This window comes from Enterobacter sp. BIDMC 29 (genome assembly GCF_019378755.1).
GTDB lineage: Bacteria > Pseudomonadota > Gammaproteobacteria > Enterobacterales > Enterobacteriaceae > Enterobacter > Enterobacter ludwigii.
The window spans coordinates 1-44,127 of sequence record NZ_CP080000.1 but is presented as its reverse complement, the minus strand read 5'-3'; the positions used below and the strand labels follow the sequence as shown (position 1 = coordinate 44,127).

Below are 44,127 nucleotides of genomic sequence, written 5' to 3'. Positions count from 1 at the left end.
GAATGGTGCCGATAATAGGAGTCGAACCTACGACCTTCGCATTACGAATGCGCTGCTCTACCAACTGAGCTATATCGGCCCTGAAAGGCCGGTTACGAGCGTAACCACGGGGCAAAAGGTTAGATCTAACCGGGTGATGCGTCAATGCCCTTTTGAATCAAACGGCTATTTTTGCATCACCCGTGATTATTTACGCACGAATCGTATCATCACCGAAGCCGATCCACTTGTAGGTGGTCAGTGCTTCCAGGCCCATCGGGCCTCTTGCATGCAGTTTTTGCGTGCTGACAGCAACTTCTGCGCCCAGGCCGAACTGGCCACCGTCGGTGAAGCGGGTTGAGGCATTCACGTATACGGCGGAGGAGTCCACCTCATTCACAAAGCGATCGGCATTGCGCAGGGTACGCGTCAGAATCGCATCCGAGTGCTGGGTACCATGTTCACGGATGTGAGCAATGGCATCGTCAAGACTCGCAACCACCTTCACGTTCAGATCCAGAGACAAAAACTCGTCGTCGTACTGTTCCGCTTTCACCGGTACCACCGTCGCCGGGCCGTCTTTCAGCAGTGCCAGCGCGTTGGCATCCGCGTGCAGCGTCACGCCGCTTTCGGCCATCTGTTTGCTCAGCGCAGGCAGGAAGGTATTGGCGATGCCCTGATGCACCAGCAGCGTTTCAACCGTATTACAGGTGCTTGGACGCTGGGTTTTGGCATTGACGATAATCTTCAGCGCCGGTTCAATCTCGGCACTGTCATCGACCACGATATGGCACACGCCGATACCGCCCGTGATCACAGGGATGGTCGACTGCTCACGGCACAACTTGTGCAGGCCCGCGCCACCGCGTGGGATCAGCATGTCGATGTATTTGTCCATGCGCAGCATCTCGTTCACCAGCGCACGGTCCGGGCTCTCGATTGCCTGTACGGCACCTGCCGGCAGGCCGCACTCCTCCAGCGCCTGCTGGATAACGTTTACGGTCGCGGCGTTGGTACGCCAGGTCTCTTTCCCGCCACGCAGAATGGCGGCGTTACCGGTCTTCAGGCACAGGGAAGCGACATCAACCGTAACGTTGGGACGCGCTTCATAGATCACGCCAATCACGCCCAGCGGCACGCGACGACGCTCAAGGCGCAGCCCGCTGTCGAGCAGCCCACCATCAATGACCTGACCTACCGGATCGGCAAGATTGCAGACCTGGCGGACATCGTCAGCGATGCCTTTCAGACGTGCCGGGGTCAGCGCCAGGCGGTCGAGCATTGCTTCGCTCAGGCCATTGCGACGCGCTTCCAGCAGATCCTGCTCGTTGGCGAGCAGAATCTCCTGCGACTGCGATTCCAGATAATCAGCGATTTTTTCCAGTACGCGGTTTTTCTCGCGGCTGGAAAGGAGCGCCAGTTTGTAAGAGGCGGCCTTCGCGGCTGCGCCCATTTGTTCCAGCATTTTCTGGCTCCTTAACGAATAATCATGTCATCACGATGCACGGCAACCGGGCCATATTCATAACCCAGAATGGCGTCGATCTGCTGTGAATGGTGACCCGCAATACGGCGCAGGGCATCGCTGTTGTAGCGGCTTACGCCGTGGGCGATGTCACGACCTTCGAGATTACGGATACGGATCACTTCACCACGTGAGAAGTTGCCTGTCACGCTTTTAATTCCTTTAGGAAGTAATGAGCTCCCTCTTTCCAGAATTGCGGCGGTCGCCCCTTCATCAACGGTGAGTTCGCCTGCCGGCGGTGCGCCAAAGATCCAGCGTTTGCGGTTCTCCAGCGGGGAGGCTTGCGCGTGGAAGCGGGTTCCCACGGAGATGCCTTCCATCACGTCGCCAATCACGCCAGGACGGCTGCCCGCGGCAATGATGGTGTCGATACCGGCACGGCATGCCACGTCGGCAGCCTGCAGCTTGGTCCCCATCCCGCCGGTCCCGAGGCCTGAAACGCTGTCACCTGCGATGGCGCGTAGCGCATCGTCGATACCGTGTACATCGGTAATCAGTTCAGCATCCGGATTTGAACGCGGGTCGGCGGTGAAGAGCCCCTGCTGGTCGGTCAGGAGCAGTAATTTATCAGCGCCTGCCAGAATTGCGGCCAGCGCCGAGAGGTTATCGTTATCACCCACTTTGATTTCAGCGGTGGCAACGGCATCGTTTTCGTTAATGACGGGAACGATGTTGTTATCCAGCAGCGCGCGCAGCGTATCGCGCGCGTTCAGGAAACGCTCCCGGTCTTCCATATCCGCACGCGTCAGCAGCATCTGCCCGACGTGGATGCCATAGATAGAAAACAGCTGTTCCCAGAGTTGAATGAGTCGGCTTTGTCCCACGGCGGCCAGCAGCTGTTTCGAGGCGATCGTCGCGGGGAGTTCGGGGTAACCCAGGTGTTCACGCCCGGCGGCAATCGCCCCGGAGGTCACAATTACAATACGATGCCCTGCGGCATGCAACTGAGCGCACTGACGTACAAGCTCAACAATGTGGGCGCGATTAAGGCGGCGCGATCCGCCTGTTAAAACACTGGTACCGAGTTTTACCACCAGCGTCTGGCTGTCACTCATGATTCTCTGCCGTTCAACGATAAGGGAAAATGATGTCAAACGAACGTTTTAACAGGTGTCAGCCCCGTTGCCAACTGCCTTAGCACATCGCGAAACACTTTGTTGCGCGGGATCAGGAAGCGTAGCGGCAAAATTTGACAGTTTTATTACCGAAATAATAAATCACAGTTTTTTAAAATTATTCTTAATTTGTCATAAAAGTTTCATTGCGTAACGTTAAAACCCTTTCTGTTTTTTCACGGGACTTAAGCATGAGCTTATCGTCCAGCGAATTTTTTTAGCGCGTTTATAAGACAGGATCGAAAATGAAAAAGAGCACACTGGCATTAGTGGTAATGGGCGTTGTGGCTTCCACATCTGTACACGCAGCCGAAGTTTATAATAAAAACGGTAATAAACTGGACGTATACGGCAAAGTTAAAGCAATGCACTACATCAGCGATGATGACACTAAAGATGGTGACCAGACTTACGTCCGTTTCGGTTTTAAAGGCGAAACACAGATTAACGATCAGCTGACGGGCTATGGCCGTTGGGAAGCTGAATTTGCCGGTAACAAAGCAGAAAGCGACTCTACACAGAAAACGCGTCTGGCGTTTGCTGGTCTGAAACTGAAAGACATTGGCTCTCTGGATTACGGTCGTAACCTGGGCGCACTGTACGACGTTGAAGCCTGGACCGATATGTTCCCTGAGTTCGGCGGTGACTCTTCAGCCCAGACTGATAACTTCATGACCAAACGTGCGAGCGGTCTTGCCACCTACCGTAACACCGACTTCTTCGGTGCGGTTGATGGCCTGGATATGACCCTGCAGTATCAGGGCAAAAACGAAAACCGCGACGTCAAAAAACAGAACGGTGACGGTTTCGGTACCTCTCTGACCTATGACTTCGGTGGCAGCGACTTCGCCGTCAGCGGTGCCTACACCAACTCTGACCGTACTAACGCACAAAACCTGCTGACGCGCGGCGAAGGTAAAAAAGCGGAAGCATGGGCAACCGGTCTGAAATATGACGCTAACGATATTTATCTGGCAGCGATGTACTCTGAAACCCGTAATATGACCCCAATTTCGGGTGGTTTTGCGAATAAGGCTCAGAACTTTGAAGTTGTTGCACAATACCAGTTCGATTTCGGTCTGCGTCCGTCCCTGGGTTATGTCCAGTCTAAAGGCAAGGATATCGAAGGTGTGGGTGACGAAGATCTGGTGAAATACATCGACGTGGGCGCGACCTATTATTTCAACAAGAATATGTCCGCGTTTGTTGATTATAAAATCAACCAGATTGATGACGACAATAAACTGGGCGTGAGCAGCGATGACATCGTTGCTCTGGGTATGACCTACCAGTTCTGATATTGTTGAAATAAAAAATCCCGGCGCAGATGCCGGGATTTTTTTGCCTGGAGGGGGTCGGGTTTACTGCCCTCACCCCATCCCTCGCGAAGAGAGAGAGAAATATCGCGATTACGCCGTCAGCTTAACCGCTTCGCTGGAAAAGTTATCCGCGGGTTCAAGCTTCAGATCCAGGGTGGCCAGCAGTGCTCTTGCCTTTTCGAGGTACTCTTTCAAAGTATGCTCCAGGCGGTCGATCACTTCCTGGTCTTTGATGGGGGCTGTTTGCCAGTAGCCGTCTTTATTAAACAGGCCGAACTGGTAGCTATACGTAAAACGTTTTTCTTCCGCTTCCATTTTCATCCACCAGCCCCAGAATTCACGTTTTTCGGGTGCAGGCTTCACGTTGACGCATACAGCCAGGCAGTCGAAAAAAAAGCGATTTTCTTCACACTGCTCTTCTCGAATATACGGGCCGAGAGCCATAAACTTCTTGATCAGTCTACTTTTCGGGTGTCCACTCGGTAACGTCATTGCGATCTCCTTTTGTGAAGCCACTGTTTTACCAAACCAGCAAAATTTAGCAATCTATTAACACAATCTCTGCGCGATCCAGCGTGTGATCTCTCTCAATGCTTTGTCAAAATTCTGGTACACCGGGCTGAACGGTACCTCAAGCAATTTGCCATCCGCAGATGACGAAGTGATTAAGCGTGACTCCTCTTCAGGACTGAAGGGATCGTTTTTCCAGTAACCTGACATCATCGGCGTAGGGCAACGCCGTCCCAGCAACCCCTGCGTTTTTAGCGAGTAACGATTGAGTTCAACGCGCAGCGCTTCGTCTGATGCATCATGCATGCCAAGGCGGCTGGCCAACACATCAAGGTACATTTCCGGCACGCGGCCCTGCCGGGTCGGATCGCTGAGCAGAGCGTGCACCACCGGACCGAGACAGGCGACGGCCTTCAGGCGTGAAGCTTCAAGGTAAGCCAGACGCACGGCGACGTTGGCACCAAAGCGGAAGCCAAATGCAGCAACACGCGTGTGGTCAACCCATGGAATGTTTTCCAGCGCTTTTAATGCATGCTGGTGCAGAAGACTCGAGTCCTGAGTCAGTTTCCATTTGGATGAAAAGCCAATTGAGGGCATATCCAGCGTCAGCATCGCGATCCCTTTTGGTGCGAAGTAACGCTCATACAGGCTGTAATAGTCGATTTGCAGTGAATCCAGCCCACCGCACATCAGAACGGTCGGGAACGGGCCTTCGCCTTCTGGCATATGCAGGAACCCGGTGATGGGCGCGCCACCCGGGATGGTAAACTCCAGCTCGCGCATCCGGCCCGGCAAGCGCTGAGCGGCCTCTTCGTAGGCGCGATTCGCCAGCGCCTGAGCCTGCTCGGCCAGCTCATCACCTTTCAAATGCGGGTATGCGGCAATAGCATAGAGGTTGGCCGCATGCAGCCAGTGTTTGCCGCTGAGCGTGGCATCCTCTTCCTGGCTGGCTTTTTGCTGCCAGAGCATCGCCTGTTTAGACCATTCGTAGATCCAGTTTCCCCCGCGATAACCCACGACCGTATCGTAGAGTTCACTGTCGGTGCGCTCGGCTTCGCTCATCACGATACGCGCCTGCACATCAAGGATTTCACGGGGATCAATACCGCGCCAGATCCACATCAGACGGTTAATCATGCGGTACCAGTGGGGCACGTTTTTACCGTCTAATGCAGACTGGACGGCAGGCATGGTCCCCGGATTAAACCGGCGCACCAGCGTCGACGTTTCAGGATGTTTGAAACGGGGTTTGAAGAGAGTCTCGGTGAGATTCGCCTGCGTCATTACGTTGCCTCCATGAATACGTCATATAGAGACCATTGTAACGCGCGCCAGACTAAAAAAAACAACGCCCGGTATCACCGGGCGTTAAATAAGTGCGTAAGAGAATTAACGACCAGAGATTGGCGGTACAAATACCACGCCCATATCCCATGGCTGTTCAATCCAGGTATCCTGAGGGATATCAATCACGTAATCGTCAACCAGCGGACGGCCTGCTGGCTTCGCGAAGATGGTGACGAAGTGAGCTTTTGGATACATTTCGCGGATAGCCACCGCGGTACCGCCGGTATCAACCAGGTCGTCGATAACGATGAAGCCTTCACCGTCGCCTTCCGCACGTTTCAGCACGGTCAGCTCACGCTGGTTGTCATGGTCATAGCTGGAGATGCATACGGTATCGACATGACGAATACCCAGCTCACGTGCCAGCAACGCCCCCGGTACCAGACCGCCACGGCTGACGGCAATAATGCCTTTCCACTGTTCGGAAGGCATCAGACGCGCAGCCAGTTTGCGTGCGTGAATCTGCAACATGTCCCAGGTGACGACGTATTTTTCGCTCATGTGAAGTGTCCCAGCCTGTTTGTATACGGCTTAAAAAGTGTTCGAGGGGGAAATAGGTTGCGCGAGATTATAGAGATCTGACGCACTAAAAACCAGTGTTTAGCGCCCGGAGCCTGAGTTTTTACATGCTTTATGCTACCAGCCACCGGAGAAAGTGGTATTCTCAGTTGCATCTCGCAAGCCTGTCTTGTGGTAACTATTAACCTGCTAACCCTGTGACCTGCAACTCGCTTTGCAGGGCATCGACAAGGAGACTTATCGTGTCTGAACTGTCTCAATTATCTCCACAGCCACTGTGGGATATTTTTGCCAAAATCTGTTCCATTCCCCACCCTTCCTACCATGAAGAACAGCTTGCCGAACATATTATGGGCTGGGCGAAGGAAAAAGGTCTGCATGCTGAACGCGACCAGGTTGGCAACATTCTGATCCGCAAACCGGCGACCGCAGGCATGGAAAACCGTAAACCGGTTGTGCTGCAGGCGCACCTGGACATGGTTCCACAGAAAAACAACGACACCGTTCACGACTTCACCAAAGACCCTATCCAGCCTTACATCGATGGCGACTGGGTGAAAGCGCGCGGCACGACCCTTGGTGCAGATAACGGCATTGGTATGGCGTCTGCTCTGGCGGTCCTGGCGGACGACAGCGTTGAGCACGGTCCGCTGGAAGTGCTGCTGACCATGACGGAAGAAGCAGGCATGGACGGCGCGTTCGGTCTGCAGGCGAACTGGCTGCAGGCGGACATTCTGATTAACACCGACTCTGAAGAAGAGGGTGAGATCTACATGGGCTGCGCCGGCGGGATTGATTTCATCACGACCCTGCCACTGTCCCGCGAAGCGATCCCTGCTGGTTTCCAGACCTTCAAGCTGACGCTGAAAGGGCTGAAAGGCGGTCACTCCGGTGGTGATATTCACCTGGGTCTGGGCAACGCCAACAAACTGCTGGCACGCTTCCTGGCTGGCCACGCGGCTGAGCTGGATCTGCGTCTGGTGGATTTCAACGGCGGCACACTGCGCAATGCCATTCCGCGTGAAGCCTTCACGACCGTGGCAGTACCCGCTGCAAAAGCTGACGAGCTGAAAAAGCTTTCCAGCGTGTATCTGGATATCCTGAAAAACGAACTGTCAGCGAAAGAGAAGAACCTGACCGTGGTGCTCGAGTCCGTGACTACCGACAAAGCGGCGCTGACCTCCCCGTCTCGTGACGCCTTTGTTCAGCTGCTGAACGCGACGCCAAACGGCGTGATTCGTAATTCAGACGTCGCGAAAGGCGTGGTTGAAACCTCCCTGAACGTGGGCGTGGTCACCATGAGCGATGACAGCGCGGAGATCATCTGCCTGATCCGCTCGCTTATCGACAGCGGTAAAGAGTATGTGGTGAGCATGCTGGAGTCTCTGGGTAAACTGGCGGGTGCGCACACCTCCGCAAAAGGTAGCTACCCAGGCTGGCAGCCGGATGCCAGTTCGCCGGTGATGGCGCTGGTGCGAGAAACTTACCAGCGTCTGTTCAACAGTACCCCGAACATTCAGGTGATCCACGCCGGTCTGGAGTGTGGTCTGTTCAAGAAACCGTATCCGAACATGGACATGGTGTCTATCGGGCCAACCATTACCGGTCCGCACTCGCCGGATGAGCAGGTTCATATTGAAAGCGTGGGTCATTACTGGACTCTGCTGACTGAACTGCTGAAAGCGATCCCTTCTAAGTAATTCGCCGTATGATGCCCGGTAGCGCGTTGCCTGCCGGGCTGACAAATCCGCCTGCTATAACCCCAATACCAGCTGCCGCTCCAGTTGCGGGTCCAGCAGCGTCACGTGTAACCCCACCAGCCTCACTCCCCGCCCTGCCCGCCGCTCTTCCCAGGCTTTTCTCGCGGTGGCGATAAGATCGTCTTTATTCAGTCGCGGCCAGACATGCTCCTGCGTCGTCTGCTGGAAATCATTGAACTTCAGCTTAACGCCCTGACGGGCAATCAGCAGATCGGGTTTTACTTTCGCTAACCGCCGCTCCAGTTCGGGATAAAGTTGGTCAGTGATAATGACTTCACACTCGGACCAGTCATGGATGTCTTCCATCAGCGTGCGTTCAACCCCGACCGATTTACGCAGCCGCTCACTGCTCACGCTGCGCTCATCAATTCCCTGACTGCGCTCCCACAGCACGCGACCAAACTTACCGAAACGCTTAAGCAGCATGGCCAGATCGCTTCGCTGTACATCTTCACAGGTCCGTAATCCCATACTTTCCAGCTTTGCAGCAGACACTTTCCCCACGCCGGGGATTTTGCCGAGCGGCAGCGTTTTTAAAAACGCCGGAACCTCTTCCGGAGTGATGACGTACTGACCATCGGGTTTATTCAAATCAGACGCTATTTTGGCGAGAAATTTCACCGGTGCGACGCCCGCGGAAGCGGTCAGATTTAGCTCGTTGAAGATAGTCCGGCGGATCTCCTGCGCCATTAACGTTGCGGAGCCGTGGCAGTGCAGGCTGTCAGTGACATCCAGGTAGGCTTCGTCCAGTGACAGAGGTTCAATCAGCGAGGTATAGCGAGAGAAGATCTCGCGGATATGCAGGGAGGCTTCTTTGTAGGCTTCAAATCGGCCGGGCAGCAGTGTGAGATGAGGGCACAGCTTTAGCGCCATGGCAGTTGGCATAGCGCTGCGCACGCCAAATTTGCGCGCAGGGTAGTTGGCGGTGCTGATCACACCGCGCTGGACACGGCTACCGCCAATCGCAATAGGTATATCCCGCAGCGCCGGATTGTCACGCATCTCCACTGCGGCAAAAAAGCAGTCCATATCAACATGGATTATTTTGCGCATAGTAAGCCCTCACTCATCACTGGATAAGTATACAGTAAAGAAATGAGGATTGAGAAGTGTGTTTCCCCTCTCCTCCAGGAAGAGGGAAAACACCGGACTCACTACAGGATCCGCCGGGCCTCGCGCGCCATGCGTTTTTTACGGGCGTCGCAGGGTTCGGGGCAGTCGCACACTTTTTCCATCCCGAGCGCGGAGATACCACCACAGCTGCCCTGAATGCTTTTACGCTTTATGATCCAGCCCAGAGACATGCCGAGTACAACAAGCAAAAAAACCGCAAAAGTTGCCAGAAACGTCAGCATCATCACCCCCCGAAGTCATCCAGCAGGATGTTCTCATCTTCCACACCCAGATCTTTTAGCATCTTAATGACTGCAGCGTTCATCACTGGCGGCCCACACATGTAAAATTCGCAATCCTCTGGCGCAGGATGCTGCTTGAGGTAGTTTTCATAAAGCACGTTGTGGATGAACCCCGTGTGGCCGGTCCAGTTATCTTCCGGTTGCGGATCGGAGAGGGCCACATGGAAGGTGAAGTTTGGGTTTTCACGCGCCAGTTGCTCAAACTCATCATCATAAAACATCTCTCGCAGCGAGCGTGCCCCGTACCAGAAGCTGATTTTGCGCTTGCTTCCGAGGCGCTTGAGCTGGTCAAAAATGTGCGAACGCATCGGTGCCATGCCCGCGCCACCACCGATAAAGACCATTTCAGCCTCGGTCTCTTTAGCAAAGAACTCGCCAAACGGACCGGAGATGGTCACCTTATCTCCCGGTTTCAGGGACCAGATATACGACGACATGACGCCCGGGGGTGCATCAGGCACATTCGGCGGCGGCGTGGCGATACGCACGTTGAGCATAATGATGCCCTTCTCGTCCGGGTAGTTGGCCATTGAGTAGGCGCGAAGCGTCGGTTCTTTAACGTCAGACACAAAACGGAAAAGATTGAATTTGTCCCAGTCGGCACGGTACTCATCCGGAACGTCGAAGTCCGCATACGCCACGGTGTGATCCGGGCACTCAATCTGGATGTATCCCCCTGCCCGGAACGGAACATCTTCCCCTTCCGGCACGCGCAGCTTCAGCTCTTTAATGAAAGTCGCTTTGTTATCGTTAGAGATAACTTCACACTCCCATTTTTTGACCCCGAAAATCTCTTCCGGCAGCTCAATTTTCATGTCCTGGCGCACCGCGACCTGGCAGGCCAGACGGCAGCCCTCTTTTGCCTCACGCTTCGTGATATGCGCAAGCTCAGTGGGCAGAATATCCCCGCCGCCCTCTTTCACCGTGACGCGGCACTGACCGCAGGAGCCACCGCCACCGCAGGCTGAGGAGACAAAGATCCCGTTGCCGGAGAGCGTATTGAGCAGTTTATCCCCCGCCGGCGTGCGGATCTGGTTTTGCGGCTCACCGTTGATATCAATCACCACGTCGCCGGAATTCACCAGCTTCGCGCGTGCCGCCAGAATCAGCCCTGACAACACCAGTACAATCAGCGTGAACATCACCACGCCAAGAATAATTTCCATCTGTTAGCCCTTATAGCTGCACACCGGAGAAGGACATAAAGCCCAGCGCCATCAGCCCGGTGGTGATAAAGGTGATCCCTAAGCCACGTAAACCCGCAGGCACATTGGCATATTTCATTTTTTCGCGGATCCCCGCCATGGTAACGATAGCCAGCATCCAGCCGATGCCGGAGCCGAAACCATACACAACGGATTCACTGAAGTTGTAATCACGCTGAACCATAAACGAGACGCCACCAAAGATGGCGCAGTTCACCGCGATCAACGGCAGAAAAATCCCCAGTGCGTTGTATAGCGACGGGAAATACCTGTCGAGGATCATCTCCAGGATTTGTACCAGCGCCGCAATCACACCGATAAAGGTGATGAAGTTCAGGAAGCTGAGATCGACACCGTCTACCAGCGCACCGTCGCGCAGCACAAAGTTGTACACCAGGTTGTTAATCGGTACAGATAAGCCGAGCACCACCGTGACCGCAACACCCAGACCAAACGCCGTCGATATCTTTTTGGAAACGGCAAGAAACGTACACATGCCCAGGAAAAACGCGAGTGCCATGTTTTCAACAAACACCGCGCGCACAAATAAACTCAGGTAATGAGCCATCGTCGGTTACTCCTTTTCCTGCTGTTCTGGCTTCAGGGTACGAATCAGCCAGATCAGCAAACCGATAATGAAAAATGCGCTTGGGGCCAGCAGGAAGAGTCCGTTTGGCAGATACCAGCCGCCGTTTTGTACCGTGTCCAGCACCGTGACGCCAAACAGCTTACCGCTGCCAATCAGCTCGCGCAGGAACCCAACGGTCAGCAGGATAACGCCGTAACCGAGACCGTTACCGATCCCGTCCATAAAGCTCGCCAGCGGAGGCATTTTCATCGCATAAGCTTCGGCACGCCCCATCACGATGCAGTTGGTGATAATCAGGCCGACAAACACCGAGAGCTGTTTTGACGTTTCATACGCGAAAGCGCGCAGTAGCTGATCGACCACAATCACCAGCGACGCGATGATCGCCATCTGCACAATGATCCTCACGCTATTCGGGATGTGGTGGCGGATCATGGAGATAAACATGCTGGAAAATGCCGTCACCAGCGTGACCGCGACGGTCATGACCAGCGCGGTTTCCAGTTTTGTCGTGACCGCCAGCGCCGAACAGACTCCCAGCACCTGTAAGGTAATAGGGTTATTCGCCAGCAGCGGGCCGATGAGCACCTTTTTGACTTCTTTCAGTTCACCCGTATCAGCCATTGTTCAGCGCTCCTTCACGTACGTTTTTCAGGAAAGGACCAAAGCCCAGCTCGCCCATCCAGAAATCAAAACTGTGCTGCACCCCTTTTGACGTGAGCGTTGCCCCGGAAAGCCCATCTACGGCATATTCGTCACCCGGACGCGCAGCCCCTTTCATCACCTTCAGGGCAGGCAGTCCGTTATCGTCGAGCACTTTCTTGCCGACAAACTGCGCGCGCCAGTTAGGGTTTTCAACCTCACCGCCGAGCCCCGGCGTTTCGCCCTGGTCATAATAGGTAATCCCTTTCACCGTGCGGCCATCCGTATCGAGTGCCACAAAGGCGTACATCATCGACCATAGCCCGTTGCCGTATATCGGCAGCACGACCTCCTGCACCCGCTTCTGCTCATCGCGCACAAGGTAAATTTCGGCGAGGTTACTGCGACGCTTGATGCCAGCGGGATCTTGCGATGCCTCCAGCGTCAGGCTCATCTCAGGGTCTTTCAGTGCCAGTGCCTGGTTAAATTTCGTCGGGTCTTTATCCAGCAACTGGCCGGTTTTTAAATCCACCAGACGCGCCGAAATGCGCTCCGCGAAGAGTTCAGCCACGTCGTCTGTACTCATCCCTTCCTGCATTAACCCGGCCACAGCCAGGATGTTGCGTTGTTTATCCAGCGCACGCTGCTCCTGTTGCCGTGGTTTTAATCCCACGGCAGAGCCAGCCACGACAATGGAACAGACCAGGCAAAGGACCAGCACCACCAGCAGCGTTTTGCCGATGCTGTCGTTATTCTTGCTTTCAGCCACGCGCTTTCCTCCGCTTAATGTTGGCGCGCACAACCAGATAGTCGAAGAGCGGCGCAAACAGATTGGCAAACAGAATGGCCAACATCATCCCTTCCGGATAAGCCGGGTTGACCACACGAATCAGGACACACATCGCACCAATGAGCACGCCATAGCTCCATTTACCTTTGTCGGTAAAGGACGCAGAGACAGGATCGGTGGCCATGAACATCATGCCGAAAGCGAACCCACCCAGCACCAGATGCCAGTACCAGGGCATGGAGAACATCGGGTTGGTGGCGGAACCGATGAAATTAAACATCGTGGCTGTTAACACCATGCCAATCATTACCCCTGCGACAATGCGCCACGACGCGACGCGTCCGAAGAGAATGATGGCGCCACCGAGTAAAATCATCAGCGTGGAGACTTCCCCAACAGAGCCGGGAATGTTGCCAATAAAGGCATCCAGCCAGGTCACGGGTTGACCCGTGGCGTTGTTAACCAGCGTTTCGCCCCCGTGCGCGGCCCACTGCGAAAGCGGCGTCGCACCCGAGAACCCATCCGCGGCCGTCCACACCAGGTCGCCAGAGATTTGCGCCGGATACGCAAAGAACAGGAAAGCTCGCCCGGCCAGCGCCGGATTGAGGAAGTTGCGCCCGGTGCCACCGAAGATCTCCTTGGCAATCACCACGCCAAAACTGATCCCCAGTGCCGCCTGCCAGAGCGGCAGCGTTGGTGGAACAATCAGGGCAAACAGAATCGACGTCACGAAGAAGCCTTCGTTGATCTCATGTTTGCGAATGATGGCGAACAGCACTTCCCAGAAGCCCCCCACGATAAACACCGTGATGTAGATTGGCAGGAAGAATACGGCTCCCAGCGTCATCATGCTTATCCAGCCGGCATCGGCTGCAAAGCTGACGCCCAACGTCTGGGCCAGGCGGTAGTGCCAGTCCGACTGGATAACCTGAGCCAGCTGTGGGGCATCATATAAATGATGCAGCGCCGGAATGGTCTGCAGGCCAACGTTGTACATACCCCAGAACATGGCCGGGAAGACCGCAAACCAGACCAGAATCATCATTCGTTTGAGGTCGATAGCATCGCGGACGTGTGCCGCCCCTTTTGTGACCAGCCCCGGCGTGTAGAAAATGGTCGCCGTTGCTTCATACAGCGGGTAGTACTTCCTGAGCTTCCCGTGCGTAAAGTGCGGCTCTATTTTTTCAAAGAGGTGTTTTAAGCCCATCAGTTATCCTTCCTGCTCAATGCGGGTTAACACCTCGCGCAATACCGGTCCATATTCGTATTTTCCCGGACAGACATAGGTACAGAGCGCCAGATCTTCTTCGTCAAGCTCGAGGCACCCCAGCGCCTGGGCACTGTCGGTGTCGCCGGCCAGCAGATCGCGCAGCAGCAGAGTTGGCAGAATATCCAGCGGCATAACGCGCTCGTAGTTGCCAATCGGAACCATGGCGCGCTCTCCGCCGTGGGTGCTGGTCGAGAAATTAAAGAGTTTGCGACGCAGGAAGTGCCCAAGGGTGGTGCGGGTCACGGAATACTTCTCAGCGCCCGGCAGAACCCAGCCGAACAGCTCTTTCTCGCGACCTTCCAGAACCACACTGACCTGCAGGTGGAAGCGCCCAAGATACGCCTGCGCGCCAGCCGCATGACGGCCACTGAGCACCGAGCCGGAAATCAGGCGGTTTTCACCCTCTTTCGTTTCACCGGCAAGCAGTTCATTAATGTCCGCACCCAGCAGCGTTTTCACCAGGCGTGGATTTGCTGCCCGTGGCCCGCCGAGGGCGATCACCCGTTCAGAGCACAGTTCACCGGTAGTAAATAGCTTACCTATGGCAATCACGTCCTGATAATTCAGATGCCAGACCTGTTTCGTCAGGCTCACCGGCTCCAGGAAGTGGATATGCGTTCCGACTAACCCCGCCGGGTGCGGACCTGCAAACGTATTAAACGTAACTTGCCCCTGCGGATGGCCCCCGAGTTTGCCGCCGCCCGCCTGACAGACGTGGACCTTCCCCGAGGTCAGACGGGTTAACACGGTTAGCCCGGCATCAAACGCGTTACGCTGCGCCAGAATAATGGGCTCCGGGTCCGCGCTGAGCGGGTTAGTATCAATGGCGGTGACGAAAATAGCGGCCGGAAGCGTGTCCGGAACAGGCGATTTGCTGAAAGGTCGCGTGCGAAACGCCGCCCACAAGCCGGACGCCAGCAGTTGTGCCTGAACGGCTTCCCGGCTCAGGGCGGCGAGGTCTGCTGCGTCGAAACGGGAAAACTCACGTTGTTCGTCGCCTTCAATACGGATAACCACCGACTGCAGGACGCGACGTTCACCGCGATTGATTGCCACCACGGTACCGCTCGCGGGGGCCGTAAACATAACGCCAGGATTTTTTTTGTCCTCGAAGAGCGCCTGTCCTTTAATGACGCGATCGCCTTCCTGCACCAGCATTGAGGGACGCATTCCCAGGTAGTCATCGCCCAAAATGGCGACATGGCGGACACTTGCACCAGGCGAAACGTGCGGCTCGGGCACGCCTGCAATCGGCAGATCAAGTCCTTTTCTGATTTTAAACATGTGGTTAGCAAGCTTCCATGAACTTCAATCCAGAGGGGGCGAAGTGTACCATTTTCACTGTTTTTCGGGCACCAAAACCTCGGTTGCAGGCGCTAAAGTGCGAGGTATTACGCAAAGTTCCTGGAGCCAACGCGATTTTGATGGTTTATAAAGTAAAACTAATTTGTAAACTCACCGCCCGGCTCTTGCGAAAATCTATGGCGGTGCTAATGTGAGCGCACCTAACAGAATAATCTGATTTCGGGTCTCTTTTGCCGTCCTGGCAATTTGGTCTTAGTTTTATCAAGGAACTAGTAGTATGCGTAAAATCGCATTGTTCATTGCGATGCTCCTGATTCCGTGCGTATCGTTTGCCGGGCTGCTCAGCAGCAATAGCTCAACCACGCCGGTCAGCAAAGAATATAAACAGCAGTTAATGGGATCACCGGTTTATATTCAAATCTTCAAGGAAGAACGCACACTCGATCTGTTTGTAAAAATGGGCGAGACATATCAGCTGCTTGATAGTTACAAGATTTGTAACTACTCCGGTGGTCTGGGGCCAAAACAGCGTCAGGGCGATTTCAAAAGTCCGGAAGGGTTTTACAACGTTCAGCGTAGCCAGCTAAAACCTGACAGCCGCTTCTATAAAGCCATTAACATTGGCTTCCCGAACGCCTATGACCGTGCCCACGGTTATGAAGGCAAATACCTGATGATCCACGGTGCATGCGTGTCTATCGGCTGTTATGCGATGACCGATACCGGCATTGATGAGATTTTCCAGTTTGTCACCGGCGCACTGGTCTTTGGTCAGCCGAACGTTCAGGTCAGCATCTACCCGTTCCGCATGACCGATGCCAACATGGCGCGTCACAAGTATTCCTACTACGCGGATTTCTGGAAACAGCTGAAACCGGGTTACGACTACTTTGAGCAGACGCACAAGCCGCCGGTTGTCTCGGTTGTCGATGGCCGCTATGTGGTCAGCAAGCCGCTGAGCCACGAAGTCGTCCAGCCGCAGCTGGCATCAAACTACTCGGTCCCCGAGACAAAATAAGACCCACTCGCCTGGCATAATCTTTTGCCAGGTTTCGTTGCCCGTCAGCGGCTGGGTCGCGATCACTGTGACCACATCATTCGGTGTGGTCTCTCGTTGAAAATCAATTTCCACATCCTGATCGAGCAGCTTGGCGACGCCAAACGGCGCGCGGCGCGTGATCCAGAACAGATTGGTCGAACAGAACGCCATCACATAACGCCCGTCAGACAGCAGCATGTTGAACACGCCCTTCTCACGCAGTTCTGATGCCAGCGACGCAATGTATTTGAAGACGGCGGTCATGTTGCCGGGCGTGCGCGGATAACGCTGCGTCAGCTTGTGCAGCAGCCAGCAAAACGCTTTTTCGCTGTCGGTCTCACCGACCGGACGGAAATTGCCCGTCTCCAGCGACTTGTAGCCGGAGAGCTGGCCATTGTGCGCGTAGGTCCAGTGACGGCCCCACAGCTCGCGGGTGAACGGGTGGGTATTTTCCAGCGCCACTTCCCCACGGTTTGCCTGACGGATGTGGGCAATCACCGAGCGGGACTTAATGGGATAGTCCTGCACCAGTCTGGCAATCGGGGAATTAAAGCTGGGCTGGGGATCTTTGAATGTGCGACATCCTTTGCCTTCGTAGAAGGTAATGCCCCAGCCGTCTTTATGCGGCCCGGTGCCCCCGCCGCGCTGAACGAGCCCGGTGAAGCTAAAGCAGATATCGGTTGGCACATTGGCGCTCATCCCGAGCAATTCGCACATACATCACCTCCACAACAGCGGGGGCAATCATGCCCCCAGCGAAGTCTTACTTAACCATCTCTTTTTCGATCAGCTGGATCAGGATGTGGATCACTTTGATGTGAATTTCCTGAATACGGTCAGCATAACCGAAGTGTGGAACACGGATTTCGATATCCGCCGTACCGTCCATCTTACCGCCATCTTTACCGGTCAGGGTGATGACTTTCATCCCTTTTTCACGCGCTGCGGCAATCGCTTTGATCACGTTAGCCGAGTTTCCGGACGTCGAAATACCCAGCAGCACGTCACCTTCACGGCCCACGGCTTCAACGTAGCGAGAGAAAATATAGTCATAACCAAAATCGTTACTGACGCAGGAAATGTGGCTCACATCGGAAATCGCAATCGCCGGGTAGCCCGGACGGTTTTCACGATAACGCCCGGTCAGCTCTTCTGCAAAGTGCATCGCATCACAGTGGGAACCACCGTTACCACAGGAGAGCACTTTACCGCCGGCCTTGAAACTGTCGGCCAGCAGGACCGCTGCGCGCTGAATAGCGTGAATATTGGCATCATCTTTCAGAAAGTTAGCCAGCGTTTCCGCCGCTTCGTTCAGTTCGTTACGAATAAGATCCTGGTACATGAGGATAATCCTTCAGTATTGATGAAATAACACAGTGGAGTGTACCGGATAGCGGGAAAAGCGAGAAGCTAAAGCCATGCGAATCGTCTGGCGTTTTGCGTTTTCGTGCCGGCTTAAACCTGAACAATGTGAACCAGGTTGTAATTATTTTGTAAACACATTGCTAAAGGAAATAACATCAACTACAACCATATCATCACAAGTGGTCAGACCTCCTACAAGCAAGGGAGCTTTTCTTTATGATGATTTTGAGCATTCTCGCAACCGTTGTTCTGCTCGGTGTGCTGTTCTATCACCGGGTGAGTTTATTCCTGAGCAGTCTGATTCTGCTGGCCTGGACGGCTGCGCTTGGCGTCGCTGGCCTGTGGAATATCTGGCTTTTAGTCCCGCTGGCTATCATTCTTCTGCCGTTTAACTTTACGCCGATGCGTAAATCGATGATCTCCGCGCCGGTGTTCAAAGGCTTCCGCAAAGTGATGCCGCCCATGTCGCGTACGGAGAAAGAAGCGATTGATGCCGGTACCACCTGGTGGGAAGGCGACCTGTTCCAGGGCAACCCGGACTGGAAAAAGCTGCACAACTATCCGCAACCGCGTCTGACCGCTGAAGAACAGGCCTTTATTGATGGTCCGGTGGAAGAAGCGTGCCGCATGGCAAATGACTTCGCGATTACCCATGAAATGGCGGACCTGCCGCCAGAACTGTGGGCTTATCTGAAAGAACACCGCTTCTTCGCGATGATCATTAAGAAAGAGTACGGCGGTCTGGAGTTTTCCGCTTACGCTCAGGCACGCGTCCTGCAAAAACTGGCAGGCGTTTCTGGGATCCTGGCGATCACCGTTGGCGTGCCGAACTCGTTAGGCCCGGGTGAACTGCTGCAACACTACGGTACCGAAGAGCAGAAAGATCACTACCTGCCGCGTCTGGCACGCGGCCAGGAAATTCCGTGCTTCGCGCTGACCAGCCCGGAAGCGGGCTCCGATGCGGGTGCGATCCCGGATACCGGCGTCGTCTGCATGGGTGAATGGCAGGGCCAACAGGTGCTGGGTATGCGCCTGACCTGGAACAAACGTTATATTACGCTCGCCCCTATCGCGACCGTGCTGGGCCTGGCCTTTAAGCTCTCCGATCCGGAAAAACTGCTGGGCGGTGAAGAAGATCTGGGCATTACCTGCGCGCTGATCCCAACCTCCACCCCAGGCGTTGAAATTGGTCGTCGCCACTTCCCGCTGAACGTACCGTTCCAGAACGGCCCAACCCGCGGCAAGGATATCTTTGTACCGATTGATTACATCATCGGTGGTCCAAAAATGGCCGGTCAGGGCTGGCGCATGCTGGTGGAATGTCTGTCGGTTGGCCGTGGTATTACCCTGCCGTCGAACTCGACCGGTGGTTTGAAATCTGTCGCGATGGGGATTGGTGCATACGCCCATATCCGCCGTCAGTTCAAAATCTCTATCGGCAAGATGGAAGGGATCGAAGAGCCGCTGGCACGTATCGCAGGTAACGCCTACGTGATGGATGCTGCCGCCTCCCTGATTACCTACGGCATTATGCTGGGCGAAAAACCGGCCGTGCTGTCAGCTATCGTGAAGTATCACTGTACCCACCGCGCACAGCAGTCAATCATTGATGCAATGGATATCGCGGGCGGTAAAGGCATTATGCTCGGCGAGGGCAACTTCCTGGCGCGCGGCTACCAGGGCGCACCGATTGCCATCACCGTTGAAGGGGCAAACATCCTGACCCGCAGCATGATGATCTTCGGCCAGGGGGCAATCCGTTGCCATCCTTATGTGCTGGAAGAGATGGCCGCCGCGCAGAATAACGACGTGGATGCCTTCGACAAGCTGCTGTTCAAACATATCGGTCACGTGGGCAGTAATAAAGTACGCAGCTTCTGGCTGGGTCTGACGCGCGGTCTTACCAGCGCCACGCCAACCGGTGATGCGACCAAGCGTTATTACCAGCATCTTAACCGCCTGAGTGCTAACCTCGCTCTGCTGTCAGATGTTTCTATGGCGGTGCTGGGCGGTAGCCTGAAGCGTCGTGAGCGTATCTCTGCCCGTCTGGGTGATGTGCTGAGCCAAATCTTCCTCGCCTCTGCGGTCCTGAAACGCTACGACGATGAAGGCCGTCAGGAAGCCGATCTGCCGCTGGTTCACTGGGGTGTTCAGGATGCGATGTATCAGGCGGAACAGGCCATTGACGATCTGCTGGCGAACTTCCCGAACCGCTTTGTTGCAGGTGCCCTTCGCGTGGTGATCTTCCCGACCGGTCGTCATCATCTGGCGCCGTCTGACAAACTGGATCACAAAGTGGCGAAGATCCTGCAGGTACCGAGCGCAACCCGTTCCCGTATCGGCCGCGGTCAGTATCTGGCTCCCACGCCGCATAACCCGGTTGGTCTGCTGGAAGAAGCGCTGCTGGACGTGATGGCTGCCGATCCCATCCACCAGAAGATCTGCAAACAGCTGGGCAAAAACCTGCCGTTCACCCGCCTGGATGAACTGGCGAAACAGGCCCTGACGGGCGGGATCATCAACAATGATGAAGCCGCTCTGCTGGTGAAAGCCGAAGAGAGCCGTCTGCGCAGCATTAACGTGGATGATTTCGACCCGGATGAGCTGGCGACACAGCCGGTAAAGCTGCCGGAGAAGGTCCGCAAACCTGAAGCTGCATAACGCGTTTCGCTTCTACAAACCCCGCCACGCGCGGGGTTTTTTATTGCCACATTTTCTCTTTATGTCGTGCTACAGTGTCAAAAAGTGGTCGTTTGAGGAGTCTGAATTGTGCCTGGTCTGAAGATTTCGATTTTGCAGCAACCTTTAGTGTGGATGGACGGCCCTGCCAACCTGCGCCACTTTGATCGTCAACTGGAAGGCATTACCGGGCGTGATGTGATTGTCCTGCCGGAGATGTTCACTACCGGCTTCGCCATGGAAGCGGCGCAACAGTCAATGCCACAGCAAGAGGTGGTCGCCTGGATGCACGCCAAAGCGCAGCAAACCAATGCGCTGATTGCCGGCAGCGCTGCGCTGCAAACCGAACGCGGGCCGGTCAACCGCTTCCTGCTGGTCGAGCCGGAAGGGAAAGTGCAGTTTTATGATAAACGCCACCTGTTCCGCATGGCAGATGAACATCATCACTATGAAGCGGGTGATACACGCGTGGTGTTCGAATGGCGCGGCTGGCGTATTCTGCCGCTGGTTTGCTACGACCTGCGCTTCCCGGTGTGGTCACGCAACCGCAACGATTACGACCTGGCGCTGTATGTCGCCAACTGGCCTGCCCCGCGCTCACTGCACTGGCAGTCGCTGCTGGTCGCACGCGCCATTGAAAACCAGGCGTATGTGGTCGGCTGTAACCGCGTGGGGACCGATGGCAACGGGCATCATTATCGGGGGGATAGCCGGGTGGTGAACCCGCAGGGTGAAATTATTGCCACCGCCGAGCCGCATCAGGCAACGCGCATTGATGCTGAGTTGTCACTGACGGCCCTGAAGGAATATCGCGAGAAGTTTCCGGCCTGGCAGGATGCGGATCCCTTTAGCATTGGATAACGGTTTCCCCTCCCTCTCACAGGTAGAGGGAGGGGACATCATTAACTCACCAGCGCCTGCCCGTCTTTGCGGCTCTCTGTCGCCGCCACATAGTGCCCTTCCGGCATACGATAAATCACCTGCGCGCCGCCGAAGTTGTAATCCTGGAGCGGATCTTCCACCACGATCTGGTGCCCGCGCTCACGCAGTGCGGCGATAGTATTGCGATCGAACGTCGATTCGACGATCACTTCCCTGCCCTGCACCACGCGCCAGCGAGGCGCATCAATTGCCGCCTGTGGGTTTTGCCCGTGCAGCATGATGCGCAGCGCCATCTGCATATGCCCCTGCGCCTGCATTGGCCCGCCCATGACACCAAAGGACATCAGCGGTTTGCCGTTGCCGTCCATCGCAAAGCCCGGAATGATGGTGTGGAACGGACGCTTACTGCCCGCCAGCGCATTCGGATGGTTTGGATCCAGCACAAAGCCACAGCCGCGGTTTTGCAGACTGATCCCGGTCTCCGGCACCACAATCCCGGATCCAAAGCCCATATAGTTGGACTGAATAAAGGAGATCATCATACCGCTGGAATCTGCAGCGCTCAGGTAGACCGTGCCGCTCTGCGTCGGCGAACCGTAGACGAAATCGGAGGCGTTATCGGGGTCGATAAGCGCCGCGCGCGACGCCAGATAACGATCGCTCAGCAACGCCTGGGCCGCGAACTCCATGTGTTCTTCATCAGCGACGTAGCGATCGAGATCCGCCAGCGCCAGTTTCATCGCCTCAATAGACAGATGAAGCGACTGCACGGAATCCGGATGATGTTTTTCAATTCCACACTGCTCCAGAATACCGAGCGCAATCAGCGTGGCGATGCCCTGCCCGTTTGGCGGCAGCTCCTGCACCGAACCACCGGCAAAATCACGCGACAGCAGTTCTACCCAGTCCACACGATGATTGGCCAAATCCTCTGCCGTCAGGTGCGCACCATGCTCTTTCGCGAAAGCGGCAATTTTCTGCGCCAGCTCGCCGCGGTAAAACGCTTCACCGTTGGTTCTGGCAATCAGCTCCAGCGAATGAGCCTGCGCCGGGTTACGGAAGATCTCGCCAACCCGAGGAGCACGCCCTTCCGGTGCAAAGCAGGCGCTAAAGCCTGGCTGATCTTTCAGCTTGTTATAACCCCGCTGCCAGAGATGGCCAATCAACGGGGAGACCGGAAAACCGTTACGCGCGTACTCGATGGCCGGTTGCGCCAGCGTAGTGAGCGGCAGCGTGCCAAAACGTTCTGCCAGCGCCACCCAGCCCGATACCGCACCCGGCACGGTGACGGCGTCCCAGCCAATTTCTGGCACCGCGGTTTTACCGGCAAACAGATCCGCATGCCAGCTGGCAGGCGAGCGGCCAGAGGCGTTCAGGCCGTGGAGTTTTTCACCATCCCAGACGATGGCAAAGGCATCGCTGCCAATACCGTTGCCGGTGGGTTCAACCACCGTCAACGCCATGGCGGTTGCAACCGCCGCATCAACCGCGTTCCCGCCGAGCTGCAGCATTTTCATTCCCGCCTGGGCCGCCAGCGGCTGAGATGTCGCCACGGCGTTGTGGCCCATCATCGGCGGGCGTCGTGAATCGTAACCGGAAGTGAAATCAAGCGCTTTGGTCATCATGACTCCTTAGTCATGGCGCGGATCGAGCGCATCGCGCAGCCCGTCGCCGAGTAAATTAAAGCCCTGCACGGCAAGAAAAATCGCCACACCGGGGAACACAGACATCCATGGAGCCTGCTCAAGGAAACCTTTTGCGGTATTAAGCATTGAGCCCCATGACGGGTTCGGCGGCTGCTGGCCTAACCCCAGAAATGACAGGCTGGCTTCAGCAATGATTGCCGAGGCAATGGCCAGCGTGGCCTGCACCAGAATCGGAGACATCACATTGGGCAGCACATACTTAATGATGATCCAGCGATCCGGCAGGCCAATCGCCCTCGCGCCGTCGATATACTCTTCGTTGCGAATGGCGATCACCTGGCCGCGCGTCAGGCGGGCGAAGATCGGCATTGCGGAGAGGCCAATGGCGATCATGGCGTTGGTCAGGCTTGGGCCCAGAAACGCCCCGAGCGCGATCGCCATGATCAGGAACGGACAGGCCAGCAGCGCTTCAATAAAACGCGAGATCACGCCGTCCCACATCTTCTGGAAGTAACCCGCCACCAGCCCCAGCGGAACACCAATGACCACGGCGATCACCACCGACATACAGCCAGCCATCAACGACGTTCTCGCCCCCCAGATAATGCGGGACAAAATATCGCGGCCCAGTTCATCGGTCCCAAACCAGTACATCGCTGAAGGCGCTTTACGCACCGCCAGGAAATTGGCTTTCACCGGATCAAAAGGCGCGATCCACGGCGCCAGCAGTGCCACCAGCACAAAAAAGCCCACCACTACGGCCCCCATCACCGCGCTTTTATTGGCGAGAAATTTCTTCAGCACCCGGTTCTGTGCACGGGGCTGAACCGCGGCAATGGTTTGAGTTGTCAGATCCGCCATGCTTAACCTCGCATTTTCGGGTTGATAAGAACGTAAAGCACGTCGGCCAGCAGGTTCAGCAGCAGGAAACCGATCGCCACGATAAGCACCACCCCCTGCACCACCGCATAGTCACGGTTAAAGACCGAATCGACGATCATCTTGCCGAACCCTGGAATGGTGAAGACCTGTTCGGTCAGTACCGCGCCCCCCAGCAGTTCGCCGAACAGCAGCGTGGTCAGGGTGATCACCGGAACCAGCGCATTGCGAAACGCATGCTTTAAAATCACCGCCTTTGGCAACAGCCCTTTAGCCCGTGCGGTGCGGATGTAATCGGCCTTCATTACCGCGATCATGGAGGCGCGGGTATGGCGCATCAGCGTGGCCGCCAGCCCCGTTCCCAGTACCGAGGCAGGCAACAACAGCGTACGCAGGTTCTGGATCGGATCTTCACTAAACGGCACGAATCCCGACGCTGGCAGCCATTGCAGATTGACCGAGAAGACCAGAATCAACAGGATCCCGAGCCAGAAATGCGGTATCGAGATCCCCGAGATCGCCACAAAGTTGGCACCGTGATCGACCCAGCTGTTTTTGTTGACCGCCGCGAGGATCCCCATGCTGATGCCAAACACCAGCGCGATGATCATCGCCAGCAGCGACAGCTCCAGCGTCACCGGCAGTTTGCTGGCAATGAGCTGGGTGACCGGCTCGTGAGTGCGTAAGGAGACACCAAGATCGCCCTGCAGCGCGCGCGTCAGCCAGTTGAAGTACTGCACAGGGATGGGCGCATCGAGATTGAGCTCAGCACGCAGCTGGGCGATCACCGCCGGATCGCGCTCCTCCCCGGCCATGGCGATCAGCGGATCGCCGGGCAGCAGTTTTTGCAGGCCAAACACCATCATGCTCACCAGCAGTAAGGTCGGGATGGCCAGCAGCAGACGTTTGCAAATCAGTTCCAGCATGGGTTCTCCTCAGGCCAGTTATTTCGCCAGCGTCAGGCCAGCCAGACGCACAATGCCGTCCGGATACGGTTTAAAGCCCTGCACGCTCTTGTTCAGACCAAAAATACGCGGTTCAAAATAGAGGTAGGCGATGGGCATATCCGTCTGCAGCTGTTTCACCACCTTGTCGTACAGCGGCTGACGGACGGCTTTGTCGTTGCTCAGGCGCGCCTGCGTTAGCCATTCATCCACCTGCGCGTTACTGTAACGACCGTCGTTAAGGGTGCCTTTGCTGTTAATGAAGCCGTAGATGCTGCCATCCGGATCCGGACGACCCGACCAGCCAGAGAAGCTCAGCTGATAATCACCGCTTTGCTGGCGGTCGAGCAGCGTGGCGAACTCGGTCATTTGCAGGTTCAGGTTAAAGCCAGCCTCTGCGACCATCGCCTGCAGTACCTGACCGACCTGCTGTGAAGTTGGGTTGTTGGGCACCAGCAGATTGACATTCAGCGGCGTAGTGATGCCTGCCGCTTTCAACAGCGCTTTGGCTTTGTCGACATCGCGTGGTGGCACCGGCAGGTTAACGTGATACGGACTTACGGTAGAAAACGCCTGGTTTGCCGGGGTGTACAGCCCCTCGAAGACCACCTGATTTAACGCATCGCGATCGATTGCCTGTGAAAATGCCTCACGCACGCGGGCATCCTTAAACGGATCGTTCGCCGGGACCTTTCCGTTATTGATATTGAAGGTAATGCCCTGATAACCCAGACCGGTCACCTTCGCCAGCGCCAGTTTGCTGTCGGCTTCTACGGTTTTCACGTCGCTTGCGGCAATGCCTTCCGTCAGATCAAGATCCCCTGCACGCAGGTTAGCCAGACGCACGGAAGCATCCGGGATCGGCAGATAAATAATTTTGTCGAAGTGGTAAGCGCCTTTGTTCCAGTAGTTGTCAAAACGCGTCAAAACGATACGGTCCTGCGAGACGCGGCTGTCGAACTTATAGGGGCCAGAGCAGACCGGATGGGCGGCAAAGTCAGGTTTTTTTGCGGCGTCGGGTGCCATCATCGCCCCGGCGCGATCGGTAAGCTGCATCAGCAGTGCGGCATCAGGTGTTTTCAGATGCAGGGCAATCTGCATCGGGCCTGTCACCTCAACGGACTCAACGGACGAGATTTCACTTTTACGCAGCGAACCTTTTAACGTCAGCGCGCGGTCGAGGTTGTATTTTGCCGCGGCAGCGTCAAATTTTTCACCGTCATGGAAGGTCACACCTTCACGCAGATCCATGGTCAGCGTTTTGCCGTCGTCACTCCAGGCCCACGATTTCGCCAGGCCGGGAACCACTTTCAGATGCTCATCCACGTCCACCAGCCGGTCGCACAGAGACGCAAAGACGAAACGGCCATAATAGGTGCGCGCAAGATGCGGATCGAGCATGTCCGGATCCGCCCCCAGACCAATTCGCAGTACACTTTCAGAATGGGCGGGCAGCGCCGCGCCAAGCAACATAACACTTCCCAGTACGGTCAAAAGAGAATTACGCATTGTCATTATCATGAGTTCCTTGAAGGAAGGGAGGAGTGAGTGGCCGCGTGTTCAAACAGCGCGCGGCGGCGCAGAAAGGCTGCGGATGGCGGTGCTATCTGGATAACACTGCGATCGCGGTTAATCTCCTGCCAGCGATGGCAGGCAATCTGGCGTCCCCCGTCCAGCACCTGATTGATCGGCTCGACCTGGCGACATTCATCCGTGGCATACGGACAACGGGTATGGAAACGGCAGCCTGACGGTGGGCTGGCCGGGTTCGGTAAATCCCCCTGCAGCAGAGGTGCCACCCGCGGCGCGCCTGGCTGCATCTGGGGGGCGGAGGCGATTAACGCCTGCGTATAGGGGTGTAGCGGGGCATCAAAGATTTCGTCGACGGTCGCAAGCTCAACAATTTGCCCGAGATACATCACCGCCACGCGGTCACTCATATGGCGAATCACCGCCAGGCCATGGGCGACAATCACCATTGTCAGACCCAGCTGGTGCTTCAGGCTTTCCAGCAGGTTGACCACCTGCGCCTGAACCGAGACATCCAGCGCGGAGACCGGCTCGTCCCCGAGCAACAGCTTTGGCCCGGAGGCCAGCGCACGCGCAATGCCAATTCGCTGACGCTGCCCTCCGGAAAATTCGTGCGGATAACGTTGCGCCCAGGCCGCTGGCAGCCCTACGGTTTTAAGCAGCTCCGCCACCCGATATTGCCTGTCGGCTTTCTTCATCGACTGGTGTAGCCACAGCGGCTCACCGACGATCTGCTCGACTGTCATGCGCGGGTTTAACGATGCGAAAGGATCCTGAAAGATGATCTGCAGCTCCCGCCGCAGCTGGTTCAGACGCGCTCCCGAGGCATGAGTGATCTCTTCACCCTGATAAAATACGCGTCCTTCGCTGGCCGCCAGCAGCCGCAGAAGAAGACGGCCCAGCGTCGATTTTCCGGATCCGGACTCGCCCACAATCGCCAGCGTTTCACCAGGCATGACGGAGAGGGAGACGCGATCGACCGCGGTGACAAAACGTGCTGGGGTAAACAGTTTTTTAGGGCCGGGAAAAAGCTTGCTCAGGTCCCGGGCTTCAAGAATGGGCGTCGTCATGCAATTTCTCCCAGCGCAATATGTTGTTCCAGCGGTACACGGAAGCAGGCCACCTGATGGTCGGTCCCCATCGCCGTCAGCGACGGCTTTTCGTCATGACACCGCGTTTGCGCGAAGGGGCAGCGGGTAGCGAACCGGCACCCTTTGGGCATGGATTCCGGCAGCGGAACGGCCCCGGGAATAGTGGAAAGCGCGCCTTTACGCGCGCCGAGGGACGGAATCGAGCCCATCAGTCCTATGGTGTACGGGTGTTGCGGGTCGGCAAAAATGGCCTCCACGCTCCCCTGCTCTACCACCTGTCCGGCATACATTACCGCCACCTGCTGCGCGACTTCCGCCACCACCCCCAGATCGTGGGTGATCATTAACACCGCCGTACCGGTCTCTTCTTTGAGGGTATTAAGCAGCGCGAGGATCTGCGCCTGAATGGTCACATCCAGCGCGGTTGTCGGCTCGTCGGCAATCAGCAAACGTGGATGGTTAATCAGCGCCATCGCAATCATCACGCGCTGACGCATCCCCCCGGAAAGCTGGTGCGGATACGCTTTCAGGCGCATCTCTGCCGCCGGGATCTGCACCTTCTCCAGAATCTGCAGCGCAACCTTCATCGCCTCTGCACGAGAAAGTTTCTGATGGCGCATCACCGCTTCACTGAGCTGGTCTCCCAGCGTGAAGGCAGGGTTGAGCGAGGTCATTGGCTCCTGGAAAATCATTGCCAGTTCGCTGCCGCGAAGATCGGCATATTCCCGCGGTGAAAGCTTTCGTAAGTCGTGACGACGGAACTGCATCTCGCCGCTGACGATCTGTGCGCTGGCGGGCAGTAAGCCCATCAGCGCTAATGAGGTGATACTTTTCCCGCAGCCGGATTCCCCCACCAGCGCCAGCGTTTCTCCCGCGTTGACCGTCAGTGAAATACCATCAAGCACGCTCACCGGAGAGCCGGCGAACGTTACGTTAAGATTTTGCAGCCGCAGTACAGGCGTGGGGTCCTTAAACGGGATCGTCGTCATAGCGTGAAGTCGTCCTCAAGGTGAATAGCCTGAATCAGGGCTGACTGCAGGCTAAGCAGGTGTTCGCGCATGGCGGCCGCTGCTTCATTAGGCTGGCGATGGATAATCGCAGACATGATTTTTTGATGGTGGTCGTTATAGTGATCAACCCGCTCGGGTGTACGGGCTAATTCGCGCAAATGCTGCCAGCCCGGTTCACGTCTGACGGCATCAATGGCATCAAACAGGCCAAGCATCAGGCGATTACCGGCAGCCTCGGCAATGGCGCGGTGAAATGCGCTATCCCAGAGTTCGTTGAGATCGCGGTCGTCCGGGCTGACCTTATCAATGCGTTCCAGCATGCGCTGCATAAGCGCGAGGTTTTCCCTGGTGGCACGCAGTGCCGCAAGCCGGGCTAAGCCGGGTTCGAGCTGTAGACGAGCTTCCATGACTTCCAGAAGGTTGGTTTGCTGAACCAATCCCTGAAGGGCCAGAGGTTCAACAGGTGCAGACGGGCCTATAAAGGTCCCTTTGCCCTGTTTACGCCAGATCCGCCCCTCCTCTTCCAGCACATCCAGCGCACGACGTACTTCACGTCGTCCTACGCCGAGAGTCTCCGACAGCTCACGTTCAGTGGGCAGCGGAGTGCCTGGTGTTGACTCATGCTGGTTGATCAGTCCGCGCAGCTGCTCAAGCGCGGTGCTGGAATTGGCCAGAAACCGTGACGGTTTTTCCATATTGGTTCGCTCGCTATCATCATTACTTTATTTTTATTAACGATAAGTTATTGATATGACATGCTACTTACCGTGCTAATGATTAAGCAATAAACGAACCAATAAAGCATTGGTTCATGAACTTTCTGAAGGGGTGGAGATAAGCGAATGATTTTCGGTGAATTATTTTTTACAAAATTACACATCTGCTCCGCTGCCAAAAAGACAACTGGTGGCAAAATGCACAAATACGGTGCAAATTGTGCACTATCATTGATCAAATGTTAATTAATTGCACCACAGATATTAACTTTTTGTTAATAACGACAGGGGGGCGGATAAAGAAGATTTGCAGACGCAGAAACGACGAAGGCCTGAATCATTTCTGATTCAGGCCTTCTGAATAGTGGCGGAACGGACGGGACTCGAACCCGCGACCCCCTGCGTGACAGGCAGGTATTCTAACCGACTGAACTACCGCTCCACTGTTCCCGCTGGGGGAACGAGGCGCATATTACGGTTTGCCTCCGGACTCGTCAACGCTTTTTCTCACGTTTTGAATCGTTTGCTGCAAAATTCACCCAAACGATGATTTTACAGGCATTCCGGCCCTTTTTCAGGCCCGCCACATGCAGCTTCCGCCTTTCTTCTGCACTAAATCAAGACGGGATTCATGGTTAAGTAACTCGTCATCATTGGCTAAAACCACTCGCAAACGACTGGCCTGGCGAACAACGCGTTGAATCCCCGCTTCCCCCTGCGTCTGCTGCGATTCATTTTCCATGCTGAACTTCATGGACGTCTGACCACCGGTCATCGCCAGGTAGACATCCGCCAGGATCTGGGCATCGAGCAATGCGCCGTGCAACGTTCGCTTGGTGTTATCTATTTCATAGCGAGAACAGAGCGCATCCAGGCTGTTACGCTTGCCAGGAAACATTTTCCTCGCCAGCGCCAGGCTATCGGTCACCTTACAGAACGTGTTCGTTTTCGGAATATCACGATGGAGCTTACTGAACTCATAGTCCATAAAGCCGATATCGAACGACGCGTTGTGAATGATAAGCTCGGCGCCTTTGATATATTCCAGAAATTCGTCTGCCACTTCCGCAAAGGTCGGTTTATCCAGCAAGAACTCATCGGCGATACCGTGCACGCCGAACGCTTCTGGGTCCACCAGCCGGTCGGGTTTGAGGTAGACATGGAAGTTGTTCCCCGTAAGACGACGGTTCACCACTTCAACGGCACCGATCTCGATGATCTTGTGCCCTTCGTAGTGCGCGCCGATCTGGTTCATACCGGTGGTTTCGGTATCGAGGACAATCTGGCGAGTAATTGCAGTGCTCATAGCGGTCATTTATGTCAGACTTATCGTTTAACTGAACGTTTCAAATACAGGAAGTCTACCAGAGATGCGTAAACAGGTAGAAATTTTCACCGATGGATCTTGCCTTGGCAACCCAGGGCCTGGCGGTTATGGCGCGATTATGCGCTATCGCGAGCATGAAAAAACTTTTAGCGAAGGCTATTTTCTGACCACCAACAACCGCATGGAGTTGATGGCCGCCATTGTGGCGCTGGAAGCGCTAAAAGAACACTGCGATGTGGTGTTGAGCACTGACAGCCAGTACGTACGCCAGGGGATCACCCAGTGGATCCACAACTGGAAAAAACGCGGCTGGAAGACGGCAGATAAAAAGCCGGTCAAAAACGTCGATCTCTGGAAACGTCTTGATGCTGCGCTGGGCCAGCACGAGATTAAATGGGAATGGGTTAAAGGTCACGCAGGCCACCCCGAAAACGAACGTTGTGACGAACTGGCACGGGCAGCGGCATCAAACCCCGCCCATGAAGACACAGGCTATCAGCCCGAATCCTGATCAGGGTTTTCTGTACTGCCGCGTGGCGCCCACGGTCTGGCGAATGGGCGATTTCGATTTACTCTGCTTCATCGGATTAAGCGTAAGGGGGATGGTCCGCTTACGCGCGACAATAAATTGCATGCAGCCTAATGCCGGCAGATGGGTGCTCAGAACAACGCCCCCCTGCCGCGCCCAGGGAAGTACCTGAAAACCGCCCGAGCAGAGCACCTCAAAATTCAGCAGTGAAAGCCAGTCAAGCTGGCGCATCATCGTGAACATCCTGCTGTTATACGGCGGTGTCCGGCGAAGCACCGGAACCAGCTTGCGCAGCCCCATCAGACTCAGCGGATTGAACCCGCTGAGTATCAGCCAGCCATCATCAATCAGGACGCGATCGGCCTCGCGCAGCAGGCGATGAGGATCGCTGCACCAGGGCAACGTGTGTGCCAGCAGGCAGGCATCAACGGACTTTTCCGCAAACGGCAGATGCAAAGGATCCGCTTTCACCTGAACCGGTGATGCGCCAAGAGAGACATTAACCTGATGTGAGATAGCGCAGCTTTCGGTATTGATTTCCGCGCTGAGATTGCCAATCTTAAGCAAGTGAAAACCATACATTTTCGCGAGCCAGGGTTTAAGCTGCTGTTCCAGGTTCTCGCGATAGTATTCACCCCAGGGCAATTCGGCCCAACGTTCAGGTGCCGGGACAATCTGAGGTATCCTTGCCGGTTTCATCAACACACCCACCACGCTATAAGAGGTAATTTATGAATCTTATCAGTATTCCCGCCTTTCAGGACAATTACATCTGGGTTTTAGTCGATGACGAGCGTCGGTGCGTCATTGTCGATCCTGGAGAATCGGCTCCTGTATCAGACGCGATAAAAGAGAACGGCTGGCAACCAGAGGCCATCCTTCTGACCCATCATCATAACGATCACACCGGCGGCGTTGCTGACCTTCGTGCCCAATTCCCGCATCTGGTGGTTTACGGACCGGCAGAGACACAAGATAAGGGAGCAACGCAGGTAGTCGAAGAAGGTGAAAATATCCTCATACGCGAGTGGGAGTTTTCTGTATTTGCTACACCAGGTCACACTTTGGGACATCTTTGTTTCTACAGTAAACCTTATCTTTTTTGCGGCGACACGCTGTTCTCAGGAGGCTGTGGAAGACTTTTTGAGGGCACCCCTTCCCAGATGTACCAGTCATTACAGAAGATTAGCGCATTACCTGACGATACCCTTATTTGTTGCGCACATGAGTATACATTAGGAAATATGAAGTTTGCGGCGAGCATCTTGCCAGAGGATCGGGCGATTCAAGATTATTATCACAAAGTGAAGGAGTTACGTGCAAAAAACCAAAAAACACTCCCCGTAATTCTGAAAAATGAGCGTAAAACTAATTTATTTTTACGAACAGATGATATTGATTTAATTGATGAAATTAACAAAGAAACAAATTTGTCACAACCAGAACAACGATTTGCATGGTTAAGGTCAAAGAAAGATAACTTCAGTTAATTGCGGGTTGCCTTTTCAAAATTTCGCCGTTATCATCGCTCGTCTTTTAAGCAACTATTGACACACACATGAAGGCAAAAGCGATATTACTCGCCTCTGTCCTGCTTGTAGGTTGCCAGTCGCAGAACGGCAGCAACGTACAACAGCACGCACAGAGCCTTTCTGCAGCTGGTCAAGGGGAAGCAGGGAAGTTTACAAGTTCAGCGCGATGGATGGACGATGGGACGTCTTTCGCACAGGATGAAGACTTGTGGACCTCTATTGGCGACGAGCTAAAGATGGGAATTCCGGAAAACAACCGGATTCGCGAACAGAAGCAAAAGTATTTAAGAAATAAGAGCTATCTCCACGATGTAACTTTACGGGCAGAGCCGTATATGTACTGGATAGCCGGGCAAGTTAAGAAACGTAACATGCCGATGGAGCTGGTACTCCTACCCATAGTGGAGAGCGCTTTTGACCCACACGCGACGTCTGGCGCCAATGCCGCAGGCATTTGGCAAATCATTCCGAGCACCGGGCGAAACTATGGTTTGAAACAGACCCGCAACTATGATGCGCGTCGTGATGTTGTCGCTTCAACGACAGCCGCTCTCGACATGATGGAACGTCTTAATAAGATGTTCGACGGCGACTGGCTGTTAACGGTCGCAGCGTATAACAGTGGCGAAGGTCGTGTACTGAAGGCAATGAAAGCGAATAAAGCACGGGGTAAACCCACCGATTTTTGGTCGCTCTCACTGCCACAGGAAACGAAGATTTACGTACCGAAAATGCTGGCATTGAGCGATATTCTCAAGAACAGCAAGCGTTACGGTGTACAACTGCCAACACCAGACGAAAGTCGTGCACTGGCGCGTGTTCGCCTCAGCAATCCGGTTGATATTCAACAGGTTGCTGATATGACGGGTATGTCGGTAAGTAAACTGAAAACCTTTAATGCTGGCGTTAAAGGCTCAACGCTGGGGGCCAGTGGTCCGCAGTATGTAATGGTTCCGCAGAAACATGCTGAGCAGTTACGTGAGTCTTTAGCATCGGGTGAAATTGCCGCTGTTCAGTCAACGCTGATCGCGGATGCATCATCCGTGAACAGCCGCAGCTATAAGGTTCGGTCAGGTGATACGCTTTCGGGCATTGCCTCACGTCTTGGCGTGACGGCAAACGATCTGCAGCAGTGGAATAATCTGCGCAGCTCAGGCCTGAAAGTGGGTCAGACTCTGACGGTGGGTGCAGGTAACAGTGCACAGCGTCTCGCCAGCAACAGCGATAGCATTACCTATCGTGTGCGTAAAGGTGATTCACTGTCCAGTATCGCAAAACGACACGGCGTAAATATCAAGGATGTGATGCGCTGGAACAATGATACTGACAATCTGAAACCAGGCGACCAGCTGACGTTGTTTGTGAAAAACAGCGCCACGCCAGACTCCTGATGACACGACCTAACGATAAAAAGGCACCGATTCCCCTCGGTGCCTTTTTTCTTTACGCTGCTTTTTGCGCTTCAGCCATGATGGTATCGCTGGTAAATGATCCATCATCCTGCAATTCAAAGTACGCCTTCACTTCCGCTGACGCACTATCCTGATACAACCGAATGGCCTGGCTTAACGCTTCCGGCGTGCGCATACGGGCAATCCACGAGCTGAACTCCAGCGGCAAGCGGTCCGTTATCAATGCACGTGTGATCAGCCCCGCTTCAGTAATCAGCGCTAACCACTCCCCGCTGGAGTAGTTTTGCACATGCGAGGTGTCGCGCAGCGCTTCAACCGTCTGCAGCCAGATATTACGCACCGGATGTCCCGGCGACATCACATCCATAATGATAAAGACCCCGCCCGGCTTCAGAACGCGTTTAACTTCACGTAATGCCTGGCCGACATCATGCCAGTGATGGGCAGAATAACGGCTGATAACAACTTCAAATGAGGCATCTTCAAAGGGTAAGGATTCGGCATAGCCCTGACGCGTTGCGATGTTGTTCAGCCCTTTGGCTTGTGCGGCCTCTGCAACCACCTCCAGCATCTGACTGGATAAATCATAGGCCGTGACCTGCGCCACCTGCTGTGCTGCCGTGAAGCTGGCATGCCCGGCACCACAGCCTAAGTCCAGGACGTGCGCGTGCGGCACTGCCGCCAGGCGTTCACCGAGACGGACCAGATCACGGCCAGACGCGTGCACGGCACTGCTCAGATAAGCATTTGCCTGGGAGCCAAACTGTTTTTCTACGTTGTCATGATGGGAGTGTGTTGTTGTCATCGTACTGTCCTTTTGTTGTTTAAAATAAAGGGCAGCACCCGAATGGCCTGCCCCACGGCAGACCTGACATACCATTATTTATCAGGTTTGCCGGGACTAAATTCAACGAGTAGAGGATTGTGATCGGAGGCACGCGTCACCAGAACAGAGGCGTCGTGAACGTTCAGACCACGATAGAAGACAAAATCGAGAGGACGGCCAAACGCTTTCTTGCGCTGGTCATCGCTAAAACGAACTTCACGCAGCGACATTTCGCGTGCAAAGCGATACAGCGCATTCATGCGCGGACGGCTCCAGGCATTAAAATCTCCGGCCATAATGATGGGCCCGCTGTGATGGGCGATCTGGTCACCGATCGGAAGTAACTGCTTACTATACACATCCACGCCCAGGCTGAAGTTGACCGCGTGGATATTCACAACCATCAGCATGCGCGTGTCCGGCAGCGGGTAGACCGTTACCAGCGCCGATTTCGCCAGACGCAGAATCGGCTCGCGCTCGCGCAGCGGGCAGCAATAGACCGGATGAGCCGAAGAGAGGGTCATCACGCCAGAAGGATGTTGCGGCAAGACAAACGCGGGAACCTGGTCAGCAGCAAGGTAGTGAGTCGTAGCAAACCTTACCAGCTCGGGGGTGGTTTGCGCCTCCTGCAACAGCACCAGATGGGCGTCTTTCCCAAAATTCTTGAGTACCGATAACCACTCAGCGCGCTGTTGTTTAAAGATGTTCCACACCAGCACCCGGATTTTTTCATCGCTGCTTAAGGGTGTCCCGGCAGGTAATGCCTGACTTATGCTCGCAAACGACCCCGGAGGCAAGATCCTCTCCGCGGGCATTCCGGCAACATAACGCATGGCATAGGTATTTTTTCGCACTTTTGGAAACGGCCTCTGTAACATGAACCAGCCCGGAAAACGGACTGGTTCTAATGTTATAGGGACTTTAGGTTACACTTTCAACGCAATTTCAGATAAACCGCTTTCCAGTTTTGTAAGCAAGCACTTACTGATGTTATCCCAGCACTACACGAGCGTGTTTATCAAGGCGCCCACTCAGGCTAATCAGCAGGAAAGCGACCAGAACAATCACCGCACCAATCCATGGCGTTTGGGTTAATCCGAAATGTTCAACGGTTTGCCCACCAATGATAGAACCCAGCGCAATCCCAATATTGAACGCGGCAATATTCAGGCCCGATGCGACATCTACCGCGTTGGGTGTATAAAGTTCGGCTTTTTGTACCACGTAAACCTGCAGGCCTGGCACGTTACCAAAGGCGAAGATCCCCATCACCAGTACCGTTATCAGCGCGGCGTATTGCATCGATGCCGTGAACTGGAAAATCATCAGCAGAACAACCAGTGCTGCGAAGATAAACTTCAGGGCCGGCACTGCACCATGTTTATCCGCAAGCTTCCCACCCCAGATATTACCGATGGCGACGGAGATACCATACCCCAGCAAAATCCAGCTCACTGCACTGGGTGAGAAGCCTGCCAGGTCCTGCATCATCGGAGCCAGGAAGGTGAAAGCCGTGAATACACCCCCATAGCCGAGCGCTGTGACGGCGTAGATGATCAGCAAACGCGGATGCGTGAGTACCTTCAGCTGATCGCTCAGGCTGTCACTCGCACGTCCTGCAATCGTCGACGGTACCAGCAGCAGGCTGGCAACCAGGGCAATCACCCCCAGTAAAGAGACGGCAAGGAAGGTTTCGCGCCAGCCAAAGTGCTGTCCGATAAACGTTCCTAACGGTACACCCGTGACAAGAGCTACAGTCAGACCACCGAACATAATCGCGATGGCGGATGCTGCTTTCTCTTTTGGTACCAGGCTGGTTGCAATAGTTGAACCAATGGAGAAGAACACACCGTGAGCGAGACCGGTCAGCAGCCTGGCAATCACCAGCGTGGTGTAGTCCGGCGCCTGCCAGGCCAGAATATTGCCAGCGGTGAATAACACCATCAGCGCAACCAACAGCTGCTTACGCGGGAAACGTCCCGTCAACGCGGTCAGGACGGGGGCGCCGATGGCAACCCCGAGCGCATAGATAGAAACCAACAGGCCGGCAGAGGGCAGCGAGATTGAAAGCTGGTTAGCTATCGTAGGCACCAGTCCTACGATAACAAATTCGGTCGTGCCAATTGCAAAGGCACTGATCGTCAGGGCAAGTAGCGCCAGTGGCATAAATAACTCCATATCATCAGGATTAAGATGACAGGCAGTATGCGCCAGTGCTTAAATAACAAAAATGGTCAAAATATCAATAGAATTTTGCAGGTGGTGCAACAATGAAAGCAACGTCGGAAGAGCTGACAATTTTTGTCGCCGTCGTCGAAAGCGGCAGTTTTAGCCGTGCGGCCGAGCAGCTGGGGCAGGCTAATTCAGCCATCAGCCGCTCGGTGAAAAAACTGGAGATGAAGCTCGGCGTCAGTCTTCTCAACCGAACGACGCGTCAGCTGAGCCTGACGGAGGAAGGCGAGCGTTACTTCCGCCGTGTGCAGTCCGTCCTGCAGGAGATGGCGGCGGCAGAAACAGAGATTATGGAAACCCGTAGTACGCCGCGCGGATTGCTGCGTATTGATGCGGCAACACCGGTTGTTCTTCATTTTCTGATGCCGCTGATCAAGCCTTTCCGCGAACGCTATCCGGAGATGACGCTCTCGTTAGTTTCCTCAGAGACGTTTATCAATCTCATTGAGCGAAAAGTGGATGTGGCGATCCGGGCCGGCACCCTGACCGACTCGAGCTTGCGGGCCCGCCCTCTTTTTGCCAGCTACCGCAAGATAGTCGCGTCACCGCAATACATCGCAGAGCATGGCAAACCAGAGACGGTTGAAGAACTGAAGCAGCACCTGTGCCTGGGCTTCACGGAGCCCGTATCGCTGAACACCTGGCCTGTGGCCTGTTATGATGGTCAACTGCATGAAATCACCAGTGGGTTATCGTCCAACAGTGGAGAAACGCTGAAGCAGCTTTGCCTCGAAGGGAATGGGATCGCCTGTTTGTCGGACTATATGATTGATAAAGAAATTGCACGCGGTGAGCTTGTAGAGCTGATGGCAGATAAACGTCTGCCTGTGGAGATGCCTTTTAGTGCAGTTTATTACAGTGACAGAGCGGTAAGTACGCGCATACGCGCCTTTATCGATTTCCTGAGCGAACATATAAAAACAGCTCCCGGGGGAGCTGTGTGAGGGTTTCAGGCTACAGAGGAAAGGGTCAATATTAATCCCAGTCAGGTGCCAGACCTTCAGGGCTGACCAGACGATCGTTGCATTCCAGGGCAGCGATCGCTTTTTTGTCTTCATCGTCCAGCTGGAGATCCCTCGCTAACAGGTTGCTGGCCAGGTTTTCACGTCGGGTTGAAGAGGGGATCACGGCGTAACCTTCACCCATCGCCCATGCCAGAATCACCTGTGCAGCCGTTGCGCTATGTTTCTCTGCGATACGATTAATCACGTCATCTTTCAGTGCTTTACCGTAGGCCAGGGTCATATATGAGGTGATGTGGATGCCGTGCTGTTTTGCCCAGTCCACGACTTTGCGGTTTTGCAGGTAGGGAGAGAGTTCAATCTGATTGGTTGCAATGTTTTCTGCCCCCACGGCGGCAATGGCTTTTTCCATCAGCGGGATGGTGAAATTAGAAATACCTATTTCACGCGTTAAGCCCTGCTCTTTCGCTTCAAGCAATGCCTGCATGAACTCCTCGACTGACACAGCATCGTTCGGTGATGGCCAGTGGATCAACGTCAGATCCACATAGTCGGTACGCAGTTTTTCCAGGCTCTCTTTCAGGCTGGGGATCAATTTGTCTTTGCTGAGGTTTTCAATCCAGATTTTGGTGGTGATGAAAAGCTCGCTGCGCGCTACGCCGCTCTCTTCGATAGCCTGACCAACGGCAGCTTCGTTATCGTAAATCTGCGCCGTATCAATTGCGCGATAGCCAAGTTCAAGTGCAGTTTTAACGGATGCGATAACAACGTCGTCTTTCAGGCGGAAAGTGCCCAGACCCAGTGCAGGGATAGTCATGTAATCCTCGTTATTCATAATGATTGTTAACTGAGGAGGATTATCGCTGCTGCCGTTATGCAGAAAAAGAGCGTTTAACGCAGAGGATTTTTGCTGATTTGGCAATAATGATACGACAGATATGAAAAAAGCCCTGAGCGTTAACTCAGGGCTTTTAATAAGTGGCGGAACGGACGGGACTCGAACCCGCGACCCCCTGCGTGACAGGCAGGTATTCTAACCGACTGAACTACCGCTCCACCGAAGACTGCTGTAACCACCGGATTTATGCACCGGCTTACTACGTAATTTGATGCCTGGCAGTTCCCTACTCTCACATGGGGAGACCCCACACTACCATCGGCGCTACGGCGTTTCACTTCTGAGTTCGGCATGGGGTCAGGTGGGACCACCGCGCTAAAGCCGCCAGGCAAATTCTGTAATCTGTATCAGCTGAAAATCGTCTCTCACCGCCAAAACATCTTCGGCGTTGTAAGGTTAAGCCTCACGGTTCATTAGTATCGGTTAGCTCAACGCATCGCTGCGCTTACACACCCGACCTATCAACGTCGTAGTCTTCAACGTTCCTTCAGGAGACTTAAAGTCTCAGGGAGAACTCATCTCGGGGCAAGTTTCGTGCTTAGATGCTTTCAGCACTTATCTCTTCCGCATTTAGCTACCGGGCAGTGCCATTGGCATGACAACCCGAACACCAGTGATGCGTCCACTCCGGTCCTCTCGTACTAGGAGCAGCCCCCCTCAATTCTCCAGCGCCCACGGCAGATAGGGACCGAACTGTCTCACGACGTTCTAAACCCAGCTCGCGTACCACTTTAAATGGCGAACAGCCATACCCTTGGGACCTACTTCAGCCCCAGGATGTGATGAGCCGACATCGAGGTGCCAAACACCGCCGTCGATATGAACTCTTGGGCGGTATCAGCCTGTTATCCCCGGAGTACCTTTTATCCGTTGAGCGATGGCCCTTCCATTCAGAACCACCGGATCACTATGACCTGCTTTCGCACCTGCTCGAGCCGTCACTCTCGCAGTCAAGCTAGCTTATGCCATTGCACTAACCTCCTGATGTCCGACCAGGATTAGCTAACCTTCGTGCTCCTCCGTTACTCTTTGGGAGGAGACCGCCCCAGTCAAACTACCCACCAGACACTGTCCGCAACCCGGATCACGGGTCTACGTTAGAACACCAGCCATTAAAGGGTGGTATTTCAAGGTTGGCTCCACGCAGACTGGCGTCCACGCTTCAAAGCCTCCCACCTATCCTACACATCAAGGACCAGTGTTCAGTGTCAAGCTATAGTAAAGGTTCACGGGGTCTTTCCGTCTTGCCGCGGGTACACTGCATCTTCACAGCGAGTTCAATTTCACTGAGTCTCGGGTGGAGACAGCCTGGCCATCATTACGCCATTCGTGCAGGTCGGAACTTACCCGACAAGGAATTTCGCTACCTTAGGACCGTTATAGTTACGGCCGCCGTTTACCGGGGCTTCGATCAAGAGCTTCGCGTTACCGCTAACCCCATCAATTAACCTTCCGGCACCGGGCAGGCGTCACACCGTATACGTCCACTTTCGTGTTTGCACAGTGCTGTGTTTTTAATAAACAGTTGCAGCCAGCTGGTATCTTCGACTGATTTCAGCTCCATCCGCAGGGACTTCACCTACATATCAGCGTGCCTTCTCCCGAAGTTACGGCACCATTTTGCCTAGTTCCTTCACCCGAGTTCTCTCAAGCGCCTTGGTATTCTCTACCTGACCACCTGTGTCGGTTTGGGGTACGATTTCGTGTTACCTGATGCTTAGAGGCTTTTCCTGGAAGCAGGGCATTTGTTACTTCAGCACCGTAGTGCCTCGTCATCACACCTCAGCGTTAACAAGGAACCGGATTTACCTGGAACTTCCGCCTACATGCTTAAACCGGGACAACCGTCGCCCGGCTAACATAGCCTTCTCCGTCCCCCCTTCGCAGTAACACCAAGTACAGGAATATTAACCTGTTTCCCATCGACTACGCCTTTCGGCCTCGCCTTAGGGGTCGACTCACCCTGCCCCGATTAACGTTGGACAGGAACCCTTGGTCTTCCGGCGAGCGGGCTTTTCACCCGCTTTATCGTTACTTATGTCAGCATTCGCACTTCTGATACCTCCAGCACCCCTCACAGGACACCTTCAACGGCTTACAGAACGCTCCCCTACCCAACAACACATAGTGTCGCTGCCGCAGCTTCGGTGCATGGTTTAGCCCCGTTACATCTTCCGCGCAGGCCGACTCGACCAGTGAGCTATTACGCTTTCTTTAAATGATGGCTGCTTCTAAGCCAACATCCTGGCTGTCTGTGCCTTCCCACATCGTTTCCCACTTAACCATGACTTTGGGACCTTAGCTGGCGGTCTGGGTTGTTTCCCTCTTCACGACGGACGTTAGCACCCGCCGTGTGTCTCCCGTGATAACATTCTTCGGTATTCGTAGTTTGCATCGGGTTGGTAAGCCGGGATGGCCCCCTAGCCGAAACAGTGCTCTACCCCCGAAGATGAGTTCACGAGGCGCTACCTAAATAGCTTTCGGGGAGAACCAGCTATCTCCCGGTTTGATTGGCCTTTCACCCCCAGCCACAAGTCATCCGCTAATTTTTCAACATTAGTCGGTTCGGTCCTCCAGTTAGTGTTACCCAACCTTCAACCTGCCCATGGCTAGATCACCGGGTTTCGGGTCTATACCCTGCAACTTAACGCCCAGTTAAGACTCGGTTTCCCTTCGGCTCCCCTATACGGTTAACCTTGCTACAGAATATAAGTCGCTGACCCATTATACAAAAGGTACGCAGTCACCCCATAAAAGAGGCTCCCACTGCTTGTACGTACACGGTTTCAGGTTCTTTTTCACTCCCCTCGCCGGGGTTCTTTTCGCCTTTCCCTCACGGTACTGGTTCACTATCGGTCAGTCAGGAGTATTTAGCCTTGGAGGATGGTCCCCCCATATTCAGACAGGATACCACGTGTCCCGCCCTACTCTTCGAGTTCACAGCCTGTGTGCTTTCGTGTACGGGACTTTCACCCTGTACCGTGCGACTTTCCAGACGCTTCCACTAACACACAAGCTGATTCAGACTCTGGGCTGCTCCCCGTTCGCTCGCCGCTACTGGGGGAATCTCGGTTGATTTCTTTTCCTCGGGGTACTTAGATGTTTCAGTTCCCCCGGTTCGCCTCGTTAACCTATGTATTCAGTTAACGATAGTGTGTCGGAACACACTGGGTTTCCCCATTCGGACATCGCCGGGTCAAAGGTTCATATCACCTCGCCGGCGCTTTTCGCAGATTAGCACGTCCTTCATCGCCTCTGACTGCCAGGGCATCCACCGTGTACGCTTAGTCGCTTAACCTCACAACCCGAAGATGTTTCTTTCGATTCACCACCGGTTTGCGAAAATTTGAGAGACTCGAACACACATAACATGTGTGTCGTTTCAATTTTCAGCTTGATCCAGATTTTTAAAGAGCAAAACTTCGCAGTGCACCTTTTCAGGTTCACTCTGAAGTTTTCTTGTTTTCGCAGTAAAAGATGGTGGAGCTATGCGGGATCGAACCGCAGACCTCCTGCGTGCAAAGCAGGCGCTCTCCCAGCTGAGCTATAGCCCCATCGTATGACCAACCTCTTCAAATCTGCATGACAGATTTGGTAGGCCTGAGTGGACTTGAACCACCGACCTCACCCTTATCAGGGGTGCGCTCTAACCACCTGAGCTACAAGCCTGTAGAGGTTTTTTACTGCTGTTTTTCATCAGACAATCTGTGTGGACACTACAAAGGCAGGTTCTTTAAGGTAAGGAGGTGATCCAACCGCAGGTTCCCCTACGGTTACCTTGTTACGACTTCACCCCAGTCATGAATCACAAAGTGGTAAGCGCCCTCCCGAAGGTTAAGCTACCTACTTCTTTTGCAACCCACTCCCATGGTGTGACGGGCGGTGTGTACAAGGCCCGGGAACGTATTCACCGTAGCATTCTGATCTACGATTACTAGCGATTCCGACTTCATGGAGTCGAGTTGCAGACTCCAATCCGGACTACGACGCACTTTATGAGGTCCGCTTGCTCTCGCGAGTTCGCTTCTCTTTGTATGCGCCATTGTAGCACGTGTGTAGCCCTACTCGTAAGGGCCATGATGACTTGACGTCATCCCCACCTTCCTCCAGTTTATCACTGGCAGTCTCCTTTGAGTTCCCGGCCGGACCGCTGGCAACAAAGGATAAGGGTTGCGCTCGTTGCGGGACTTAACCCAACATTTCACAACACGAGCTGACGACAGCCATGCAGCACCTGTCTCAGAGTTCCCGAAGGCACCAATCCATCTCTGGAAAGTTCTCTGGATGTCAAGAGTAGGTAAGGTTCTTCGCGTTGCATCGAATTAAACCACATGCTCCACCGCTTGTGCGGGCCCCCGTCAATTCATTTGAGTTTTAACCTTGCGGCCGTACTCCCCAGGCGGTCGACTTAACGCGTTAGCTCCGGAAGCCACGCCTCAAGGGCACAACCTCCAAGTCGACATCGTTTACGGCGTGGACTACCAGGGTATCTAATCCTGTTTGCTCCCCACGCTTTCGCACCTGAGCGTCAGTCTTTGTCCAGGGGGCCGCCTTCGCCACCGGTATTCCTCCAGATCTCTACGCATTTCACCGCTACACCTGGAATTCTACCCCCCTCTACAAGACTCTAGCCTGCCAGTTTCGAATGCAGTTCCCAGGTTGAGCCCGGGGATTTCACATCCGACTTGACAGACCGCCTGCGTGCGCTTTACGCCCAGTAATTCCGATTAACGCTTGCACCCTCCGTATTACCGCGGCTGCTGGCACGGAGTTAGCCGGTGCTTCTTCTGCGGGTAACGTCAATTGCTGTGGTTATTAACCGCAACACCTTCCTCCCCGCTGAAAGTACTTTACAACCCGAAGGCCTTCTTCATACACGCGGCATGGCTGCATCAGGCTTGCGCCCATTGTGCAATATTCCCCACTGCTGCCTCCCGTAGGAGTCTGGACCGTGTCTCAGTTCCAGTGTGGCTGGTCATCCTCTCAGACCAGCTAGGGATCGTCGCCTAGGTGAGCCGTTACCCCACCTACTAGCTAATCCCATCTGGGCACATCTGATGGCAAGAGGCCCGAAGGTCCCCCTCTTTGGTCTTGCGACGTTATGCGGTATTAGCTACCGTTTCCAGTAGTTATCCCCCTCCATCAGGCAGTTTCCCAGACATTACTCACCCGTCCGCCACTCGTCACCCGAGAGCAAGCTCTCTGTGCTACCGTTCGACTTGCATGTGTTAGGCCTGCCGCCAGCGTTCAATCTGAGCCATGATCAAACTCTTCAATTTAAGTTTGATGCTCGTGAATTAAACTTCGTAATGAATTACGTATGTTCACTCAGAGACTT

37 protein-coding genes, 5 tRNA genes and 3 rRNA genes are annotated in these 44,127 nt (G+C 54.6%); 9 read left to right on the top strand and 36 right to left on the bottom strand.

Features of this window, described 5'->3' with window-relative positions; genetic code table 11:
- Positions 1–3: 3 nt before the first annotated feature.
- From JTA15_RS00225 to proB, 3 genes are all read right to left on the bottom strand, one after another.
- Positions 4–79: transfer RNA gene (locus JTA15_RS00225), tRNA-Thr, on the bottom strand.
- Between the two features lie 111 nt (positions 80–190).
- Complete coding sequence (proA, locus tag JTA15_RS00220; RefSeq protein WP_014168771.1) at positions 191–1,444, bottom strand: glutamate-5-semialdehyde dehydrogenase; 1,254 nt, start codon at positions 1,442–1,444, stop codon at positions 191–193.
- Between the two features lie 11 nt (positions 1,445–1,455).
- Entirely contained in the window at positions 1,456–2,559 is a 1,104-nt protein-coding gene (proB, locus tag JTA15_RS00215) for a glutamate 5-kinase (RefSeq protein WP_020882782.1), read from the bottom strand.
- A 305-nt stretch (positions 2,560–2,864) separates the two neighbouring features.
- On the opposite strand from proB, the gene phoE reads away from it, so the two are divergent.
- The gene (phoE, locus tag JTA15_RS00210) at positions 2,865–3,917 is read left to right on the top strand and encodes a phosphoporin PhoE (protein ID WP_047744214.1); all 1,053 of its coding nucleotides are present in this window, start codon (positions 2,865–2,867) and stop codon (positions 3,915–3,917) included.
- Between the two features lie 111 nt (positions 3,918–4,028).
- Here the strand turns inward: phoE and crl are convergent, their stop codons facing one another.
- From crl to gpt, 3 genes are all read right to left on the bottom strand, one after another.
- Positions 4,029–4,430 (bottom strand): sigma factor-binding protein Crl, encoded by a 402-nt coding sequence (gene crl / locus JTA15_RS00205; RefSeq protein WP_219372717.1) that lies wholly within the window; start codon positions 4,428–4,430, stop codon positions 4,029–4,031.
- Positions 4,431–4,487: 57 nt separating this feature from the next.
- On the bottom strand, positions 4,488–5,732 hold the full coding sequence (gene frsA, locus JTA15_RS00200; protein WP_068795178.1) for an esterase FrsA: 1,245 nt from the start codon (positions 5,730–5,732) through the stop codon (positions 4,488–4,490).
- A gap of 105 nt (positions 5,733–5,837) precedes the next feature.
- Positions 5,838–6,296, bottom strand: coding sequence for a xanthine phosphoribosyltransferase (gene gpt, locus JTA15_RS00195; protein ID WP_010427903.1), 459 nt, complete (start codon positions 6,294–6,296; stop codon positions 5,838–5,840).
- Between the two features lie 260 nt (positions 6,297–6,556).
- On the opposite strand from gpt, the gene pepD reads away from it, so the two are divergent.
- A complete protein-coding gene (pepD, locus tag JTA15_RS00190) occupies positions 6,557–8,014 on the top strand; it encodes a cytosol nonspecific dipeptidase (RefSeq protein WP_219372716.1) in 1,458 nt (485 codons plus the stop codon).
- A gap of 54 nt (positions 8,015–8,068) precedes the next feature.
- Here the strand turns inward: pepD and dinB are convergent, their stop codons facing one another.
- The 8 genes from dinB to JTA15_RS00150 all read right to left on the bottom strand — a co-directional run bounded on the left by dinB (position 8,069) and on the right by JTA15_RS00150 (position 15,269).
- Positions 8,069–9,127 (bottom strand): DNA polymerase IV, encoded by a 1,059-nt coding sequence (dinB, locus tag JTA15_RS00185; protein WP_014168765.1) that lies wholly within the window; start codon positions 9,125–9,127, stop codon positions 8,069–8,071.
- A 101-nt stretch (positions 9,128–9,228) separates the two neighbouring features.
- Positions 9,229–9,432: a (Na+)-NQR maturation NqrM gene (gene nqrM, locus JTA15_RS00180; RefSeq protein WP_020882787.1), complete on the bottom strand. Its 204-nt coding sequence runs from the start codon at positions 9,430–9,432 to the stop codon at positions 9,229–9,231.
- Positions 9,432–10,655 carry an NADH:ubiquinone reductase (Na(+)-transporting) subunit F gene (gene nqrF, locus JTA15_RS00175; RefSeq protein ID WP_020882788.1) on the bottom strand — a complete coding sequence of 408 codons (1,224 nt, stop codon included), beginning with the start codon at positions 10,653–10,655 and terminating at the stop codon, positions 9,432–9,434. Before nqrF ends, nqrM begins: the two co-directional genes overlap by 1 nt.
- 10 nt (positions 10,656–10,665) lie before the next feature.
- Positions 10,666–11,262, bottom strand: a complete 597-nt coding sequence (gene nqrE, locus JTA15_RS00170) for an NADH:ubiquinone reductase (Na(+)-transporting) subunit E (RefSeq protein ID WP_219372715.1) — start codon at positions 11,260–11,262, stop codon at positions 10,666–10,668.
- A gap of 6 nt (positions 11,263–11,268) precedes the next feature.
- Positions 11,269–11,907 carry an NADH:ubiquinone reductase (Na(+)-transporting) subunit D gene (locus JTA15_RS00165; RefSeq protein WP_025205100.1) on the bottom strand — a complete coding sequence of 213 codons (639 nt, stop codon included), beginning with the start codon at positions 11,905–11,907 and terminating at the stop codon, positions 11,269–11,271.
- Entirely contained in the window at positions 11,900–12,694 is a 795-nt protein-coding gene (locus JTA15_RS00160) for a Na(+)-translocating NADH-quinone reductase subunit C (RefSeq protein ID WP_020882789.1), read from the bottom strand. The genes JTA15_RS00165 and JTA15_RS00160 overlap by 8 nt, the downstream gene beginning before the upstream one ends.
- Positions 12,687–13,922 (bottom strand): NADH:ubiquinone reductase (Na(+)-transporting) subunit B, encoded by a 1,236-nt coding sequence (locus JTA15_RS00155; protein WP_020882790.1) that lies wholly within the window; start codon positions 13,920–13,922, stop codon positions 12,687–12,689. Before JTA15_RS00155 ends, JTA15_RS00160 begins: the two co-directional genes overlap by 8 nt.
- A gap of 3 nt (positions 13,923–13,925) precedes the next feature.
- Positions 13,926–15,269, bottom strand: a complete 1,344-nt coding sequence (locus tag JTA15_RS00150; RefSeq protein ID WP_219372714.1) for a Na(+)-translocating NADH-quinone reductase subunit A — start codon at positions 15,267–15,269, stop codon at positions 13,926–13,928.
- 298 nt (positions 15,270–15,567) lie between these two features.
- Here JTA15_RS00150 and dpaA point away from each other — a divergent pair, with 298 nt between their 5' ends.
- Positions 15,568–16,308, top strand: a complete 741-nt coding sequence (dpaA, locus tag JTA15_RS00145) for a peptidoglycan meso-diaminopimelic acid protein amidase (RefSeq protein WP_014168757.1) — start codon at positions 15,568–15,570, stop codon at positions 16,306–16,308.
- On the opposite strand, the gene JTA15_RS00140 is transcribed toward dpaA, so the two are convergent.
- Entirely contained in the window at positions 16,279–17,046 is a 768-nt protein-coding gene (locus JTA15_RS00140; RefSeq protein ID WP_014168756.1) for a class II glutamine amidotransferase, read from the bottom strand. The two genes, dpaA and JTA15_RS00140, sit on opposite strands and share 30 nt — an antisense overlap.
- A 46-nt stretch (positions 17,047–17,092) precedes the next feature.
- Entirely contained in the window at positions 17,093–17,671 is a 579-nt protein-coding gene (gene lpcA, locus JTA15_RS00135) for a D-sedoheptulose 7-phosphate isomerase (RefSeq protein ID WP_014168755.1), read from the bottom strand.
- A gap of 239 nt (positions 17,672–17,910) precedes the next feature.
- Between lpcA and fadE the strand changes: the two genes are divergently transcribed.
- Entirely contained in the window at positions 17,911–20,355 is a 2,445-nt protein-coding gene (fadE, locus tag JTA15_RS00130; protein ID WP_014168754.1) for an acyl-CoA dehydrogenase FadE, read from the top strand.
- A gap of 108 nt (positions 20,356–20,463) precedes the next feature.
- On the top strand, positions 20,464–21,234 hold the full coding sequence (locus JTA15_RS00125; protein WP_193163278.1) for an amidohydrolase: 771 nt from the start codon (positions 20,464–20,466) through the stop codon (positions 21,232–21,234).
- 41 nt (positions 21,235–21,275) lie between these two features.
- On the opposite strand, the gene JTA15_RS00120 is transcribed toward JTA15_RS00125, so the two are convergent.
- From JTA15_RS00120 to dnaQ, 9 genes are all read right to left on the bottom strand, one after another.
- Positions 21,276–22,877 carry a gamma-glutamyltransferase family protein gene (locus tag JTA15_RS00120; protein ID WP_020882793.1) on the bottom strand — a complete coding sequence of 534 codons (1,602 nt, stop codon included), beginning with the start codon at positions 22,875–22,877 and terminating at the stop codon, positions 21,276–21,278.
- A gap of 9 nt (positions 22,878–22,886) precedes the next feature.
- On the bottom strand, positions 22,887–23,762 hold the full coding sequence (locus tag JTA15_RS00115; RefSeq protein WP_193163279.1) for an ABC transporter permease: 876 nt from the start codon (positions 23,760–23,762) through the stop codon (positions 22,887–22,889).
- A gap of 2 nt (positions 23,763–23,764) precedes the next feature.
- Entirely contained in the window at positions 23,765–24,706 is a 942-nt protein-coding gene (locus JTA15_RS00110; protein WP_020882795.1) for an ABC transporter permease, read from the bottom strand.
- An 18-nt stretch (positions 24,707–24,724) separates the two neighbouring features.
- On the bottom strand, positions 24,725–26,239 hold the full coding sequence (locus JTA15_RS00105) for an ABC transporter substrate-binding protein (protein ID WP_025205116.1): 1,515 nt from the start codon (positions 26,237–26,239) through the stop codon (positions 24,725–24,727).
- Positions 26,240–26,241: 2 nt separating this feature from the next.
- The gene (locus tag JTA15_RS00100) at positions 26,242–27,324 is read right to left on the bottom strand and encodes an ABC transporter ATP-binding protein (protein WP_014168748.1); all 1,083 of its coding nucleotides are present in this window, start codon (positions 27,322–27,324) and stop codon (positions 26,242–26,244) included.
- Entirely contained in the window at positions 27,321–28,334 is a 1,014-nt protein-coding gene (locus JTA15_RS00095; RefSeq protein ID WP_014168747.1) for an ABC transporter ATP-binding protein, read from the bottom strand. The genes JTA15_RS00100 and JTA15_RS00095 overlap by 4 nt, the downstream gene beginning before the upstream one ends.
- Positions 28,331–29,050, bottom strand: a complete 720-nt coding sequence (locus tag JTA15_RS00090; RefSeq protein ID WP_014168746.1) for a FadR/GntR family transcriptional regulator — start codon at positions 29,048–29,050, stop codon at positions 28,331–28,333. Before JTA15_RS00090 ends, JTA15_RS00095 begins: the two co-directional genes overlap by 4 nt.
- A gap of 386 nt (positions 29,051–29,436) precedes the next feature.
- A tRNA-Asp gene (locus JTA15_RS00085) sits at positions 29,437–29,513 on the bottom strand.
- 132 nt (positions 29,514–29,645) lie between these two features.
- Positions 29,646–30,377, bottom strand: coding sequence for a DNA polymerase III subunit epsilon (dnaQ, locus tag JTA15_RS00080; protein WP_032669568.1), 732 nt, complete (start codon positions 30,375–30,377; stop codon positions 29,646–29,648).
- Positions 30,378–30,441: 64 nt separating this feature from the next.
- Here dnaQ and rnhA point away from each other — a divergent pair, with 64 nt between their 5' ends.
- Positions 30,442–30,909 carry a ribonuclease HI gene (rnhA, locus tag JTA15_RS00075; RefSeq protein WP_014168741.1) on the top strand — a complete coding sequence of 156 codons (468 nt, stop codon included), beginning with the start codon at positions 30,442–30,444 and terminating at the stop codon, positions 30,907–30,909.
- On the opposite strand, the gene JTA15_RS00070 is transcribed toward rnhA, so the two are convergent.
- Positions 30,910–31,626, bottom strand: coding sequence for a class I SAM-dependent methyltransferase (locus JTA15_RS00070; RefSeq protein WP_020882800.1), 717 nt, complete (start codon positions 31,624–31,626; stop codon positions 30,910–30,912).
- A gap of 32 nt (positions 31,627–31,658) precedes the next feature.
- On the opposite strand from JTA15_RS00070, the gene gloB reads away from it, so the two are divergent.
- Positions 31,659–32,417 (top strand): hydroxyacylglutathione hydrolase, encoded by a 759-nt coding sequence (gene gloB, locus JTA15_RS00065; RefSeq protein ID WP_219372713.1) that lies wholly within the window; start codon positions 31,659–31,661, stop codon positions 32,415–32,417.
- Between the two features lie 68 nt (positions 32,418–32,485).
- Positions 32,486–33,850: a murein transglycosylase D gene (mltD, locus tag JTA15_RS00060; protein ID WP_219372712.1), complete on the top strand. Its 1,365-nt coding sequence runs from the start codon at positions 32,486–32,488 to the stop codon at positions 33,848–33,850.
- Between the two features lie 52 nt (positions 33,851–33,902).
- Here mltD and JTA15_RS00055 read toward each other — a convergent pair whose 3' ends face one another.
- The 3 genes from JTA15_RS00055 to JTA15_RS00045 form a co-directional block, all read right to left on the bottom strand.
- The gene (locus JTA15_RS00055; protein ID WP_121340311.1) at positions 33,903–34,676 is read right to left on the bottom strand and encodes a class I SAM-dependent methyltransferase; all 774 of its coding nucleotides are present in this window, start codon (positions 34,674–34,676) and stop codon (positions 33,903–33,905) included.
- A gap of 74 nt (positions 34,677–34,750) precedes the next feature.
- Positions 34,751–35,551, bottom strand: coding sequence for an endonuclease/exonuclease/phosphatase family protein (locus JTA15_RS00050; RefSeq protein WP_025205128.1), 801 nt, complete (start codon positions 35,549–35,551; stop codon positions 34,751–34,753).
- Between the two features lie 136 nt (positions 35,552–35,687).
- On the bottom strand, positions 35,688–36,863 hold the full coding sequence (locus tag JTA15_RS00045) for an MFS transporter (protein ID WP_219372711.1): 1,176 nt from the start codon (positions 36,861–36,863) through the stop codon (positions 35,688–35,690).
- 104 nt (positions 36,864–36,967) lie between these two features.
- Here JTA15_RS00045 and yafC point away from each other — a divergent pair, with 104 nt between their 5' ends.
- On the top strand, positions 36,968–37,873 hold the full coding sequence (gene yafC, locus JTA15_RS00040) for a DNA-binding transcriptional regulator YafC (protein WP_219372710.1): 906 nt from the start codon (positions 36,968–36,970) through the stop codon (positions 37,871–37,873).
- A gap of 31 nt (positions 37,874–37,904) precedes the next feature.
- On the opposite strand, the gene dkgB is transcribed toward yafC, so the two are convergent.
- The 7 genes from dkgB to JTA15_RS00005 form a co-directional block, all read right to left on the bottom strand.
- Positions 37,905–38,708 (bottom strand): 2,5-didehydrogluconate reductase DkgB, encoded by an 804-nt coding sequence (dkgB, locus tag JTA15_RS00035; protein ID WP_068795190.1) that lies wholly within the window; start codon positions 38,706–38,708, stop codon positions 37,905–37,907.
- Between the two features lie 162 nt (positions 38,709–38,870).
- Positions 38,871–38,947 (bottom strand) — tRNA-Asp (locus JTA15_RS00030).
- 55 nt (positions 38,948–39,002) lie between these two features.
- Positions 39,003–39,118: ribosomal RNA gene (gene rrf, locus JTA15_RS00025) — 5S ribosomal RNA — on the bottom strand.
- 63 nt (positions 39,119–39,181) lie between these two features.
- Positions 39,182–42,087 (bottom strand): 23S ribosomal RNA (locus JTA15_RS00020).
- 180 nt (positions 42,088–42,267) lie between these two features.
- Positions 42,268–42,343, bottom strand: a tRNA-Ala gene (locus JTA15_RS00015).
- A gap of 38 nt (positions 42,344–42,381) precedes the next feature.
- A tRNA-Ile gene (locus JTA15_RS00010) sits at positions 42,382–42,458 on the bottom strand.
- A gap of 70 nt (positions 42,459–42,528) precedes the next feature.
- Positions 42,529–44,068: ribosomal RNA gene (locus JTA15_RS00005) — 16S ribosomal RNA — on the bottom strand.
- The 16S, 23S and 5S rRNA genes sit together here with 3 tRNA genes alongside, the layout of an rRNA operon.
- Positions 44,069–44,127 lie beyond the last annotated feature (59 nt).

Coding starts and splice junctions, on each gene's coding strand:
- proA (WP_014168771.1), bottom strand. CDS start 1,444: ATGCTGGAACAAATGGGCGCAGCCGCGAAGGCCGCCTCTTACAAACTG.
- proB (WP_020882782.1), bottom strand. CDS start 2,559: ATGAGTGACAGCCAGACGCTGGTGGTAAAACTCGGTACCAGTGTTTTA.
- phoE (WP_047744214.1), top strand. CDS start 2,865: ATGAAAAAGAGCACACTGGCATTAGTGGTAATGGGCGTTGTGGCTTCC.
- crl (WP_219372717.1), bottom strand. CDS start 4,430: ATGACGTTACCGAGTGGACACCCGAAAAGTAGACTGATCAAGAAGTTT.
- frsA (WP_068795178.1), bottom strand. CDS start 5,732: ATGACGCAGGCGAATCTCACCGAGACTCTCTTCAAACCCCGTTTCAAA.
- gpt (WP_010427903.1), bottom strand. CDS start 6,296: ATGAGCGAAAAATACGTCGTCACCTGGGACATGTTGCAGATTCACGCA.
- dinB (WP_014168765.1), bottom strand. CDS start 9,127: ATGCGCAAAATAATCCATGTTGATATGGACTGCTTTTTTGCCGCAGTG.
- nqrM (WP_020882787.1), bottom strand. CDS start 9,432: ATGATGCTGACGTTTCTGGCAACTTTTGCGGTTTTTTTGCTTGTTGTA.
- nqrF (WP_020882788.1), bottom strand. CDS start 10,655: ATGGAAATTATTCTTGGCGTGGTGATGTTCACGCTGATTGTACTGGTG.
- nqrE (WP_219372715.1), bottom strand. CDS start 11,262: ATGGCTCATTACCTGAGTTTATTTGTGCGCGCGGTGTTTGTTGAAAAC.
- JTA15_RS00165 (WP_025205100.1), bottom strand. CDS start 11,907: ATGGCTGATACGGGTGAACTGAAAGAAGTCAAAAAGGTGCTCATCGGC.
- JTA15_RS00155 (WP_020882790.1), bottom strand. CDS start 13,922: ATGGGCTTAAAACACCTCTTTGAAAAAATAGAGCCGCACTTTACGCAC.
- JTA15_RS00150 (WP_219372714.1), bottom strand. CDS start 15,269: ATGTTTAAAATCAGAAAAGGACTTGATCTGCCGATTGCAGGCGTGCCC.
- dpaA (WP_014168757.1), top strand. CDS start 15,568: ATGCGTAAAATCGCATTGTTCATTGCGATGCTCCTGATTCCGTGCGTA.
- JTA15_RS00140 (WP_014168756.1), bottom strand. CDS start 17,046: ATGTGCGAATTGCTCGGGATGAGCGCCAATGTGCCAACCGATATCTGC.
- lpcA (WP_014168755.1), bottom strand. CDS start 17,671: ATGTACCAGGATCTTATTCGTAACGAACTGAACGAAGCGGCGGAAACG.
- fadE (WP_014168754.1), top strand. CDS start 17,911: ATGATGATTTTGAGCATTCTCGCAACCGTTGTTCTGCTCGGTGTGCTG.
- JTA15_RS00120 (WP_020882793.1), bottom strand. CDS start 22,877: ATGACCAAAGCGCTTGATTTCACTTCCGGTTACGATTCACGACGCCCG.
- JTA15_RS00115 (WP_193163279.1), bottom strand. CDS start 23,762: ATGGCGGATCTGACAACTCAAACCATTGCCGCGGTTCAGCCCCGTGCA.
- JTA15_RS00110 (WP_020882795.1), bottom strand. CDS start 24,706: ATGCTGGAACTGATTTGCAAACGTCTGCTGCTGGCCATCCCGACCTTA.
- JTA15_RS00105 (WP_025205116.1), bottom strand. CDS start 26,239: ATGACAATGCGTAATTCTCTTTTGACCGTACTGGGAAGTGTTATGTTG.
- JTA15_RS00100 (WP_014168748.1), bottom strand. CDS start 27,324: ATGACGACGCCCATTCTTGAAGCCCGGGACCTGAGCAAGCTTTTTCCC.
- JTA15_RS00095 (WP_014168747.1), bottom strand. CDS start 28,334: ATGACGACGATCCCGTTTAAGGACCCCACGCCTGTACTGCGGCTGCAA.
- JTA15_RS00090 (WP_014168746.1), bottom strand. CDS start 29,050: ATGGAAAAACCGTCACGGTTTCTGGCCAATTCCAGCACCGCGCTTGAG.
- dnaQ (WP_032669568.1), bottom strand. CDS start 30,377: ATGAGCACTGCAATTACTCGCCAGATTGTCCTCGATACCGAAACCACC.
- rnhA (WP_014168741.1), top strand. CDS start 30,442: ATGCGTAAACAGGTAGAAATTTTCACCGATGGATCTTGCCTTGGCAAC.
- JTA15_RS00070 (WP_020882800.1), bottom strand. CDS start 31,626: ATGAAACCGGCAAGGATACCTCAGATTGTCCCGGCACCTGAACGTTGG.
- gloB (WP_219372713.1), top strand. CDS start 31,659: ATGAATCTTATCAGTATTCCCGCCTTTCAGGACAATTACATCTGGGTT.
- mltD (WP_219372712.1), top strand. CDS start 32,486: ATGAAGGCAAAAGCGATATTACTCGCCTCTGTCCTGCTTGTAGGTTGC.
- JTA15_RS00055 (WP_121340311.1), bottom strand. CDS start 34,676: ATGACAACAACACACTCCCATCATGACAACGTAGAAAAACAGTTTGGC.
- JTA15_RS00045 (WP_219372711.1), bottom strand. CDS start 36,863: ATGCCACTGGCGCTACTTGCCCTGACGATCAGTGCCTTTGCAATTGGC.
- yafC (WP_219372710.1), top strand. CDS start 36,968: ATGAAAGCAACGTCGGAAGAGCTGACAATTTTTGTCGCCGTCGTCGAA.
- dkgB (WP_068795190.1), bottom strand. CDS start 38,708: ATGACTATCCCTGCACTGGGTCTGGGCACTTTCCGCCTGAAAGACGAC.